At 38.3% G+C, this 57671-nt stretch carries 64 protein-coding genes and 2 pseudogenes; 64 read left to right on the top strand and 2 right to left on the bottom strand.

Annotated elements, in window-relative coordinates; genetic code table 11:
• Positions 1-123 precede the first annotated feature (123 nt).
• The 61 genes and pseudogenes from Q326_RS17000 to Q326_RS0107575 all read left to right on the top strand — a co-directional run bounded on the left by Q326_RS17000 (position 124) and on the right by Q326_RS0107575 (position 53467).
• On the top strand, positions 124-1419 hold the full coding sequence (locus Q326_RS17000; RefSeq protein ID WP_245592073.1) for a hypothetical protein: 1296 nt from the start codon (positions 124-126) through the stop codon (positions 1417-1419).
• Positions 1419-2669 (top strand): restriction endonuclease subunit S, encoded by a 1251-nt coding sequence (locus tag Q326_RS0107865; protein WP_156936272.1) that lies wholly within the window; start codon positions 1419-1421, stop codon positions 2667-2669. The genes Q326_RS17000 and Q326_RS0107865 overlap by 1 nt, the downstream gene beginning before the upstream one ends.
• A gap of 14 nt (positions 2670-2683) precedes the next feature.
• Positions 2684-6640, top strand: coding sequence for a type I restriction endonuclease subunit R (locus tag Q326_RS0107860; RefSeq protein WP_026894880.1), 3957 nt, complete (start codon positions 2684-2686; stop codon positions 6638-6640).
• A gap of 440 nt (positions 6641-7080) precedes the next feature.
• The gene (locus Q326_RS0107855) at positions 7081-7653 is read left to right on the top strand and encodes a hypothetical protein (protein ID WP_026894879.1); all 573 of its coding nucleotides are present in this window, start codon (positions 7081-7083) and stop codon (positions 7651-7653) included.
• A gap of 64 nt (positions 7654-7717) precedes the next feature.
• Positions 7718-8380 carry a Rha family transcriptional regulator gene (locus tag Q326_RS0107850; RefSeq protein WP_026894878.1) on the top strand — a complete coding sequence of 221 codons (663 nt, stop codon included), beginning with the start codon at positions 7718-7720 and terminating at the stop codon, positions 8378-8380.
• A gap of 11 nt (positions 8381-8391) precedes the next feature.
• Positions 8392-8613, top strand: coding sequence for a hypothetical protein (locus Q326_RS0107845; RefSeq protein ID WP_026894877.1), 222 nt, complete (start codon positions 8392-8394; stop codon positions 8611-8613).
• A complete protein-coding gene (locus Q326_RS0107840; protein WP_026894876.1) occupies positions 8600-9043 on the top strand; it encodes a DUF7768 domain-containing protein in 444 nt (147 codons plus the stop codon). The genes Q326_RS0107845 and Q326_RS0107840 overlap by 14 nt, the downstream gene beginning before the upstream one ends.
• Positions 9031-11379 (top strand): virulence-associated E family protein, encoded by a 2349-nt coding sequence (locus Q326_RS0107835; RefSeq protein WP_026894875.1) that lies wholly within the window; start codon positions 9031-9033, stop codon positions 11377-11379. The genes Q326_RS0107840 and Q326_RS0107835 overlap by 13 nt, the downstream gene beginning before the upstream one ends.
• A 149-nt stretch (positions 11380-11528) precedes the next feature.
• A complete protein-coding gene (locus Q326_RS0107830; RefSeq protein ID WP_026894874.1) occupies positions 11529-11810 on the top strand; it encodes a VRR-NUC domain-containing protein in 282 nt (93 codons plus the stop codon).
• On the top strand, positions 11791-13143 hold the full coding sequence (locus Q326_RS0107825) for a DEAD/DEAH box helicase (RefSeq protein WP_026894873.1): 1353 nt from the start codon (positions 11791-11793) through the stop codon (positions 13141-13143). Before Q326_RS0107830 ends, Q326_RS0107825 begins: the two co-directional genes overlap by 20 nt.
• Entirely contained in the window at positions 13140-13361 is a 222-nt protein-coding gene (locus Q326_RS0107820) for a hypothetical protein (protein ID WP_026894872.1), read from the top strand. The genes Q326_RS0107825 and Q326_RS0107820 overlap by 4 nt, the downstream gene beginning before the upstream one ends.
• Entirely contained in the window at positions 13358-13783 is a 426-nt protein-coding gene (locus Q326_RS0107815) for a DUF1492 domain-containing protein (protein ID WP_026894871.1), read from the top strand. The genes Q326_RS0107820 and Q326_RS0107815 overlap by 4 nt, the downstream gene beginning before the upstream one ends.
• A gap of 137 nt (positions 13784-13920) precedes the next feature.
• Positions 13921-14280: an HNH endonuclease gene (locus Q326_RS0107810; protein ID WP_026894870.1), complete on the top strand. Its 360-nt coding sequence runs from the start codon at positions 13921-13923 to the stop codon at positions 14278-14280.
• A gap of 104 nt (positions 14281-14384) precedes the next feature.
• Positions 14385-14936, top strand: coding sequence for a P27 family phage terminase small subunit (locus tag Q326_RS0107805; RefSeq protein ID WP_026894869.1), 552 nt, complete (start codon positions 14385-14387; stop codon positions 14934-14936).
• A gap of 20 nt (positions 14937-14956) precedes the next feature.
• The gene (gene metK / locus Q326_RS0107800; RefSeq protein WP_026894868.1) at positions 14957-16138 is read left to right on the top strand and encodes a methionine adenosyltransferase; all 1182 of its coding nucleotides are present in this window, start codon (positions 14957-14959) and stop codon (positions 16136-16138) included.
• Positions 16113-17345 (top strand): site-specific DNA-methyltransferase, encoded by a 1233-nt coding sequence (locus tag Q326_RS0107795; protein WP_026894867.1) that lies wholly within the window; start codon positions 16113-16115, stop codon positions 17343-17345. Before metK ends, Q326_RS0107795 begins: the two co-directional genes overlap by 26 nt.
• Before the next feature lie 81 nt (positions 17346-17426).
• On the top strand, positions 17427-18110 hold the full coding sequence (locus tag Q326_RS18770) for a hypothetical protein (protein ID WP_026894866.1): 684 nt from the start codon (positions 17427-17429) through the stop codon (positions 18108-18110).
• Positions 18094-18336 carry a DUF4314 domain-containing protein gene (locus Q326_RS0107785; RefSeq protein ID WP_026894865.1) on the top strand — a complete coding sequence of 81 codons (243 nt, stop codon included), beginning with the start codon at positions 18094-18096 and terminating at the stop codon, positions 18334-18336. Before Q326_RS18770 ends, Q326_RS0107785 begins: the two co-directional genes overlap by 17 nt.
• Positions 18336-18647 carry a hypothetical protein gene (locus Q326_RS0107780; RefSeq protein WP_026894864.1) on the top strand — a complete coding sequence of 104 codons (312 nt, stop codon included), beginning with the start codon at positions 18336-18338 and terminating at the stop codon, positions 18645-18647. Before Q326_RS0107785 ends, Q326_RS0107780 begins: the two co-directional genes overlap by 1 nt.
• A 186-nt stretch (positions 18648-18833) precedes the next feature.
• The gene (locus tag Q326_RS0107775) at positions 18834-20369 is read left to right on the top strand and encodes a terminase large subunit (RefSeq protein WP_250160324.1); all 1536 of its coding nucleotides are present in this window, start codon (positions 18834-18836) and stop codon (positions 20367-20369) included.
• Between the two features lie 120 nt (positions 20370-20489).
• Positions 20490-21401 (top strand): hypothetical protein, encoded by a 912-nt coding sequence (locus Q326_RS0107770; protein WP_026894862.1) that lies wholly within the window; start codon positions 20490-20492, stop codon positions 21399-21401.
• Between the two features lie 104 nt (positions 21402-21505).
• A complete protein-coding gene (locus tag Q326_RS0107765; RefSeq protein ID WP_026894861.1) occupies positions 21506-22762 on the top strand; it encodes a phage portal protein in 1257 nt (418 codons plus the stop codon).
• Positions 22759-23457, top strand: a complete 699-nt coding sequence (locus tag Q326_RS0107760) for a head maturation protease, ClpP-related (RefSeq protein ID WP_026894860.1) — start codon at positions 22759-22761, stop codon at positions 23455-23457. The genes Q326_RS0107765 and Q326_RS0107760 overlap by 4 nt, the downstream gene beginning before the upstream one ends.
• A gap of 19 nt (positions 23458-23476) precedes the next feature.
• A complete protein-coding gene (locus Q326_RS0107755) occupies positions 23477-24685 on the top strand; it encodes a phage major capsid protein (RefSeq protein WP_026894859.1) in 1209 nt (402 codons plus the stop codon).
• Between the two features lie 12 nt (positions 24686-24697).
• Complete coding sequence (locus tag Q326_RS0107750; RefSeq protein WP_026894858.1) at positions 24698-24910, top strand: Head fiber protein; 213 nt, start codon at positions 24698-24700, stop codon at positions 24908-24910.
• 18 nt (positions 24911-24928) lie between these two features.
• Positions 24929-25237, top strand: coding sequence for a head-tail connector protein (locus Q326_RS0107745; protein WP_026894857.1), 309 nt, complete (start codon positions 24929-24931; stop codon positions 25235-25237).
• A gap of 2 nt (positions 25238-25239) precedes the next feature.
• Positions 25240-25572: a head-tail adaptor protein gene (locus tag Q326_RS0107740; protein WP_026894856.1), complete on the top strand. Its 333-nt coding sequence runs from the start codon at positions 25240-25242 to the stop codon at positions 25570-25572.
• The gene (locus tag Q326_RS0107735) at positions 25565-25996 is read left to right on the top strand and encodes an HK97-gp10 family putative phage morphogenesis protein (protein WP_026894855.1); all 432 of its coding nucleotides are present in this window, start codon (positions 25565-25567) and stop codon (positions 25994-25996) included. Before Q326_RS0107740 ends, Q326_RS0107735 begins: the two co-directional genes overlap by 8 nt.
• The gene (locus Q326_RS0107730; RefSeq protein ID WP_026894854.1) at positions 25993-26337 is read left to right on the top strand and encodes a hypothetical protein; all 345 of its coding nucleotides are present in this window, start codon (positions 25993-25995) and stop codon (positions 26335-26337) included. The genes Q326_RS0107735 and Q326_RS0107730 overlap by 4 nt, the downstream gene beginning before the upstream one ends.
• Positions 26338-27219, top strand: a complete 882-nt coding sequence (locus Q326_RS16995) for a major tail protein (protein WP_084489576.1) — start codon at positions 26338-26340, stop codon at positions 27217-27219.
• A 16-nt stretch (positions 27220-27235) separates the two neighbouring features.
• The gene (locus tag Q326_RS0107720; RefSeq protein ID WP_051531300.1) at positions 27236-27646 is read left to right on the top strand and encodes a hypothetical protein; all 411 of its coding nucleotides are present in this window, start codon (positions 27236-27238) and stop codon (positions 27644-27646) included.
• 253 nt (positions 27647-27899) lie between these two features.
• Entirely contained in the window at positions 27900-30170 is a 2271-nt protein-coding gene (locus tag Q326_RS0107715) for a phage tail protein (protein WP_026894852.1), read from the top strand.
• An 18-nt stretch (positions 30171-30188) separates the two neighbouring features.
• Positions 30189-31316 carry a phage tail protein gene (locus tag Q326_RS0107710; RefSeq protein WP_026894851.1) on the top strand — a complete coding sequence of 376 codons (1128 nt, stop codon included), beginning with the start codon at positions 30189-30191 and terminating at the stop codon, positions 31314-31316.
• Positions 31317-31330: 14 nt separating this feature from the next.
• Entirely contained in the window at positions 31331-32404 is a 1074-nt protein-coding gene (locus tag Q326_RS0107705; RefSeq protein ID WP_026894850.1) for a hypothetical protein, read from the top strand.
• An 82-nt stretch (positions 32405-32486) separates the two neighbouring features.
• Positions 32487-32903 (top strand): phage holin family protein, encoded by a 417-nt coding sequence (locus tag Q326_RS0107700; protein WP_026894849.1) that lies wholly within the window; start codon positions 32487-32489, stop codon positions 32901-32903.
• Between the two features lie 29 nt (positions 32904-32932).
• Entirely contained in the window at positions 32933-33622 is a 690-nt protein-coding gene (locus Q326_RS0107695) for an N-acetylmuramoyl-L-alanine amidase (protein ID WP_026894848.1), read from the top strand.
• Between the two features lie 138 nt (positions 33623-33760).
• Positions 33761-33961 carry a hypothetical protein gene (locus tag Q326_RS0107690; RefSeq protein ID WP_026894847.1) on the top strand — a complete coding sequence of 67 codons (201 nt, stop codon included), beginning with the start codon at positions 33761-33763 and terminating at the stop codon, positions 33959-33961.
• A complete protein-coding gene (locus tag Q326_RS0107685; RefSeq protein WP_026894846.1) occupies positions 33954-34256 on the top strand; it encodes a hypothetical protein in 303 nt (100 codons plus the stop codon). The genes Q326_RS0107690 and Q326_RS0107685 overlap by 8 nt, the downstream gene beginning before the upstream one ends.
• Entirely contained in the window at positions 34249-35385 is a 1137-nt protein-coding gene (locus Q326_RS0107680; RefSeq protein ID WP_026894845.1) for a DUF2800 domain-containing protein, read from the top strand. The genes Q326_RS0107685 and Q326_RS0107680 overlap by 8 nt, the downstream gene beginning before the upstream one ends.
• Before the next feature lie 5 nt (positions 35386-35390).
• Positions 35391-35942: a DUF2815 family protein gene (locus Q326_RS0107675; RefSeq protein ID WP_026894844.1), complete on the top strand. Its 552-nt coding sequence runs from the start codon at positions 35391-35393 to the stop codon at positions 35940-35942.
• Positions 35943-36013: 71 nt separating this feature from the next.
• The gene (locus tag Q326_RS0107670; RefSeq protein WP_026894843.1) at positions 36014-37954 is read left to right on the top strand and encodes a DNA polymerase; all 1941 of its coding nucleotides are present in this window, start codon (positions 36014-36016) and stop codon (positions 37952-37954) included.
• A gap of 57 nt (positions 37955-38011) precedes the next feature.
• Positions 38012-38227 (top strand): SHOCT domain-containing protein, encoded by a 216-nt coding sequence (locus tag Q326_RS0107665; protein ID WP_026894842.1) that lies wholly within the window; start codon positions 38012-38014, stop codon positions 38225-38227.
• 61 nt (positions 38228-38288) lie between these two features.
• Complete coding sequence (locus Q326_RS0107660; protein WP_026894841.1) at positions 38289-39854, top strand: recombinase family protein; 1566 nt, start codon at positions 38289-38291, stop codon at positions 39852-39854.
• Positions 39855-40271: a recombinase gene (locus tag Q326_RS0107655; protein ID WP_026894840.1), complete on the top strand. Its 417-nt coding sequence runs from the start codon at positions 39855-39857 to the stop codon at positions 40269-40271. It abuts the gene before it with no gap.
• A 1-nt stretch (position 40272) separates the two neighbouring features.
• Positions 40273-41835: a recombinase family protein gene (locus Q326_RS0107650; RefSeq protein WP_026894839.1), complete on the top strand. Its 1563-nt coding sequence runs from the start codon at positions 40273-40275 to the stop codon at positions 41833-41835.
• Positions 41836-42057: 222 nt separating this feature from the next.
• Entirely contained in the window at positions 42058-42504 is a 447-nt protein-coding gene (locus Q326_RS0107645; RefSeq protein WP_034601572.1) for a MarR family winged helix-turn-helix transcriptional regulator, read from the top strand.
• A gap of 14 nt (positions 42505-42518) precedes the next feature.
• A complete protein-coding gene (locus Q326_RS0107640; protein WP_026894837.1) occupies positions 42519-43409 on the top strand; it encodes a permease in 891 nt (296 codons plus the stop codon).
• Between the two features lie 40 nt (positions 43410-43449).
• A complete protein-coding gene (locus Q326_RS18475; RefSeq protein WP_156936270.1) occupies positions 43450-43614 on the top strand; it encodes a hypothetical protein in 165 nt (54 codons plus the stop codon).
• A 61-nt stretch (positions 43615-43675) separates the two neighbouring features.
• Positions 43676-44125, top strand: coding sequence for a C-GCAxxG-C-C family protein (locus Q326_RS0107630; protein WP_026894836.1), 450 nt, complete (start codon positions 43676-43678; stop codon positions 44123-44125).
• 159 nt (positions 44126-44284) lie between these two features.
• Positions 44285-44626 (top strand): ArsR/SmtB family transcription factor, encoded by a 342-nt coding sequence (locus tag Q326_RS0107625; protein ID WP_026894835.1) that lies wholly within the window; start codon positions 44285-44287, stop codon positions 44624-44626.
• A 69-nt stretch (positions 44627-44695) separates the two neighbouring features.
• Positions 44696-45790, top strand: a complete 1095-nt coding sequence (arsB, locus tag Q326_RS0107620) for an ACR3 family arsenite efflux transporter (protein ID WP_026894834.1) — start codon at positions 44696-44698, stop codon at positions 45788-45790.
• Between the two features lies 1 nt (position 45791).
• Positions 45792-46133 (top strand): arsenite efflux transporter metallochaperone ArsD, encoded by a 342-nt coding sequence (arsD, locus tag Q326_RS0107615; protein ID WP_026894833.1) that lies wholly within the window; start codon positions 45792-45794, stop codon positions 46131-46133.
• Between the two features lie 43 nt (positions 46134-46176).
• Complete coding sequence (gene arsA / locus Q326_RS0107610; protein ID WP_026894832.1) at positions 46177-47922, top strand: arsenical pump-driving ATPase; 1746 nt, start codon at positions 46177-46179, stop codon at positions 47920-47922.
• A 58-nt stretch (positions 47923-47980) separates the two neighbouring features.
• Positions 47981-48253 (top strand): hypothetical protein, encoded by a 273-nt coding sequence (locus tag Q326_RS0107605; RefSeq protein ID WP_026894831.1) that lies wholly within the window; start codon positions 47981-47983, stop codon positions 48251-48253.
• 63 nt (positions 48254-48316) lie between these two features.
• Positions 48317-48490, top strand: a pseudogene (locus Q326_RS16990) (arsenate reductase/protein-tyrosine-phosphatase family protein); the annotation flags it as partial.
• Positions 48491-48546: 56 nt separating this feature from the next.
• Positions 48547-49815 (top strand): recombinase family protein, encoded by a 1269-nt coding sequence (locus tag Q326_RS16985; RefSeq protein ID WP_431188263.1) that lies wholly within the window; start codon positions 48547-48549, stop codon positions 49813-49815.
• 153 nt (positions 49816-49968) lie between these two features.
• Entirely contained in the window at positions 49969-50115 is a 147-nt protein-coding gene (locus Q326_RS18195) for a DUF1413 domain-containing protein (RefSeq protein ID WP_169733580.1), read from the top strand.
• Positions 50116-50248: 133 nt separating this feature from the next.
• Complete coding sequence (locus tag Q326_RS0107590; protein ID WP_003145044.1) at positions 50249-50617, top strand: ArsR/SmtB family transcription factor; 369 nt, start codon at positions 50249-50251, stop codon at positions 50615-50617.
• 145 nt (positions 50618-50762) lie between these two features.
• Positions 50763-50984, top strand: a complete 222-nt coding sequence (locus Q326_RS18765; RefSeq protein WP_003145146.1) for a cation transporter — start codon at positions 50763-50765, stop codon at positions 50982-50984.
• A 15-nt stretch (positions 50985-50999) separates the two neighbouring features.
• Positions 51000-52844, top strand: coding sequence for a heavy metal translocating P-type ATPase (locus Q326_RS0107580; protein WP_026894830.1), 1845 nt, complete (start codon positions 51000-51002; stop codon positions 52842-52844).
• A gap of 143 nt (positions 52845-52987) precedes the next feature.
• A complete protein-coding gene (locus Q326_RS0107575) occupies positions 52988-53467 on the top strand; it encodes a Csac_0668 family 2Fe-2S cluster-binding (seleno)protein (RefSeq protein WP_026478197.1) in 480 nt (159 codons plus the stop codon).
• A gap of 506 nt (positions 53468-53973) precedes the next feature.
• Here the strand turns inward: Q326_RS0107575 and Q326_RS0107570 are convergent.
• A complete protein-coding gene (locus Q326_RS0107570; RefSeq protein ID WP_245592072.1) occupies positions 53974-55584 on the bottom strand; it encodes a potassium/proton antiporter in 1611 nt (536 codons plus the stop codon).
• A 59-nt stretch (positions 55585-55643) separates the two neighbouring features.
• On the bottom strand, positions 55644-55859 hold the full coding sequence (locus Q326_RS0107565; RefSeq protein ID WP_026894828.1) for a helix-turn-helix domain-containing protein: 216 nt from the start codon (positions 55857-55859) through the stop codon (positions 55644-55646).
• 159 nt (positions 55860-56018) lie between these two features.
• Between Q326_RS0107565 and Q326_RS0107560 the strand changes: the two genes are divergently transcribed.
• From Q326_RS0107560 to Q326_RS16975, 3 genes and pseudogenes are all read left to right on the top strand, one after another.
• Positions 56019-56801 (top strand): ParA family protein, encoded by a 783-nt coding sequence (locus tag Q326_RS0107560; RefSeq protein WP_026894827.1) that lies wholly within the window; start codon positions 56019-56021, stop codon positions 56799-56801.
• A complete protein-coding gene (locus Q326_RS16980; protein ID WP_051531299.1) occupies positions 56794-57390 on the top strand; it encodes a ParB N-terminal domain-containing protein in 597 nt (198 codons plus the stop codon). Before Q326_RS0107560 ends, Q326_RS16980 begins: the two co-directional genes overlap by 8 nt.
• Before the next feature lie 34 nt (positions 57391-57424).
• Positions 57425-57671, top strand: a pseudogene (locus tag Q326_RS16975) (IS21 family transposase); the annotation flags it as partial.

Here is a 57671-nt window from a genome sequence, read left to right as displayed (position 1 = left end):
GGGGGAGAAAAGTATTCTGCTCTTGTAACGAAGAGAGCCATTAGAGAAAACGATTATAACCTTAATATTCCTCGTTATATTAATTGTTTAGAACCTGCAGAAAGTTGGGACATTCATGCAACTATGTTTGGAGGAATACCTGTAAAGGAAGTAGACCAATTAGTTGAGTATTGGGAGGCCTTTCCAAAACTCAAAGATGCAATTTTTGAGAAAACTTCTGATGAATATTTATCTGTAAAATGTGATGATATTAGAACAGCCATTAAATCTCATGTATCGTTGGAAAATTATAAGAGAGTATTCTCAAATGCGTTTAGTGATTTTTATGAAAACCTTAAAAATGATTTAATTGAAGAAATTCTTGATGTATCTCCTGAACATGAGAAAGAAAAGTTAAGCGAAGATATTTTCGCAAGAATTGAGAATGTGAAAATTGCAGATAAATATAAAGCGTATCAGATACTTTCAGATAATTGGGATGTGATTTCTACAGATTTGGAAATGATTCAGACAGAAGGATTTGAGGTTATCAATCAAGTTGACCCTAACATGATTCAGAAAAAGAAAGAAGCTAACGACGATGAAGTTCCAGAAGTACAAGATGGATGGAAGGGACATATATTACCTTTTGAGTTAGTTCAAAGAGAGATTCTTACAGAAGACTTTAATGAGATTCACGCGATAGAAAAAAGGTTAATGGAAATCACTTCTTCGTATGCAGAGATTATCGATTCACTTGACGCAGAAGAAAGAGATAGCAGTGTGCTAAATGATACTAACGATGCTTTTGTAGTAAAAGAAGTTAGGAGTTTTGTTGCAGAAGCCCTTAGTGATGTGGAAAGTGATGAAATCAATGCGTTAAAAAAATATTTGGAACTCTCTAAGAAAAAAGAAAAGCTGGATTATATAAATAATTGTGATGTAGTTAAATGGCATTTAATTGAGCAAGGTGCTGATGGGACATATAAGAAAGGCTCCGCTAGAAATAGAATAATGGAATTACAAAGATCATATGAATTCCCAGAAGATACATTTGAATATAAAATAATGACTGTATTATCTCTTATGGAAGAAGAAAAACAGGCAAAAAAAGATCTAAAACAGAAATCAGAAGATCTTCACATTAAAACTAAAGAAACTATTGAAAATCTAGATGAAGACAAGTCTCTGTATCTTCTAGAATTGAAATGGATAAAGCCATTAGTAGATTCAATATTTGCTATTCCAGATGAAATTATTGAAGAATTGATTAGTAAAGTAATTCATTTATATGACAAGTATAGCACTACCTTTTCTGACATTGAAAATCAAATCGAAAACAAAAGTGAAATATTATCAAATATGTTTGATGAGCTTGTTGGTAATACCTATGACATTGAAGGATTATCAGAATTAAAGAAGATTTTGGGGGTAGAGTGATGACTAAAAATAAAATAATGCCTGAAATCAGATTTAAAGGTTTTACTGATGATTGGAAACAGGATGAGTTTGAAAATGTATTTTATCATTTACAGAATAATTCATTCTCAAGAGCACAGTTGAGTTATGAAAATGGAGAAGTATTAAATGTTCACTATGGTGATATTTTAGTTGAATATGGAGAATGTTTAGATGTAAATAAAGCTCTAATACCAAAGATTATAGATAATAACTCTTTAGATAAATATCTCACTTCTTATTTAGAAAATGGTGATGTAATTATTGCTGATGCTGCCGAAGATGAATCGGTTGGGAAATGTTGTGAAATCATTGGTTTTAACAATGAAAAGATATTATCAGGACTACATACAATACCATGCAGACCAAGTGTAAAATTTGCATCTGGGTATTTAGGGTATTATATGAATTCAGACTCATATCATGATCAGCTTTTACCTTTGATGCAGGGGACTAAAGTAAATTCGATTTCAAAATCAGCACTAACAAATACTTATATCTGCTATCCCCCAAATATTGAAGAACAAAAGAAGGTCGCGACCTTTTTCTCTAACCTAGACGACCTTATAACCCTTCAATATCGCAAGCTTGATAAATTAATCATTGTAAAAAAATCTATGTTGGACAAAATGTTTCCTATTGAGGGTGAAAGTGTGCCAGAAGTTAGATTTAGCGGATTTAATGATACTTGGGAAACACGTAAGCTTGGAGAGTGTTTTTCAGAGAGAGTTGAAAGTATGCCTGATGGAGAATTGATTTCAGTGACTATAAATAATGGAGTTAAGAAATTTTCAGAACTTGGAAGGCATGATAATTCTAATGATGATAAATCAAAGTATAAAAAGGTATGCGTTGGAGACATAGCATATAACTCTATGAGAATGTGGCAAGGGGCTAGTGGATACTCTCCATATGAAGGTATAGTTAGTCCAGCTTATACAGTGCTTGCTCCAAATGCGGGGGTTGACTCAAAGTGTATTTCTTATTTATTCAAACGTCCTGATATGATTCAAAAGTTTCAAATTAATTCACAGGGGATAACATCTGACAACTGGAACTTAAAATATCCAGCTTTGAGTGATATTGAGATTTTAATTTCAAAAGATTATCAAGAACAAAAACGGATTGCTGAATATTTTAGTTATTTAGATGATCTCATTACACTCCAACAGCGTAAAGTTGAGAAGTTAAGAAATATCAAGTCGTCGTGTATGGAAAGAATGTTTGTTTAGGGGGGGGGATGAAATTGTATTTTGATAAAGAAACAGATTTTGAAGAAGCGGTAATAAAAGCCTTGATAGAATGTGGTTGGGAATCAGAAGTAATTAGGCATCCTTCGGAAAAAGATCTATTAAAAAACTGGGCTGAGATATTGTTTAATAATAATCGCCAGAAAGATAGACTAAATGAATGTCCGTTGACAGATGGAGAAATGCAACAGATTATGGAGCAGATAAATCTGTTGCAATCTCCTATCAAGTTAAACGGCTTTATAAATGGAAAAAGCGTGGCTATTAAAAGAGATAATCCAGATGACAAGGAGCACTTTGGTAAAGAGATTAGTTTGAAAATATATGATAGACAAGAAATCGCATACGGTGAAAGTCGATATCAAATCGTACAGCAGCCGGATTTCCCTACGAAATCACCGATACTGAATAATAGGCGTGGAGATCTGATGCTATTGATAAATGGTATGCCAGTTATTCATATTGAATTAAAAAAAAGTGGGATACCTGTTAGCGAAGCGTATAATCAGATCGAGAAATATTCCCACGAAGGTGTCTTTAGAGGCCTGTTTTCATTAATACAGGTATTCGTTGCAATGCAACCAGAAGAAGCTGTTTATTTTGCCAATCCAGGAGAAGGTATGAAGTTTAATAAAGCGTTCTATTTTCATTGGGCAAATTTTAATAATCAGCCAATCAATAAATGGGATGAAGTAATATCTAAGTTGCTAAACATTCCAATGGCTCACATGCTTATTGGGTTTTATACTATTGCTGATGCTGATGAAGGTACATTGAAAGTAATGAGAAGTTATCAGTACTATGCAGCAATTGGTATTGCTGATATGGTTGCGAAAAAGAACTGGAAAGATAATAACCAGTTAGGTGGTCATGTATGGCATACTACTGGATCTGGCAAAACTATGACTAGTTTTAAATCAGCCCAGCTAATTGCAAGTTCGCATGATGCAGATAAGGTTATTTTCTTGGTTGATAGAAAAGAGTTAGGAATTCAGTCTTTAAAAGAGTATAGGTCATTTTCGAATAAAACAGAATCTGTGCAAGCTACTGAGAATACAGATATACTTATTTCAAAGCTTAGAAGTGATGATTTAGATAATACTCTAATAGTAACCTCGATTCAAAAGTTAAGTAATATTTCTGAGGAGGCACTGGAACTAAATAAAGCTGATTTAAAGATAATACAATCAAAACGGATAGCAATCATAATTGACGAATGTCACCGTTCTACTTTTGGTGAAATGCTTACGACTATTAAGAATACATTTAAGAATTCAATAATATTTGGTTTTACCGGTACTCCTATTCAAGATGTTAACATAAAGAAAGATAGTACAACGCCAACGATATTTGGGGATGAAATTCATCGTTATACTTTAGCCGATGGCATCAGGGATAAAAATGTTTTAGGATTTGACCCATATATGGTAAAAATCTATGATGATTCTGATTTAAGACAAGTGGTTGCTCTTGAAAAGGCTAAAGCGTCCACGGTGGAAGAAGTTATGGGTGACCCTCAAAAAGAGAAGATGTTTTTTAAATATATGGATTCGTCTCAAATCAAGATGTATGGTGAGAACATTGATGGAAAATGGGTTAAAGGTATAGAAGACTTTATACCAAATGAACAGTATCAAACTCCAGAATATAGAGATGGCGTTATCACAGATATTAAGAAAAAGTGGACTATTTATAGTCGCGGAAGAAAATTTCATGCAATATTTGCTACGAGTGGTATTCCTGAGGCTGTTGCTTACTATAGACTAATGAAAGCAGAAATGCCTGAATTATCTATTACAGCAGTGTTTGATCCTACTATAGATAATGAAGGTGGTGGCTCTCTAGAAAAAGAGGATGGAATTGTTGAAATTTTAGAAGACTATAATGCCAAATTCTCACAGTCGTTTACTATTCCTTCATATGATAAATTCAGAAAAGATGTTAGCTTAAGATTGGCTCATAAAAAACCTTACGATCGAATTACTCGGGATGAGCAAATTGATATAGTTATTGTTGTAAATCAGATGCTGACAGGATTCGATTCTAAATGGGTTAACACGTTGTATTTAGATAAGGTAATGGAGTATGAGAACTTAATTCAGGCCTTTTCAAGAACTAATCGTTTGTATAATCTTGCGGAGAAACCATTTGGTATCATTAAGTATTATAGACGTCCAAATACTATGGAGAAAAATATTGAAGCTGCAGTAAAAGCGTATTCAGGGGATATTCCAACAGGTTTATTTGTTGATAAATTACCAAATAATCTAAGGAATATGAATTTTTTATACGATGAGATAGAGATATTATTTAAAAATGCAGGAGTTACTGATTTTGATAGATTACCAGATGAGACTTCGGTTAAAGCTAAATTTGCTAAGCTATTTAAGCAATTTTCTACTCATTTAGAGGCAGCTATAATACAAGGTTTTATTTGGAGTCAACAAACATATGATGATGAAGATGGTAATAGTATTGTGATGCATTTTGATGAAATGACTTACTATATTCTTCTTGCTAGATATAAAGAATTGGCTAAAGGTGGAGGAAGTGGGCCTGGTGGAGACGTTCCGTATGAAATAGACACACATATTACGGAATATGATACTGAAAAAATTGATGCAGACTATATGAATTCTAGATTTGAGAAATTCATGAAGTTGATCCAAAGTGAATATGACGCTGAATCTTTTGATAAGACGCTTAAAGAACTTCATAAGTCATTTTCTATGCTATCTCAAGAAGAACAAAAGTATGCAAATATTTTCATCCACGATATTCAGGCCGGAAATATTAGTATTATTCCAGGTAAATCGTTTAGAGAGTATATCTCAGAAATGATGAAAAGTGCAGAAAATGAAAGAATTAAACGTGTCGTAAGAAGACTTGGATGCTATGAAAAACTTCTTCATGAAATGTTAGAAAGAAAAGTCACAAAAGAAACCATAGAGGCTCACGGGAAATTTGATGAATTAAAAGCTACTGTTGACCCTCAAAAAGCAAGGTCATTCTTTTTAATGGTTAAAGAGGACAACTATAAAGAATCAAGGCTCGCTATGTATATAGATCGATACTTGAGACATTTCCTCTTGACTGGTGGAGAGGATCCTTATAATAATGTTGATGATAATGAAGGTATAAAAGAAAAAAAGGAAATTGAACATAGTGAAAAAGTAGGGGTTGTATTAACAGAAGAAAAAATGAAAGGAAAATCCAGTGTATCTTCTGTGAAGAGTGCAACGCTGAATAGTTATTATTCAAAAAGTAATGCATTGGCTTGTATGTTAGAGACAGATTGTTTTGCATATGTAGAAGACAAGCTTTGTATCTACGATAGCAAATATATACAACGTGATGAGAATGGAAGAATATTTCTTACAAATTATGCAAAAGAGCATGAGGAAGAGTGTTTCCTTCAATTTGTAGTTGATGATGAAACAGGAGAATTGCATTATATAACATTGCCTGCGGCTATGGCGAGCAAGTCTTTTAATTACTATGATGAAATTAGTGAAGATTTATTAACTCAATATGGGCTTGTAAATGAAATATCAAATGAAATGTTGATAGCCATAAGTGGACTTGACTTTGGAAATGCACTTAAAAAACTGATGAGCAAGCATATATGTAATTATTCTGTAAGACTGTTAAAGTCTACTACGGGGTTAGATAATAATACTATTAGTAACCTAAGAAAGAGTGCAAACCTCACAAAACTTAATGTTGTTTCTACGTGTTTGGGCATAAGTATTCCATTTCGCGTTAGTAACAAGATGCTGCAACTTGCTGAGATATCTTTAAATTCCGAAATACCGGGGAAAAAAGGTCAAGAGAATGGCATATATGATACTCTTCTGCATTTGAAATGGGCAACTGATTATGATGATATCTATGAAGAACTAAAGGAACAAACCTATCATTATTTAATTCATCAACCTCCGATGCGGAAATAAATATATTCTATGAAAGATCAGACTTAAACAAAGTCTGGTCTTTTTTTTTTGCTCAAAATTATTTTTGTTGAACTTTCTTCAACGGATATTAACCAAATAATGTGCGATTTCATAGCAATTTGATAGTTATCAAGAATAGAAGCAGTAAATAATGTTCTTTTACCGTTGAAGTTTGTTCAACGGGCAAAAAGAGCAAAAGTATTATCATTACCATAACAGGAGACAAACCTCCTGAAAATCAATCTCAATGTCCGAGATGCGCATTAGGACGGCGGGATGCATAAGAGTTCAGAACACAGTGATAAAGACTGTGTTTGGAATGAAGATGCACCCACCGTGATTTCCTGCGCCCAATTTTGGACACGTGGAGTCTGTGGTCATCTTCGCCACAGGCTCTTTTTGTACTCCGCCGTCAATGCCCGGACGGAAAGGAGTACAAAATGAAGATTAAAGTACTGTATGAAGACAACATCAAAAACGGCCACAAGTTCTACACCACCATCGAAATCCCAGATGGTGATTACAGCTTAATGCTAGACATCGACTATGAGCAGCGTCTTGCGGAGGCTAAGCCTGAAAAGAAAGATGAGGTTAAACGCTGTGAAACGGTACAAGAAGTATTTGACCTTATCAACAAGCGTGAATACAACGGTTGGAGAAGAGAAACCAGACATATCGATGCTACTCCTAAGATGAAGAAAATGAACGGCAAAGCAGGATATATCCAGGCAGAACCAGATGATAAATCCTTTAACATTATGGACTATCTGTGCACTTCATCTGATGAAGATTCACGAAGTAGAGACTATGAAAATGAAGAAATCACTGGGTGGATCCGAGAAGTCTTAGTTAAGAAACCAGAGTGGGCAGATGCTTTTATTGCAGTTCGCATAAATGGCATTTCTATACGTGAATATGCAAGAACTATAGGAGCTGATGAAAATAATATCACTCAGAAATTAAAGCGGGCAACAATAAAACTTCAAAAAGAATATAAAAACCGTCAGATTTGACTTCTTCCTAAGGCTACCACTTAGAAGGGTCAAAACCTTCAAAAAAATTAAGGAGGTAATTCTGATGAGAGAATTAATACCTAAAGACAAATATGGTGTATTTGCCGACACCCATGATACGGCAAGAGTTGACAGTTTATTTGTAGCAGAGTTCTTTGAAAAACAACACAAACACGTCCTGCGAGATATTACAAGAATTACTGAGCCCAAATCTGGGCTGAGTGAAAATTTTATTCACTCTAATTTTAAGTCAAGTTTCTACAAGGACAGTACAGGTAGAAAGCTACCTTGCTATTTCATGACTCGTGATGGTTTCACAATGCTGGTCATGGGATACACAGGGCAAAAAGCAATGAAGTTTAAAGAGCTTTATATTCGTAGGTTCAACGAGATGGAAAGTTTCATTAAAACCCTTGTGTCTGCAAGACAAGAATTTCCACTATTAACAGCAAACATAAAATTGCTGCATGAAAATCCAAAGCCATATCACTTTAGTAATGAATGTGACATGTTAAATCGCATCGTTGTAGGAATGTCAGCTAAGCAATTTAGATTGGCAAATGGAATTGAAAAAGGAAAAAGCATCAGACCATATTTATCTGATGAGCAGATTACGATGCTAGAAGCTTTGCAAAAAGTTGATGTTGGTCTATTGGTAGCTGTTCCAGACTATCAGCAGCGCAAGCGTCATCTGGAATGGTACAAGACACAATTAGAAAAGAACTAAGGAGGGCTACTATGTTTTATGTGAAAGAAAGACTTAATGATTCCATGGAGATAACTGTAGAAATTACAGATGAAAATGTATTTTGCTACTGCCCTAATTGTGGCACTGAGGTCTCTGTAGATATAGGGGTAATTCTAAGCGATGGTGAGAGTGATCTTTTTGGCACAGCAGTATACTGTGAATCGTGCAGCAAAAAAATTAAGAGGGGAGGCAAGTCTTATGAGCATAAATAAATATAATTCAGAAGGCTACCATGACCCGACTCCTTTTGAAGCGCTCACCAATATTACTAAAGACGAGAAGGCTGCATTAAAACCCGCCTTTAGACCTCTTGTATATATATGTTCACCCTTTAGTGGAGATATCGAAGGAAATGTTAAACGTGCACAGAAATTTTGTCGTTTTGCCTTAGAAAAGGGGAATATTCCTCTGGCTCCGCATCTTATGTTTCCGCAGTTTATGGATGATACAAATGAAGAAGAAAGAGAACTCGCCATTTTCATGGACATCATCCTTATGGGTAAATGCCAGGAAGTATGGGTTCTTGGTGACACCATTTCAAGAGGTATGCGTATTGAAATAGAAAAGGCAAATAAACGAAAGCAGCGTGTTAGATATTTCAATAAAGATTTTGAGGAGGTGGATGCTAAGTGCGTAATCTAGCCATTGCCTACGGAAATAGCCGGCAAGCAAAGAAATGGGTCAATAAAACAATCACCTTTGAAGATTTAAAGGAAAGATTAAAAGTTCCTATTAGAACAACGGAGTCTGCTGAAGAATATGCCAAGTTCAGTAAATCACAAAAGGACAATGCCAAGGATCATGGAGGTTTTGTTGCTGGTGAGTTAAAGGATGGGAGAAGAAAAATTGACGCGGTAGACCTGCGTTCTATGATTGCCCTAGATGGGGACAAGATTGATAAAGACTTTCTAGATAATTATGAGTCTAGAGCGCCCTATACATCGGCCCTGTATACCACACACAGCAGTACAGAAGACAGTCCAAGAGTCAGGCTGGTTTTCCCACTAACAAGAGATGTGACGCCTGAAGAATTTGTTGCAGTTTCAAGATATCTGGCAGAGATGCTTGGCATGGACAACTTTGATGAATGCTCCTATCAACCTAATCAGCTGATGTATTGGCCCAGCACATCTTCAAATGGACACTTTGTTTATAAAGAAGTGGATAAGGCCTGGCTTGATCCAGATGAAATATTAACAGCTCATCCCCAGTGGACAGACCCTACAAGACTGCCCACATCATCTAGGGAGAGTAAGGCCAACACAGCAAGCTATAAGAAGGTGGAAGATCCTCTTGAAAAGGACGGTATTGTCGGACTTTTTAACAGGGTCTATTTCCCTATAACAAAAGCACTAGATAAATTTCTTCACGATATATACCAGCCTACAGAAAATGGAAATAGATACCACCTTACTGAGTCAAGCAGCATGGCTGGTGTTGAAATTATTGAAGGTGGTAAATTCGTTTATAGTCACCATGCCAAAGACCCTGCATATTTAGTTCTTTGTAACGCCTTTGATATTGTTCGTACTCATAAGTTTGGAGATGGTGATGATAAAGCATCCTTTAAAAAAATGTGCGAGTTTGCCATGAAGGATGAAGACGTGAAAAAGCAAGCTACTGCTGAAAGATTAACTGAAGCGGAAGTGGACTTTGAAAATATTGATGGAGACTGGACGAAGAAACTTAGATACCAGCCCCGAAGCCAAGTGCTGGAAAATAGCGTCTACAACTTAAACCTAATTCTTAATAACGATCCTGATTTTAGGGGCTTTGCCTTTAACGAGATGGCCAATCGAATCCAGGTGAAGGGTCCACTTCCTTGGGGAAGACCAGAAGGCAATGCTTTCTGGAGAGATGCTGATACAGCCCAGCTTAAGTCGGTTATTGATATCCGCTACCTTCCATTCTCAAGTAGAAACCATGATGTGGCTTTTACAAAAGTAGCTGATGACAGGCGGTTCCACCCAGTTAGGGATTATCTAAATGCGCTGCCAGCTTGGGATGGTGTAAAACGCGTGGAAGATCTCTTTATTAAATATCTAAAAGCAGATGATACGGAATATATCCGCACTGTGACTCGTAAGACCTTTGCAGCTGCAGTAGCTCGTATTTATGTTCCAGGCATTAAATTCGACTGCGTACCTGTGCTTGATGGAGATCAGGGTATTGGAAAAAGTACTATTGTAAAAGACCTAGTCTCATCAGATTATTATTCAGAAACCTTGTCTCTTACTGATATGGACGATAAATCAGGTGCTGAGAAACTTCAAGGCTTCTGGGTGGTAGAGATTGGTGAACTTGCCGGTATGAAAAAAGCTGACATTGAAAAAGTAAAGGCATTCCTCTCCACATCAGATGATAAGTACAGGCCATCTTATGGCAGAGTAGTTGAAAGTCATCCAAGGCAGTGCATCATCATCGCAACAGTTAATGGTGAGCGTGGATACCTTCGTGATATTACAGGTAACCGACGCTTCTGGATTATAAAAGTTCACCAGAAAAAACAGAAAAAGTCTTGGTACTTCACTGAAGAATATAGGCGCCAGTTCTGGGCGGAAGCCAAAGAAATATGGAAGTCAGGTGAAAAGCTGTATCTGGAGGGAGACGTTCTAGAGGAAGCTGAAAAAGCGCAAAAGGGTGCCATGGAAGCTGATGAGCGTGTTGGTATGGTGGAAGAGTACCTGAATACAAAATTACCAGATGACTGGGATAGCATGGATCTATACTCCCGCCGCAACTACCTAAATGGCAGTGAGTTTGGAAGCTTAGAGCGTACTGGGACGATTACCCGAACTGAGGTAAGCAATGCTGAGATATGGTGCGAATGTCTTAATAGGAACCTTTCAGAGTTAAAGGCTACAGATAGCTACCAGATTGCTGCCCTTATGGCCCAGATTCCTGGTTGGGAACGTACCAGTAGTATTAAGCGTTTGCCGATTTATGGCAGGCAACGACTCTACCAATACGGGAAATGATGAACACAACACAACACAAGATTTTCCCTTATATTCAAAATGCTTTTTCTTAAAAGCACATAGTAAATACCTGTGAGCGCACGCGCGTAAGTAAATATAGGGGAATAGTTGTGAACTTGTGATTCTTGTGTCAGATGGGAGGAAAAAAAATGACTGAAAAATATATAGAGCAAAAACTAGTAAAAGCAGTAAAAGCTATGGGAGGTATGGCCCTTAAATTCACTAGTCCAGGGTTTGATGGTGTGCCAGATAGGATTGTACTTCTTCCCATGGCAAGAATGGCCTTTGTTGAATTAAAAGCACCGGGTAAAAAGATGCGGCCTCTGCAGGTAAGACGAAAAAGGCAACTGGAAGCGTTAGGTTTTTTGGTCTACTGCATTGATGGTGTAGATCAGATTGGAGGGGTGCTTGATGAAATACAATCCTCATGAGTATCAAAGCTATGCAATGGATTTTATCTTATCCCATCCAATATCTGCGGTTTTTCTTGAAATGGGTCTTGGAAAAAGCGTGATAAGCTTATCTGCAATATTTGATCTATGCCTTGATAGATTTGAAATCAGAAAAGTACTGATTATAGCTCCCCTAAGAGTCGCTAGAGATACTTGGCCTGCAGAAATCAAAAAATGGGACCATCTAAAAGGCTTACCCTACTCAGTAGCAGTGGGAACTGAAAAAGAAAGAAAAGAAGCTCTTATGAAAAGGGCCATGGTTTATATTATTAATCGTGAAAATGTAGACTGGCTTATAAGTAAAAGTGGCATTCCTTTTGATTTTGATATGGTGGTTATTGATGAATTATCATCCTTTAAATCTTATAGTGCTAAGCGCTTTAAAAGTCTTTTAAAAGTAAGGCCCAAAGTAAAAAGAATAGTAGGGCTTACTGGAACACCTTCAACAAATGGACTTATGGACCTATGGGCAGAGTTTCGAATTCTTGATATGGGCCAAAGACTCGGTAGATATATAACCCACTATAGAAATGCATACTTTAAACCGGATAAACGAAATGGTCAGATCATCTTTTCATATAAGCCCATACCAGGAGCAGAAGATAAAATCTATGAGCAAATATCGGACATCACCATTTCCATGAAATCTATCGATTATCTTAAAATGCCAGAATGCGTCATAAACAAGGTGCCGGTTTCTATGAATGAAAAGGAGTTGAAGGTGTATTCAAGCTTTAAAGAAGACATGGTCACTAAGTTAGGTGATAGTGAGATAGATGCTATAAATGCTGCAGTCCTTTCAGGAAAGCTTCTTCAAATGGCGAATGGCGCTGTCTATGATAACGAGAACAAGACGCATGTCATTCATGATAGAAAACTTGATGCCCTTGAAGATCTAATTGAAGGGGCCAACGGTAAACCTGTTCTTGTGGCCTATTGGTACAAACATGATCTGGAACGCATTCAGAAGAGATTTACTGTAAGGCAGCTAAAGTCATCAAAAGATATAAAAGAGTGGAACGAAGGGAATATCCCCATAGCTGTTATTCATCCAGCAAGTGCAGGACATGGACTTAACCTTCAAAGTGGCGGATCCACCCTGATCTGGTTTGGTCTGACCTGGTCTCTAGAACTTTACCAGCAAACCAATGCTCGTCTCTACAGACAGGGGCAAAAGAACACGGTTGTCATTCACCACATTATAGCTAAGGGTACCATTGATGAAAATGTGATGGCTGCCCTGAGTAAAAAAGAAAAAACTCAAAACTCTCTAATTGAGGCAGTGAAAGCTAAACTGGAGGTGAAAAGGTGACTGATCCTTATGAAAATTTAGCAAATGCCATAATTTTAATGGCAGTTAAAGATTATAGATGGGCTTTAAATAAACTTGAAAAAAGATCTAATTATGAGCCAGCAAAGATGATTATAAAAGAGGTGGAGAGGTTCTTTCGCTCCAGTTGGTATAGAGAACTTACCTCTGTTGATGGGAATTTCCTAATCGAAAAAATAAGATCGGAGGTAAGTGAATGAAAATAAAAGAATACCTGCATCAGGCCTATAGGCTAGATAAAAGAATCCAATCAAACATTGAGGAAATGGAAAGTTTAAGAGAAATGGCAACAAGTGTATCCTCACCTAGTTGGGATGAAAGAGTTCAAACTTCAAGATGCGAAGAAGCAAAATTTGTAAGGTGCGTGGAAAGAATCATGGATTTGGAAAGAAGGATCAATGCGGAAGTAGATAATCTTATAGCCCTAAAAGAACAGATTAGATTTGTCATCAATGAAGTGTCTAATACTGATGGACGCATGGTTCTACGCTACCGCTACGTTCATAACTTTACCTGGGAGCAAATAGGCGATGCACTTGATGCTGACAGGACAACGGTTTATAGGTGGCACAATGCAGCCCTTAAACATGCAGTGCTTCCAGATGTCCCAATTAAAATATAATTTGCACACTTTGCAACACTTTGCAACAAGATACCACAGTCACCTTTGTGTTATAGTATAATTAGCAAAAAGAATAAACTTAAGCCTTGTGGGTTCGACCTGCAGGGCTTTTCTTATGCCCAAAAGGAGGTGAAGCAGTGCCATATAAACCTAAACGACCCTGCGCCTACCCCGGTTGCAGCAAACTATCAGACAGTGGACAGTACTGCAGTGAACATAAAAAGATTGTTATGAAGCGTTACAACCAGTACCAACGAGATCCTAAGTCCAATAAAAGATACGGCAGGGCCTGGAAACGAATAAGAGACCGCTATATCAAAGCTCATCCTCTTTGTGAGGAGTGTGAAAAGAACGGAAGGATTAAAGCTGCAGAAGAAGTCCACCACATCCTCCCTTTATCAAAAGGTGGTGGCAATGAAACCAGTAACCTGATGGCCCTTTGTAAGTCTTGCCACTCAAAGATCACTGCTGAGAGTGGCGACCGGTGGGGGAGGTAAAATCCCTACGACTAAAAATTCTGGACAGCGGGCTGGGGCATCGTGTGAAAAAACGCAGAATCAAACAAGGGTATAGGCCAATCCCCAAAAAGGAGGTGTGATTATTGGCAAAAGATGGTACAAATAGAGGCGGCCCTCGTATTGGTGCAGGGGCAAAAAAGAAGCCGCTAGCTGATAAAATATCTGAAGGTAACCTGGGCGGTAGGAAACTCACCGTTATGGAGTTTTCAAATACTGCAGATCTTGAAGGACAAGAAATGCCAAAACCAAATAAAATGCTTGAAGCTATACAAAAAGATGGTAAAGCTCTGGTCGCAGGTGAAATTTATAAAACAACATGGAAGTGGCTTGATAAGCGTGGGTGTTCTGCCCTAGTTTCTCCCCAGCTCTTAGAGCGATATGCTATGAGTGTTGCCCGTTGGATTCAGTGTGAAGAAGCTATAACGGAGTATGGATTTCTTGCCAAGCACCCTACTACTGGAAATGCTATTCAAAGTCCTTACGTTTCTATAGGTCAAAACTACATGAACCAGACCAATCGTTTGTGGCTTGAGATATTTCAGATTGTAAAAGAAAACTCTACTGGTGATTACAAAGGAGCAAATCCCCAAGATGATGTGATGGAAAAACTTCTTTCTGCTCGAAGGGGAAAATAATATAGATTGGAGATTATGAAATGAGTAAAAATTATAAAACTGCAGAAAGTGTATGTAAGGGACATCCTGATAAGCTTTGTGATTTAATTGCAGACAGTATTTTAGACGCATGCCTTCGAAAAGATAAGGCCTCAAGAGTAGCCTGTGAAGTTATGGCTACTAAGGGTAAGATTATCGTGGCGGGCGAGATCACCTGCAGCGAAAAAATAAATATTCGTCTCATTGTAAAAAATGTACTTCGTAAAGTTGGATATAACCCAAGGAAATTTAGAGTATCTGTGTTTGTACATCATCAAAGTGTAGATATTGCTTCTGGCGTGGATACGGCTCTTGAAGTAAGAAATGGAATTATAGACCCATATGGTTCTATCGGTGCTGGCGATCAAGGCACTGTTTATGGTTATGCAACAAATGAAACAAGAGAAAAGCTGCCTTTGCCACTACTTCTTTCTCATAGAATTGTTAAGCGCATTGATGAATGTCGCGAAGGTAAAATCATCAAGGGGATTCTGCCAGATGGAAAGGCTCAAGTCACTATTGAGTACAATGGCGATAAACCTATTTGCATTAAAACAGTTGTGGTATCTGTTCAGCATTACAAGGATAAAACAATGGAGAAACTAGAATCAGATATCTTAAACAATGTTCTCTGGCAGTGTTTTGAAGATTTCCCGCTGGATGATGATACGGAAATTCTCATCAATCCGTCAGGACGATTTGTGGAAGGTGGCCCTGCTGCTGATACAGGACTTACAGGAAGAAAGATCATGGTTGATACCTATGGTGGGTTAGCTTCTCATGGTGGAGGCGCACTTTGTGGAAAGGATCCAACCAAGGTAGATAGGAGCGGCGCCTATATGGCCAGATACATTGCAAAGAATATTGTTTGGAGCGGGCTTGCTGATAAATGTGAGGTCGCTCTTTCTTATGCCATCGGAAAAGCAAATCCAGTGGCAGTCAGTGTTAACTCTTTTGGAACTGGAATAATCAGTGATGAGCATTTATGTGAGGTTGTTCTAGAAACCTTTAATCTACGTCCAGCGGCCATTATCGAAAAGCTGCGACTTAGAAATGCAATTTACTCCGATACAGCAACCTATGGACATTTTAATTCCTGTCTATTCCCCTGGGAGAATGTAGACTTTAACTTGAATTTAAGAAAGGCGGCGGAAAGATATGAAGATCGAAAAATTGAAGACTAAAAACCTCATCCCCGCTGACTATAATCCACGTAAGGACTTAAAGCCTGGGGATGCAGAATACGAAAAGCTAAAGCGCTCCATTGAAGAGTTTGGCTATGTCGAACCTGTTATCTGGAATAAGACTACTGGAAGAGTTGTAGGTGGCCACCAGAGATTAAAAGTGCTCCTTGATTTGGGAATGGATGAAGTTGAGTGCGTAGTTATTGAAATGGATGAAGAAAAAGAAAAGGCTCTCAACATTGCTCTTAATAAAATCAGCGGTGATTGGGATAAGGATAAACTGGCCCTACTTATTGCTGACCTGCAGGGTGCAGACTTTGATGTTTCCCTTACAGGTTTTGATCCCTCTGAGCTGGATGATCTATTTAAAGATTCCTTGAAGGATGGCATTCATGATGATGAATTTGATGTGGATGCCGAGCTTGAAAAACCAGCTATGACAAAACTTGGTGACGTTTGGAAGCTCGGACCCCATAGACTTACTTGCGGTGACTCTACCAAGGCTGAAACCTTCATGATCCTTATGGATGGAAAGCAAGCAAATTTGGTGGTGACAGACCCCCCTTACAATGTGAACTACGAAGGGTCTGCTGGAAAAATTAAAAATGATAACATGGGCGATTCTGCTTTCTACGATTTCCTACTGGCTGCCTTTGCTAATACGGAAGCTGTGATGGCCCAGGATTCCTCTATCTATGTTTTTCACGCAGATACAGAGGGGCTTAACTTTAGAAAAGCCTTTTCAGATGCTGGTTTTTATCTATCAGGCACCTGCATCTGGAAAAAGCAATCTCTAGTTCTTGGTAGGTCTCCTTACCAGTGGCAACATGAACCGGTGCTCTTTGGCTGGAAGAAAAAAGGCAAGCATAAGTGGTATGCTGATAGAAAGCAAACGACTATATGGGAATTTGAAAAACCTAAGAAGAATGGATCTCATCCAACAATGAAGCCTGTGGCGCTTGTGGCTCATCCAATTCTTAATTCAAGTCTTAGTAACTGCATCGTCCTGGATCCCTTTGGCGGTTCAGGTAGTACGCTTATTGCCTGTGAACAAACCCAGAGAATTTGTCACACCATTGAGCTTGATGAGAAGTTCTGCGATGTAATTGTTGAAAGGTTTATTTCGAGTGTTGAATCAGCAGATGAAGTTTACCTTATTCGTGATGGAAAAGAATACCGATATAGTGACCTCCTAGAAAATAAATAAGAGAACTATCGAAAGATAGACTTGCTATTTACATCACTTAGAGTGATATATGTAGTAAGAATAAAAAGGAGGTCAAGTATTATGAATATTAATTACAACGTAAGTGGACAAGAACGTAAAAAGCTGGTGAATCTCATTAGCCAAATCACTGAGTTTTCCTCAAAGTACCTGGGTGTTCCATCCTGCGCTTACCAAGTTGGTCCTTACAACATTGGAAAAGATGGAGAGCTAAACTATGACAGTGAAGTGGCACCAGAGGATATCAAGTCGCTAATGCAACACCTTTCAGATGCAGGCTTTGAAGCTGAAGTAGAAGAACCAGCTCCTGCTGCAGCAGAACCTGAGGAAACTGGGCTCATCATCCAGATACCAAAAGACTCTCTTTCCGATGAGGACTTGGAGAAACTTAAGAGACTCATAGGAGCTAAAGGAAATCTTATTAAAAAGGCACTGGGTGTAGATGCCCTTCCCATTGAAGACGATGAAGAACGCATTAGCTTCCCTTGGTTTTCAGAGTTGCCAAATCCAGATGAGATAAAAGCCTACTCGGAGTTCATCACGAAGCTTTGTGAGATGGCGAAAACTCAAAAGAGGATCACCGTAAAAGAGAAAGAAGTCGACAATGAGAAATACGCATTTAGGTGCTTCCTCCTCCGCCTTGGATTTATCGGAGAAGAATTTAAAACCCACAGAAAGATTCTCCTTCAAAATCTTTCTGGCAGCAGTGCATTCAAAGGAGGTGCCCCTAGTGAAACCGATAAGTAAAGAAAAACTGGCTCACCTGCGCAAGCAGTATCCCGCTGGCGCCAGGGTCGAGCTTCTTTGGATGGATGATGCGCAAGCACCACCTGTGGGCACAAAAGGCACCGTGTGGGGCGTGGGTGACATAGGATCCATAATGGTTCAATGGGACAATGGCAGTAACCTCAGTGTGGTTTATGGTGTTGATTCCTGCAAAGTAATCGAAGAAAGATCTGAGGAGGCATTCTAATGAAGGCATTATTTGGTAGAAAGTTCTACAGTATAAAGGAACTAAAAGAAGCAACTGAAGAAGCAAAGGAAGATGGCGTAATAGGATCTGATTACACTGTGGTTCGAGAAGTAGAGCTCGGTGATCTAGAGTTTCAAAATTTCACCAGTAATTTTCTAGAGGACCAGCCTTGGATCAAGAAATCAGATGGAGGAATTAATGAAAAAGGTGAGCTTCGATGTATAAGGGTCATTAACAAAGACACCGGTGAAAAGATACTCACCAATCCTGAAGGCTACGAATATCCTCGCTACACTGCGATTGAAGATTAAACCGACAGGCTAAAAACAAGATTATATTTTACATAGGAACAGGGTGTAATAGCTCTTTTCCTCGTTATAGAAGACCTTAGGGTCTATTTTTTATGTCACTATGTAAGGAGGTGTCCGCATATCCGAAAATTAAAAAAGTATAAACCCACTGTCTATATGGGGAAAGATTCCCATTATAGCAAAGAGATGGCGGACTATGCAGTAGGTTTTATCGAATGCCTCTCTCACACCAAAGGAACCTGGGCAGGAAAGCCTTTTGAACTGATAGATTGGCAAGAGAGAATAATCCGGGATCTCTTTGGCACCTTAAAACCTGATGGCTATCGTCAGTTTAATACTGCTTATGTGGAAATACCAAAGAAGATGGGAAAAAGTGAGCTTGCGGCGGCTGTTGCCCTGCTACTCACTTGTGGTGATAACGAAGAACGTGCAGAGGTTTATGGCTGCGCTGCCGATCGTAATCAGGCTTCCATTGTATTTAATGTAGCAGCAGATATGGTACGTATGTGCCCAGCCTTATCCAAGCGAGTAAAGATTCTGGACTCACAGAAAAGACTTATTTACCAACCCACTGGAAGTATTTATCAAGTACTCTCTGCTGATGTTGGAAATAAACATGGTTTTAATACTCATGGTGTTGTATTTGATGAGCTACACACCCAGCCAAATAGAAAGCTTTTTGATGTTATGACCAAAGGAAGTGGTGATGCCAGGATGCAGCCACTATATTTTTTAATCACCACTGCAGGGGATAATCAAAACAGTATCTGCTGGGAAGTCCATCAAAAGGCTCTTGATTTTATGAATGGTAGAAAAACCGATCCTACCTTTTATCCAGTGATTTATGGCGCTGACTTGGAAGATGACTGGTCAGATCCAAAGGTATGGAAGAAAGCAAATCCATCCCTTGGTATCACTGTCAGTATGGACAAAGTAAAAGCGGCTTATGAGTCCGCAAGACAAAATCCTGCTGAAGAAAATAGTTTCAGGCAACTTAGATTAAATCAGTGGGTTAAGCAAGCCATTCGCTGGATGCCTATGGATAAATGGGATGCTTGTGCTTTTCCAGTTAATCCTGAATCACTTAAAGGTCGGGTCTGTTATGGAGGACTGGACCTTTCGTCTTCCACAGATATAACAGCTTTTGTACTAGTCTTTCCACCAGAAGATGAAGATGATAAGTATGTAGTCCTTCCTTACTTCTGGATACCAGAGGATAGCATTGACCTACGAGTTAGACGGGATCATGTGAATTATGATGTATGGGAAAAACAAGGATTCCTTCTAACCACCGAAGGCAATGTGGTCCACTATGGATTTATTGAAGCTTTTATCGAAGACCTGGGAATGAAATATAACATCAGGGAGATTGCCTTTGACCGCTGGGGAGCAGTGCAGATGACACAGAACTTAGAGAATTTAGGTTTTACTGTTGTTCCTTTTGGTCAGGGTTTTAAAGACATGTCTCCACCTACAAAGGAATTGATGAAACTCACACTAGAAGAAAAAATAGCTCATGGCGGTCATCCTGTTCTCAGGTGGATGATAGACAATATTTTCATTAGGACTGATCCGGCTGGGAATATAAAAGCAGACAAAGAAAAATCCACAGAGAAGATTGATGGCGCTGTAGCAACCATCATGGCTCTAGACCGAGCAATCCGCTGTGGAGGAGAATCTGGTAATTCTGTTTATGATGATCGTGGACTATTATTCTTCTAATGTTACCCTCCATATGTTAGAATAAATACAATAGGCTAATGTTGATTAGAGATAAATATATAATAGTTTCAACACAATCAATAAAGAGCACTTGATATAAAAAGGAGGGATAAATATTTAATGAAAAAACAAAAGTCGTATATTTTAATCGCTGCACTTATAGCTTTGCAATTATATTCCTTAGTAAAGATAAATTCACTGCAAAGCAGAATTGATTATACTAATTACACAATAAGTTCTGTTGAAAATCGACTCGATAATCAAATTAGTTCTATCTATCAAAATGTTGACGAAAAACTAGAGGCTAAAGCAAGTTTAATTCATAAAACCTCAGTAAAAGTAGGAAATCTTGATGTTGGTACACTTACTGTGCCTATTACATTTACGATAGAGCCAAAGATGATAACAGAAACTATGTTGGTATCTCTTGATTTTAACGGAGAAATTGTCCAGCTTGAGAAATCAGGATTGAAGTACTCCACTACTAAGGAGTTTGAAATATCAGACAGTGTTTTTCCAAAGATTATTATGCAAGATAATGGTGTAAAGAGTGTTGAAGAACATAATGGATTGATGGTATCTAGCATAAAAGAGCAAGTATTCCCACATATTTTTGCGAATTTTTCTGGAGAAACTTCTTATGGCTCAAATCAATATCGTGCAAAAGGAAATCTTGGTATAGATTATAAGCCATCACAGGAGAACAACTCTTTTGTCGATATTAAATATGTCATTAAAGTGGATGATAAAATCATAAAAGAAACTCCCGTGGTGTTGGAAAAAGAAGGCGGCTTGGGCGGAAACTTTACACTTGATATTGATGATAAATATTCTATGAATGATGGTCAAATTCTCACTTCTAACGTCGTAGCTGTTGATAGTTTGGGATTTACTCATGAATATTTGGTAACACATTTTGTAGCAGGTTCTAATATGCAAAGAGAACCCTATTTTGACAAAATGAACATAAAGGCACCGAATGGAGAAATTGTTTACCTGTTTGATGAAAACAATTACGAGAATACAAATTAGTGAAATTTGAAAATTATAAATAATATATGACCTAAACGGTATCTATAGTAAGCATCTCAAAAGAGGTGCTTTTTTCATGCCCATTTTGAAGGAGAGTGATGTCCGTGGGAATACTAAAAGGAATATTCAAGGCTCGAGACAAGCCTAAAGACGCTCTTGGTGGTAGCCGGTACAGCTTCTTTTTTGGAAGTACCAGTGCTGGTAAACCAGTTAATGAGCAAACCGCCATGCAAATGACCGCAGTGTACAGTTGTGTGAGGATATTATCCGAGACGCTAGCAGGGCTTCCACTTCATGTTTACAAATACAATGATTCAGGTGGCAAGGAGAAAAACCTAAAACACCCGCTTTACAAATTACTTCATGATGAACCAAACCCTGAGATGACTTCTTTTGCCTTTAGAGAAACACTGATGAGTCATCTTTTGTTATGGGGAAATGCCTATGCTCAGATTATTAGAAATGCACGTGGTGAAGTGATTTCTCTCTACCCACTGATGCCAAATAAAATGACTGTCGATCGCGATTCAAGTGGTCGGCTTTTCTATTTGTATCAGCGTGGCAGTGAAGATGTCCCTTCTCTTGGCAAAGATAATCAAGTCTACCTTTCACCGTCAGATGTCCTTCATATTCCAGGACTTGGCTTTGATGGACTGGTAGGCTATTCACCTATTGCTATGGCTAAAAATGCTGTGGGACTTGCTATTGCCACAGAGGAATATGGAGCTAAGTTCTTTGCTAATGGGGCTTCACCTGGAGGTGTTCTAGAACATCCCGGTACCATCAAGGACCCTCAGAAGATAAAAGAGTCTTGGAACGCTGCCTACCAAGGAAGTGGCAATGCCCACCGGGTTGCTGTACTGGAAGAAGGGATGAAGTATCAGCCTATAGGTATTTCTCCTGAACAGGCTCAGTTCCTTGAAACCAGAAAGTTTCAGATCAATGAGATTGCTCGTATCTTTAGGGTCCCACCCCATATGCTTGCTGATCTTGAGAAATCATCCTTTAGTAACATCGAGCAGCAATCACTTGAGTTTGTAAAATACACCCTCGATCCCTGGGTGGTTCGCTGGGAGCAGTCCATGTGCAGGGCACTTCTCATGGAAAGCGAAAAGCCCAATGTATTTATCAAGTTCAATGTGGACAGCCTGCTACGTGGTGACTATGTAAGCCGTATGAGTGGCTATGCCACTGCAAGACAGAATGGTTGGATGAGTGCTAATGATATTAGAGAGCTTGAAAATCTGGATAGGATTCCAGAAGAATTAGGTGGTGATCTTTATCTTATTAACGGTGCCATGACAAAGCTACAGGACGCAGGCGCGTTCGCAAATATCAAAGAAAAGGAGGATCCTAAATGAAGAAATTTTGGAACTGGGCGCTAGATGAAAACACTGGCGTTCGAACACTTTATCTAGACGGCGTAATTGCCGAAGATTCATGGTTTGACGATGATGTCACCCCTAAAGCATTTAAGGCAGAACTAAGTGCTGGTGAGGGTGACATTGTTATTTGGCTCAATTCTCCAGGAGGTGATTGCATTGCAGCTAGTCAGATTTACTCTATGCTAATGGATTACAAAGGCTCTGTAACCATAAAAATTGATGGTGTTGCAGCCTCAGCTGCCTCTGTCATTGCTATGGCAGGAACAACTGTGCTTATGGCGCCAACAGCCCTAATGATGGTGCATAATCCACTGACAGTAGCCATTGGCGATAGTGAAGAGATGAAAAAAGCCATTGCTATGCTTTCAGAAGTTAAAGAGAGCATTATAAACGCTTATGAAATCAAGACGGGTCAGTCAAGAACAAAGCTCTCCCATCTAATGGATGCTGAAACCTGGCTTAATGCCAAAAAGGCCATAGAACTTGGTTTTGCTGACGCCATCTTAGAGGATGAAAAGAAACGCGACCAGACTGAGGATTTCACCTATGCTTTCAGTCGTCGGGCTGTTACCAACTCTTTACTTGATAAGGTAAAGCCCAAAATAACAAAAGAAGATACTGGAACCCCAATTGAGTCGCTGGAAAAGCGGCTTTCTTTAATTAGTCATTAAATATTAGGAGGAAAATACTATGAATAAAATTCTTGAACTACGTGAAAAAAGAGCAAAATCCTGGGAAGCTGCTAAGGCATTCCTGGACACAAAAAGAGGTACAGATGGTATTGTATCTGCTGAAGACACTGCAACCTATGAAAAAATGGAAGCAGATGTTGTTGCCCTTGGTAAGGAAATTGACCGTCTTGAAAAACAAGAAGCACTGGATCGTGAACTTTCAAAACCTTTGAACACACCTCTTACTGGAAAGCCTATCTTGCAAGGCATGGAATCAAAAGGTGGCAGAGCATCTGCAGAATACCAGAAAGCCTTCTGGAATGCTATGCGTACTCGTTCTGGAGAGGGGCTTGATCCAGTAATTAGAAACGCACTACAAATTGGAACCGATACTGAAGGCGGTTATCTTGTACCAGATGAATTTGAACGTACCTTGATTCAGGCCCTTGATGAAGAGAATATCTTTAGAAAGCTTGCTAATGTAATTTCTACTTCTTCAGGTGATCGTAAGATTCCTGTTGTTGCTTCAAAAGGTACTGCTTCATGGATTGATGAAGAAGGTGCAATTCCTGAAAGTGACGATAGCTTTGGGCAGGTTTCTATTGGTGCTTATAAGCTGGGAACCATGATCAAGGTTTCAGAAGAGCTTCTAAATGACAGTATCTTTAATCTTGAAAATTACATTGCTAAAGAGTTTGCAAGACGTATTGGTAACAAAGAAGAAGATGCATTCTTCACTGGAGATGGTACCGGTAAACCAACAGGGATCCTTGCAGCTACAGGTGGAGCCCAGGTCGGTGTCACTGCGGCAAGTGCTACTGCCATTAATGTTGATGAGATTTTAGACCTTTTCTACTCTCTTAAATCGCCATACAGAAACAAGGCAGTATTTGTTATGAACGATGCAACCATTAAGGCCATTAGAAAACTAAAAGATGGTCAGGGCCAGTACATCTGGCAGCCTTCACTTCAGGCTGGAACGCCAGACACTATTTTAAATAGACCTGTTTACACTTCAGCTTATGTTCCTACTATCGCTGCATCTGCAAAGTCTATTATCTTTGGTGACTTTGGTTACTACTGGGTAGCGGATCGTCAAGGTCGTGTATTTAAGAGACTTAATGAGCTTTATGCAGCTACTGGTCAAGTCGGTTTTGTTGCCACTCAGCGTGTTGATGGAAAATTGATTCTTCCTGAAGCCATCAAAGTGCTTCAGCAAAAAGCATAATGGAGGTGCACTATGAGTTATAACGCAAAGAACTATACCGAACAAGGCGGAGAAAAAACCGTTATTGGTGGAACTCTTGAAATAAAAAGTGGGGCGGTCGTTACTGGCCTCCCTACTGCTGCTAATCAAGTGGCAAGTACTGCAGCTACAGTAGGAGATTTGGTGACAGATTTTAATGCCCTTCTTACTAAACTTAAAGCTGCAGGGCTTATGATTTCAGACTAATAAAAGGATGGTGGCAGGATGACTCTTATTGAAAAAGTAAAAGCAAATCTGATACTTGATCATTCAGCCGATGATGGGCTGCTTGAAATGTATATTACTGCTGCCACAAGGTATGCAGAAAGCTATCAGCATCTTCCTGAAAACCATTATTCTCAGACACCTATGCCGGCTACCACAGAACAAGCCATCATTATGCTGTCATCTCATTTCTATGAATCTAGGGATGGCAGCACTGGTGGCTTCTTTTCAGATAATGTTCAGTCTGGTCAGCAGGTGTGGAATACGGTCAACCTTCTCCTTCGCCTTGATAGGGACTGGAAGGTGTAGCCATGAGTTTTGGGAAGATGAATACCTTTATCGATATTGTAGAGAAGGTCACTATTAAAGATGCTGAAGGCTTTAAAACTGAAGTTGATAACATTGTAGCTTCTGTCAGAGCCTATCGTGAAGGTCGGCATGGTAATGAAAAGTGGGCAAATAGAGCTTCCTTTTCAGAGGCTACAGATCTATTTAGATTCAGGTCTATCCCTGGCCTAACCATAACGACATCCATGGTCCTCATTCATAGTGATAAGAAATTTGAAATCACATCTGTTGAAGATATAAAAGGCCGGGGGATGTACATTGAAGTGCTGGCTAAGGAGGTGATCCCAAGTGGCTAAAGCAACTATGAAAATGCCAGATGATTTTCAAAAGAAGTTATCTAAGCTTGGAGATAAAACCGATGAGATTGTCTCAAAGGTCTTGGAATCAGGCGGAGAGGTTGTTCTTGATAAGGTAAAGCATAATCTAAAGGGTGTCATTGGTAGCGGAACAAAAGAAGCAAGTCGTTCTACTGGAGAACTTGTCTCCTCACTGGGGCTTTCACCTATAAAGCTAGATAGGAAGGGAAATTACAATGTAAAGATTGGTTTTAGTGAACCTAGAAGTGATGGAGATTCCAATGCCAAGATTGCAAATATCCTTGAATACGGTAAATCAGGTCAGCCACCGAAACCCTTCTTGAAGCCAGCAAAGTCCTCCTCAAGGAAGGCCTGTATTGAAACCATGAAAAGTGAGTTTGATAAGGAGATTAAAAAGTTATGAGTTTACTAAAAGATTTAAACCTCATACTGGATCCCTATGATATTCCTGTGGAGACTGGTGTGTTTTCTGATATACCCCCCGATGAATATTTGGTTATTACTCCTATGTCAGATAGACTGGATCTCTTTGCGGATAATCAAGGCTATATGATACTTTCAGAGGCACGTCTCTCCCTTTTTACTAAGAAGAACTACAACAAGCGGAAAAAGGAACTGACAAAAGCCCTGCAAGCAGGTGGCATGACCATAACAGATAGACAGTATGTAGGTTATGAGAATGATACAAAATTTCACCATTACGCCATTGACGTAATGAAACAATATGAAACGGAGGAAGAATAAATGGCAACGATTGGATTGGATAGTCTATTTTATGCCAAGATCACAGAAGATCAAAATGGCATTGAAACTTATGGAACACCCAAAGTTCTGGCAAAAGCCATGACAGCAGAACTGAGTATTGAGCTTATTGAGGCAATACTCTACGCAGATGATGGCGCATCAGAGGTAATTAAAGAATTTAAAAGCGGCTCACTTAGCTTAGGAATTGATGATATTGGTTCACTCGTAGCCCAGGATTTAACGGGCTGTAAAATTGATAGCAATAATGTAGTAGTTTCAAGAAGTGAAGATGGCGGAAGTCCTGTGGCCATAGGGTTTCGAGCTAAGAAGGCTAACGGCAAGTACAGATACTTTTGGCTTTACAGAGTTATTTTCTCTGTTCCAGCCACAAGTCTTGCGACTAAGGGCGACTCCATTACATTTAGCAGTCCCACCATAGAAGGAACTGTATTCAGGAGAAATAAATTAGATAGTGAAAACAAACATCCTTGGAAAGCAGAAGTTACTGAAGGAGATAGTGGTGTTGCACCATCAACCATTTCAGGGTGGTTTACCTCTGTATATGAACCAGACTTTACATCGGTAACTCCGACCATTAGTATTACGACCCAGCCAGCTGGAACAACTAATGTAACAGCCGGTAGCATTACAGGAAGTCTTTCTGTAGTGACGGAGTCTAACACTAGCGATCCAATCACTTATCAGTGGTATGAAAACACCATCGATAGCACTTCAGGCGGAACCCTAATTAATGGAGAAACCTCTGCCAGCTTTGATATTCCTACGGATCTCTTGGCTGACACCTATTATTACTATTGTGTTCTTAGCCTTACTGGAGCCAGTGATGTAACGACAACTGTAGCCACAGTAACGGTATCTTAATGGGAGGTATATAAAGATGGCAGATGATAAATTAAAGCTTGATGATGTGTCAGAAGAAAGAAGCACCACCATTGATATAGGTGGTACTGAATTTAAATTGATTCTTACAACAAAAGCGACTAAAGAAATTGCTGGGCGTTATGGTGGACTTGAAAACTTAGGCGAAAAGCTGATGAAAACTGAGAACTTTGAAATGGCTCTTGCAGAGGTAGTATGGCTTATTACCCTTCTCGCAAACCAGTCCATCTTGATTCACAACATCAGAAATAAAGACGATAAAAAAGAGCTTCTAACAGAAGATGAAGTGGAGCTTCTTACCACTCCTTTTGATCTGGCTAATTACAAGAATGCCATCATGGCCAGTATGATGAAAGGAACAAAGAGAAATGTGGAGAGTGAAGACTCAAAAAACGAGGTGGTCGGGTAAGTGATCAGGAGATATTTACCCGACTTATTTATTACGGGACAGTTCATCTGAACCGAGCAGAAGATGACGTATGGTCCATGCCTATTGGTTATCTACTGGATCTTTGGGAATGCCATAAGCAGTTTAGTGGTATTTCAAAACCTAAAAGAGATCGCTATATCGATGATATTATTCCAGAATTTTTATAAGAAAAACATTTAAAGTGGCATCTTAACCGGTGTCATTTTTCATGCCGGGGAGGGGGTGAATCAGTATGTCTGACTTTGGTCTTAAGATAGGCCTTGAGGGTGAGCGTGAATTTAAGAATTCACTTAGAGAAATCAATAGAGATTTTAAAGTACTAGGTTCTGAGATGAAGCTGGTCACATCCCAATTTGATAAACAGGATAAATCTCTACAGGCAGTGACGGCAAGAAATGAAGTCTTAAATAAAGAGATCGATGCTCAAAAGAATAAAATCAGTACCCTAGAGTCTGCCCTCAAAAATGCCGCTGATTCCTTCGGGGAAAATGACAAGAGAACTAAAGCCTGGCAGATTCAGCTAAACAACGCAAACGCAGATCTCAACAAAATGGAGCGAGAGCTTGATGAAAATAATAAAGCTCTTGATGCATCTAGGGATGGATTTGGAAATGCAGGTAAAGAAGCTGACAAGTTTGGAGATGAAATCAAGGACTCAGCTAAAGTAGCAGATGATTCCGGTGGAAAGTTTGAGAAATTAGGCTCTGTTATGAAAGGGGTGGCAACGGGCATTGGTGTGGCCATGGCTGCCATTGGAACTGCAGCAGTGGGTGCGGGAAAGAAGCTTTATGATATGGCAAATGATGCAGCCGCTGCCGGAGACGAAGTGGATAAGGCAAGTCAAAGGCTCGGGCTATCGAGACAAGGCTATCAGGAGTGGGAGTATGTCCTTTCACAAAACGGTGCCAGTATTTCATCTCTAGAAACTGGGATGAAGAAACTTAATAGTACCGTGGATGATTCCATCAATGGAAGCGCTTCTGCTACTGAAAAGTTTAAAAGGCTCGGCATTTCCATGGAAGACCTTCAAGGTAAATCTCGAGAAGAAGTCTTTGAGATGACTATTAAAGGGCTTCAGGGTATCTCAGATGAAGGTGAAAAAGCCGCTATTGCCAATGATTTACTAGGAACATCTTCTGTTGAACTTGGAGCGCTCTTAAACCAGACAGCAGAAAGTACGGATGATCTTAAGAATAAAGCCAGTGAACTTGGCCTAGTGATGAGTGATGAATCCATTGATGCTGCAGTTAATTACACCGATGCCATGGATAATCTCACTCGTTCCTTTTCAGGGGTTAAAAATAATATCACTTCACAACTCCTTCCAGGCTTCACCATGGTCCTTGAAGGCCTAACCGGTTTAATAACCGGTCAAGAAGGAGCAGCAGAGCAGTTAAAAGAAGGAGCCAGACAGACGGTGGACCAGATTGCAGTTATCCTGCCTCAGATTTTAGAAGTAGTGACTGGACTTATCGCAGCCATTGCTGAAGTGGCACCGGATTTAGTTCTAGCTCTTGTAAATGGAATTATTGATAATCTGCCAACGCTTATTGAAGCAGCTACCAATATTATTATGACCATCGTGGGTGGACTTATTGAAGCCCTACCACAGATTACAGAAGGCGCCCTCCAACTGGTGCTCACTTTGGTGGATGGCATTATTGCAAATTTACCTTCACTTGTAGAAGCAGCCCTTGTGATGATAGTAACTCTTGCCACTGGACTTGGTGAGGCACTTCCAGAGCTCGTCCCTTCCATTGTTGAAGCAGTGATTCTCATTGCCCAGACGCTGATTAATAATCTGGATTTGGTACTAGATGCAGCCTTTCAGATCATCAGTGGACTGGCTCAGGGATTACTAAATGCACTACCTACTTTAATAGAGGCCCTACCACAAATCATCAACAGTATTATTACCTTTATAACCAGTAATCTTCCAAAGATTATCGAGATGGGTGTTCAGCTGACCATTCAACTGGCAGCAGGACTGATTAGAGCCATTCCACAGCTTGTCAGTCAACTTCCACAGATAATTACTGCTATTGTCACAGGGTTAGGTAGAGCTATCCCGTCCATGATGGATGTGGGACGAAATATTGCTCGTGGACTTTGGGATGGTATCTCATCCATGATCGGATGGCTTAAAGGAAAAGTTGACAGTATGGTCAGCGGTATTGTCAGGGGTGTTAAAGGTGTTCTTGGTATCCGGTCACCTTCTAAAGTGTTCGCTGGCATTGGTGCCAATATGAGTGAAGGTATTGGAGAAGGCTTCACTGAGGCCATGAGCGGTGTTGAAAAAGATATTCAGGGAGCTATCCCAACAGACTTTGACCTTGATTTAAATTCTCAAGTTTCAGGAAGTCTTGGCGGTTCTGAGGGCGCGGTCTTTGATGTAACCATACCATTAACCATTGATGGGAATGTCTTAACCCGTGTCATAGCTCAACTTCAGTGGAATCAAAATACCGTTACTGTAAGAAACCTTGGAGTAGCAGGAAGTTAAAAGAAAGGAGGCGTTTCTTTGATTGAAATATATTCAGGCGCAACTTTGATTCAGTCCATTCAGAAAGTAATTAGTTCAAGCTTAAGAGAAACCTTGGAGGGTGAATTTACTCTTTCTTTTAGTGTTATGGCAAAGTCTGCCTTGGGACTAAAGACAAAGCAGTTAGCAAAACTGGATAGTCAATATTTTGAAATAGTACAAATCGGTAAATCGATTCAAGGGAGCCTCCCGACCTGCTCTGTCCTTTGTGAGCATGTTTCCTACCTGCTTAATCATGAGGTGTATAACATCACTGAGTTTGACTTCACTGGAGATCCTAAAGCGGGATTATCTCAGCTTCTTGCTGGCACTCCCTTTTCTGCTGGAGTGGTGGATTTTACAGAAAGCATCACTATGAAAATAAATCAGAAGGTTTCCAGACGGGCTGCCCTAATGCAGTACATTGCCATCCTTGGTGGTGAGATTGAGTACAATGGCTACAATATCAATATTCGAAGTCATAGAGGAAGCGCTCAATATATCCCTGTGATGGGCTCAAAGAATGTCACCAATGTGGCGGTCTCTCATGATTCCAGGGAGAATGCTTCATCTTATGATATTTCCTTTTTCAAGCTGATGGATCTTGCTGTGGGCGATAATGTGCACATCATCTTCTACCCCTTAGGTATTAATGTTAAGACCAGGATCATCTCATTGGAATACAATCCTTTTTACCGCTACAACATTCGTGTTGAAGTCGGGAGATATAGACCCAGCATTTCAGATACCTTTTATCGAATAGAGAGTTCGCTGAACAATGTAGGAAGCTCAGTGGATGAAATTCAAACACAGGTGAACGACCTGGGGGTGTCCTATACTATCGTTTCTGATTTAGTAGTCACGGATACCACCATTGATGTGACCTATACCGTGGAGAAGGGAGATACCCACCAGTACCATGCCCAGTACCAGTACACCACAGACAGCGGTGGGAGGATTACAAGCATCAGTCTTGATAACATTTTTTCAGAATTACTATTAAAGGAAGTGTCCACGTTAACGGTGGATATGATGAGCTTTTATATTGAATATGCAGACGGAACAACAGCAACATATAACTACAGTGTGGATAGCGGTGGAAGAATCACCAGCGTAACGAAAGTATAAGGAGGGCTGAATCCATGAGCTATGATCATATTTTTAATAATACCCTTGCCATTTGGACAGCCTTTGGAGGACGTGGTGAAGTTCTCTTTACCATTCCAACCTTAAGCTGGTCCAAGAAGTACTATAACGACTTTGGCTACACCCAATATGGTAGTGAGAAGCAGATTAATGTCTATGATAATGGCAACGCACAAATCGCAGTTTATTACGCTAAGACCCCTTATATGTCCTACTGGAACAAGACTACAAAACAGTGGACAGTCGTCAGTGTTCCTTGGTGGAGCTATGGTCAACCAGAAATCCTTTATGCGGCGAATGGTGTCTTCTTAGCAAAAATTGTAGGGCTTGCAAATATTATTGCTTCTTTTGACGGCATTACTTGGTACAATTCGGGATACTGTGCTGGAGCCCAGAACGCCATGACCTGTGGGGCCTATGATATGGCTAGAGGCTCTGGTGTTGTCAGCTGGTGGTATTACAAATCACCCGTCTATTATAGCTTCGATTCTCTTGAGGAAAGGACCGCATGGACATTGGTCGGATCAGATGGAACTTCAGTACCCATCTTTAAATACCTGACTACCCATAAAGGAAACTTTGTCGGCGTTGTTGGCGGAGATAAATCCATTGCAAGGGCTAGTTCATCCAGCCCTGGTCTTTGGACTACCACGATTGCAGAAGATCTAAATGACACCCGGTATATGTTTATCAGATCAGTAAATGACGTCCTCTTTGTGATGAAGTTCAACTATACCAATGTTGGTGGCGAGTATACCTACTATGTGAAGCTCTGTGTGATGAGTGACGATGCGACTCAGATTACAGAGACCAATCTTTCCTGGGTCGGAGATCTTGCCAACAACAACATCCCAAATCCAAGAAATATCATCTGGATGGAGGACTGGGGTAAGTTTGCCCTTCTAAAAGAGAGTATGCTTTGCGTCTCCAATGATGGGCTGTATTGGGAGGGTGTTGAGCAGCCAGGCTTCACCACCAGTCAGTACGATACTTTCGATGGTGCCATATATATTCCTGGTGACGGATTCTATGCCAAAGCCAGTGGATATGTTTACTATGCTCCCTATTAATTTAGCCCATTTTTACCAGATTATGACGCCTTTGACTGGGCGTCTTTTTATATATAAATATTTATGAAAGAGAGGAAATTACATGAGAGATATTTGGACTTTTATTCAAATGGTCTTTGCCGCCATTGGTGGTTGGCTTGGCTGGTTTCTCGGAGGTTACGATGGATTTTTATATGCCCTGATCGCCTTTGTGGTGATTGACTATATTCTTGGAGTGATGTGTGCCATTTTGGAAAAGCATCTTTCCAGTGATGTTGGTGCTCAGGGCATCTTTAAGAAAGTTGTTATTTTTTCATTGGTAGGCATTGCTCATATTATTGATCAGAACATTATTGGAGATGGTGGAGTCATAAGAACCGCTGTTATCTTTTTTTACCTATCCAATGAAGGAATTAGCATTATAGAGAATTCAACAAGAATCGGACTTCCTGTACCAGAGAAACTTAAAGAGATTCTTGAACAGCTAAAAGACGGAGGTGATAAGGATGGTACTAAGTGACAACTGCCACCTTATAGGAGGGAAAAACAATGAACCTTAAAAAACTTATTTTTACAAAAAATGAATGTTATAAGGCAGGTAGAAAAATTAAACCGAGAGGCATTATGGTTCATAGCACTGGGGCCAACAATCCATATCTTCGTAGATATGTTGGACCGGATGATGGTCTCCTTGGAGAAAATAAATACAACAATCACTGGAACCAGTATAGACCAAGTGGTAGACAGGTCTGTGTCCACGCTTTTATAGGTAGGCTAAAGAATGGATCCATCGCGACGTATCAAACCTTGCCCTGGAATCATAGAGGCTGGCATGCAGGGGGCACAGCAAATAATAGTCATATAGGCTTTGAGATTTGCGAAGATAATCTGTCAGATGCTTCTTATTTCAAATCAGTCTATAAAGAAGCTACAGAGCTTTGTGTATACCTTTGTAAACGCTATAACTTAACTGAGAAGGATATCATTGGTCACTATGAAGGACATCAAAAGAAAATCGCCAGCAATCATGCTGACCCCAGTCACTGGTTTTCTAGACATGGTAAGAGCATGGATACTTTTAGAGCTGATGTTAAAAAGCTATTAATCTCTCAAGCTTCAGGATCTAAGAAACTCTACCGGGTTCAGATTGGAGCTTATAGCGTTAAATCAAATGCTGAGGCTATGCTAGCCAAGGCTAAAGCTGCAGGCTTTAAAGATGCCTTTATCAAAATCGAATAAGTAATCACTATACCCTTGGAGGTTTAAAAAACTTCTGAGGGTATTTTTTTTATTTTTAAAAACGTCAGATTTTCACTTCTCCTGTGGCTACTAGATAGAGGGGAGAGAATAAAGACCCTTCAGAAAGAGGCGATGTAAATGAAGCACAAGTTAAAAATTAGTGTTTCAAAAGAACAACAGACAGATGGCATTCTTACTTGTCGCAATGTCACCGTGAGGGAGCGCATTTTACGTTTTCTTCTTGGAGATAAACAGCGATTAACGATTCTGGTTCCTGGAGATGGTATTGAGGAACTTGCTATCTGTGAGACTATGAAAGGAGGAGAAGATATTGAGTAAAACAAAGCTACTGCTTGATGTGGTAGAGGATATGAGAGCACTTGCAGACAGCATAAAAGCAGTCTGTGATGTGGTGACAGAGCCTGAGACGCCTACAGCAAAGCCAGAAGGGACTAAAGAGCCTGAGATTTCACTGGAAGAAGTGCGGATGGTTCTTGCTGATAAGAGTCAAAGTGGCTTTACTGGTGAAGTGCGGGATATTATCAAGAAATACGGTGCTGATAAGCTAAGTGCTGTTGATAAGAAATTCTATGCTGACATTTTGAAAGCTGCGGAGGTTCTTGGTAATGGGTAATCACGCAATACTATCCGCATCTTCATCACATAGATGGCTTCGTTGCTTACCATCTGCAAGGCTTGAACTTGAATTTGAAAATACAAGTGGAGAAGCAGCAAAAGAAGGTACAGCAGCACATGAGCTTTCAGAGCACAAACTAAAAAATGCCCTGCGCATTAGTAGTAAGAGGCCTACATCTGAATACGACTGTGATGAGATGGAGAAATGCACAGATGACTACGTTTCCTTCATCATAGAGCAGGTGGAACTGGCAAGAAAGTCCTGTACAGATCCAATCGTTCTTATAGAAAAGCGACTTGATTTTTCTTGCTATGTTCCTGAGGGATTTGGAACAGGAGACTGTGTAATCATATCAGATGACAAGCTGCATATTATTGATTTTAAATATGGAAGAGGCGTACTTGTTGACGCACAGGACAACCCTCAGATGAAGTTATATGCTCTTGGCGCTCTTGAAATCTATGATAGTCTTTATGATATCAAAGAAGTTTCAATGACCATTTTTCAGCCAAGAAGAGAGAATGTGAGCACATGGACCGTTCCAGTAGATGAACTGAAAGAATGGGCGGAAAAAGAACTAAAACCTAAGGCTAAAAAAGCCTATGAAGGTGAAGGTGAATTTATCCCCGGTCCTTGGTGTACATTCTGCAGAGCATCTATAAGATGTCGTGCAAGAGCTGAAGAAAAACTGAAACTGGCACAGCTGGAGTTTAAGATGCCACCCCTGCTTACAGATAATGAAATAGAGGAAATCTTAAGCATAATTCCCGATCTTACGAAATGGGCAGGTGAAATAAATGCTTATGCTACAGATGCTGCAATTAACCACGGTAAAGAGTGGAGTGGCTTTAAAGTTGTAGAAGGGCGCTCGGTTCGCAAGTACAAAGATGAAAATGCCATCGCAAGAAAAGCTGAAGCAAGTGGATATAAGGATATTTACCGTAAGAGCCTTATCCCTTTGACTCAGATGCAAAAGCTCATGGGAAAAGCTAAGTTTGAGGATATTCTTGGAAGCCTCATCTATAAAGCACCAGGTAAGCCGACTTTGGTTCCTGTTTCAGATAAAAGGCAGGCAATAAAGGTAACGAACGCTAAAAATGAATTTAATGAAATTAAGGAGGATTAATCAATATGGCAAATAACACGAATAGAACAAAGGTAATTACAGGTATGAACACAAGACTTTCCTACTTCCATGGATGGGAGCCAGTATCTATTAATGGAGGTGCTGAAAAATACAGCGTATCTGTTCTTATTCCAAAAGACGATACGGAAACCATTAATGCAATAAATGCTGCCATCGATGCAGCTATTGAAGAAGGAATTGCTAAGTTTGGTGGGAAGAAGCCTAATAAAGCGGCCATTAAACTACCACTTCGAGATGGAGATGTCGAGCGTGATGATGAGGCCTATAAGAGACATTATTTCATCAACGCCAACAGCAAAACTGCACCGCAGATTGTAGATAAAAGCGTTAAACCTATTATAGATCGTGGTGAAGTATACAGCGGTTGCTATGGTAGGGTTTCACTTAACTTCTACGCTTTTAACTCAAACGGAAACAGGGGTGTGGCCTGCGGACTTGGAAACATCCAAAAGATTAAAGACGGCGAACCTCTTGGCGGAAAGACTTCTGCAGCAGATGACTTTACAACTCTTGCAGATGATGATTTCCTTGCCTAGCAGAATCAGTGACATTAAGGTGGTGGGAGCTTTCCTCTTCCACCTTTTTTCTTTTGAAATGGAGGTGCGCTATGAAGAATTTAGAAATTGATATTGAGACTTATTCATCTGAGAGTCTTCAAAAAAGTGGAGTATATCGCTATGTAGAGGCGGATGATTTTGAAATACTTCTGTTTGCTTATTCAGTTGATGGCGGAGAAGTTCAGGTGATTGATTTAGCAGCAGGAGAAAAGATACCCACGAATATTATAGATGCCTTAGGGAATCAGAATGTTATTAAATGGGCCTTTAACGCACAGTTTGAAAGAATATGTCTTTCGAGATATTTAGGATATCCTTCTGGGTCTTATCTAAGTCCCTTATCTTGGAAGTGCTCAATGGTATGGTCAGCTTATATGGGCCTTCCGCTTTCTCTAGAAGGTGTAGGTGCTGTTCTTGGACTTGAAAAGCAAAAGTTAAAAGAAGGTAAAGACTTGATAAGGTATTTCTGTATTCCATGTAAGCCTACAAAATCAAATGGAGGAAGAACTAGGAATCTTCCAAGTGATGACAAAGAAAAGTGGCAAGCTTTCAAGAATTATAACAAGAGAGACGTTGAGACAGAAATGCTTATTCAAGAGAGGCTTATTAAATTTCCAGTACCAGAGGAAGTATGGAATGAATACCATCTTGACCAGACAATCAATGATAGAGGCATCAGGGTAGATATGGACTTTGTAAAACAGGCCATTTTCATGGATGAGATTTCTAATGATAGTTTGATGGGGGTAATGAAGCGATTGACGGGCCTTGAGAATCCCAACTCGGTACAGCAGATGAAGGACTGGCTTTCTATAAATGGCCTTCAGACGGATAGTCTTGGGAAAAAAGCTGTGGCAGAACTATTAGAAGATGCGCCAGACCATTTGGCTGAAGTTCTTAAACTCCGACAACAGCTTGCAAAGTCGTCTGTTAAGAAATATGTAGCTATGGAAAATGTAGTCTGTAGTGATTCCAGAGCCAGAGGAATGTTCCAGTTTTATGGAGCTAATAGAACCGGTCGCTTTGCAGGTAGGCTTGTGCAATTACAAAACCTTCCTCAGAACCACATGCCAGACTTAAAAGAGGCACGAGCTGTAGTTAAGGGTGGTGATTATGAAACGCTTGAAATGTTATATGAAGATATTCCAGACACTCTTTCACAGCTTATCCGTACAGCCTTTGTACCAGATAAGGGAAAGAAATTCATCGTTGCTGACTTTTCTGCTATTGAAGCTCGGGTCCTTTCATGGCTTGCTGGGGAAACCTGGAGGAGTAAAGTATTTGAAAGTGGTGGTGATATCTACTGTGCATCGGCATCACAGATGTTTAAGGTTCCAGTTGAAAAGCATGGTGTAAACTCAGAGTTAAGACAGAAGGGTAAGATCGCAGAACTGGCCCTTGGATATGGTGGATCAGTGGGAGCATTAAAAGCAATGGGTGCCTTAGACATGGGCCTTTTAGAAGAAGAACTAAAACCTCTTGTAAATGCCTGGAGAGGATCCAATCCAAATATCGTAAAGTTCTGGTGGGATGTGGATAGGGCAGTTAAGAAATGTGTTAAAGAAAAGAGGTCTCAGAAGATATATGGTATGGAGATTCATAATATTAGTGGAATGATCTTTATTGTTCTTCCATCTGGAAGACGCCTTTCATATGTCAAACCTCGTATCGGTGAGAACAAGTTTGGCGGGGAGTCAGTGACTTATGAAGGAGTAGGTGGGACAAAGAAATGGGAGCGTATTGAAAGCTATGGACCAAAGTTTGTAGAAAATATTGTTCAGGCAATTTCACGCGATATTTTAATGTATGCCATGAAGACACTAGGCACCTATAGAATAGTGGCTCATGTACATGATGAAGTGATTATTGAAGTAGATCCCCAATTGTCAGTAGAGAGCATTTGCAATCAGATGGGAAAAGTTCCTTCTTGGGCACCTGGACTTATCTTAAGTGCAGATGGTTATGAATGCGATTTTTATAAAAAAGATTAGGTAAATCATCAGATTTTGCCTCCTGCCATGGCTACCAGGTAGGAGGTGTTTTTTTTTATGAAAATCACAAAAGTGAAAGATGGGTGCCCCATTAAATTTGAAACCGAGAAGATAACAGAAGAACAGCTGCAAAATGAATATGATTTTTATATGGCAGAAAGCCTTATATGCATGCTTTTTAAAGAAGACAAAATTTCAGAGGATGAACTAAGAAAAATATCGGCATTAAATAGGCAAAAGTTCTCGCCAAAATTATCCGAACTAATGTCATAAAAGCCTTGATATAACTGGGCTCTTGAGTGATATATGTAATGAAAGGAAGTGGGGTGAGATAGTGAAAAAGGTAACAAGAATAGATGGCATGTCAAACCCTAGGTTCTCAAATAATAAGCTTAGAGTAGCAGCCTATGCCAGGGTTTCAACAGATAGTGATGAGCAGCTGGAAAGTTTAAAAGCACAGCGGGAACACTATGAAAACTACATTGAGACCAATCCGGAGTGGGAATTTGCAGGCTTATATTTTGATGAAGGGATATCTGGAACTAAGAAAGAAAAGCGGCCAGAGCTTCTTCGTATGATCCGCGACTCAGAAAATGGCAGGATTGATTTTATCATCACTAAATCCATCAGCCGATTTGCTAGAAACACCATGGATTGTCTTGAACTGGTCAGAAAGCTTATAGATATTGATGTCTATGTATATTTTGAGAAAGAAAATCTAAACACGGGTGATATGGAAGGTGAATTGATGCTTTCGATTTTATCCGGATTTGCTGCAGAAGAGTCTGCATCCATTTCACAGAACATGACATGGTCAATCCAAAGAAAGTTTCAAAATGGCTCTTATATTAATGGAAGCCCACCTTATGGCTATGCCAATGTAAATGGCAATATGGTTATTGTTCCAGAAGAAGCTGAGATTGTTAAACGTATTTTTTCAGAGTGTTTATCAGGTAAAGGTGGAAATTTAATTGCAAAAGGTCTTAATAAGGATAAGATTCCTGCTAAGAGAGGAAATCACTGGAGCTCAGGGACCATTATTGAAATGCTAAGAAATGAAAAATACAAAGGCGATGTACTTTTCCAAAAAACCTACACAGATGGAAGTTATAATCGACATCCTAATAAGGGCGAGAAAGACCAGTACTATTGTAAGAACCACCATGAAGCCATTATCAGTAAAGAGGTTTTTTCTAAGGCACAGAAACTTATAAGTCAAAGAAGAAAAAGCCGGAGTAAGAATACCAAAAGCAAGGCTTATCAAAACAGATATGCCTTAAGCGGCAGGATCATTTGCGGAGAGTGTGGATCTAAGTTTAAAAGAAGAACAAACTATTCTGCTGGCAGAAGCTATATAGCCTGGAGCTGCAAAGGGCATATTGAAGACAAAAATAGCTGTTCCATGTTATTCATAAGGGATGGAGAGATAAAGGCAACCTTCGCAACTATGATGAACAAGTTAGCCTTTAGTAGAAAAATAATACTGGAACCTCTTTATAAGACCCTAAGTCAAATAGATGAGAAAAGCGATCTTGAAAGAGTTGCTGTTATAGATAAGAGGTTAGAGCAATTAACTGAAGAGCGTAACACTCTGATTGGACTAATGACAAAAGGATTTCTAGAGCCAGTGCTTTTTAACAAAGAAAAGAATGCTCTAGAGATAGAAATAAATAGTCTTACTACAGAAAAAACAAACCTGGTCATGTCATTTACAGATGGCACATCACAAGCAGATGAAGTAAAAGAGCTTCTTGATTATGTGTCAGGAAAAGCATTTATTGGTGAGTACACTGAAGAAGCATTTGAAAAGTACGTTGAAAATATCATTGTGAATACAAGAGATGAACTAACATTTAAACTGAAATGTGGACTTTCTCTGAAAGAGGAGGTGGTGAGATAAATGGCTTATATAGCTTATGGTTACGAGATGATAGATGGCGTTATAACTGTTGATGAAGAAAAAGCAAATCAAGTTAGAGTGTTCTTTGAAAACTACATTTCAGGACTTTCCTTAGCTGTAGCCGGAGAGCAAGCAGGTATTGAAAAGACACATTCTTCAATGGGGCTTATTTTAAAGAATGTTAACTATCTCGGAAATGATGTCTATCCAGCAATTATCGATAAAGAAAGCTTTGATAAAGCTGAAGAAGTTAGGCAAAAGCGAGCAAAGGACTTAGGGAGAATTGTAGAGCTTGCAGCTTTTACATCTCCAACGCCAATCGAAAGATTCAAGATGAAAAAAGCAGATACCAAGCTTCCAGACGATCCTGTTCTTCGAGCTGAGTACCTGTACAGTCTGATAGAAAGTGAGGTTTAAGATGGCAGAAAAAAATATAACTATAATTCCAGCCCGCAAAAGAGTTGGAAGTTCAGCCGCAAAAGAAAAAATTAAAAAACTGCGTGTTGCTGCCTACTGCCGCGTTTCTACAGAAACAGAAGAACAGAACTCAAGCTATGAGGTGCAGGTAGCGCACTATACAGAATTTATAAAGAAAAATGATGAATGGGAATTTGCAGGCATCTTTGCAGATGATGGTATTTCAGGAACGAATACAAAAAGGCGGGAAGAATTTAACCGCATGATTGAAGAATGCATGGAAGGTAATATAGACCTGGTCATTACGAAGTCTATCAGCCGATTTGCCCGTAATACTCTGGACTGCTTAAAATACATTAGGCAGCTTAAGGAGAAAAACATATCCGTATATTTTGAAAAGGAAAATATTAATACAATGGATGCTAAGGGAGAGGTACTAATAACAATTATGGCATCTTTAGCACAGCAAGAAAGCCAGAGCCTTTCACAGAACGTTAAGCTGGGCCTTCAATATAGGTATCAGCAGGGAAAAGTTCAAGTCAATCACAAGCGCTTTATGGGATACACAAAAGATGAAGAAGGCAACCTAATCATTGAGCCCAAAGAAGCTAAAATAATAAAACGTATATATAAGGAATACCTTGAAGGCGAAAGCCTAGCTGGTATTGGCAGAAATCTAGAGAGGGATGGGATTTTAACAGGAGCAGGAAAACCCAGGTGGCGACCGGAGACAATAAAGAAGATTCTTAAAAATGAAAAATACATGGGTGATGCTCTTTTACAAAAGACTGTTACTGTAGACTTTCTCACGAAAGAACGCGTCAAAAATGAAGGCCATGCGCCTCAGTATTATGTTGAGAATAGCCATGAAGGGATTATTTCAAAAGAGATTTATTTACAGGCACAAGAAGAACTTCATCGAAGGAATAATATCTACACAGGAGCTGATAAAAACAAAAGACTTTATAGCAGCAAATATGCCCTAAGCACCATAACCTTCTGCGGGGATTGCGGTGACATTTACAGGCGTGTCTATTGGAATATTCGGGGCAGAAAAGAGTTTGTCTGGAGGTGTGTTACAAGAATTGAGCAAGGCCCTGAGGTGTGTAAGAACCGAACGGTAAAAGAAGCTGAATTATATGATGCAGTAATGACTGCCATTAACAGATTGCTTGCCGGTGGGGACAACATGATAAGAATACTGGAAGAGAATATACATGCGATAATCGGTGATACCACGGAATATAAGATTTCAGAGATTAATACCTTGCTAGAAGAAAAGCAGAAAGAACTAATCAGCCTTGCTAATAAGGGAAAAGATTTTGAATCCCTTGCAGATGAGATTGAAGAGTTACGTGAAAAGCGTCAGACCCTTCTTGTGGAAGATGCATCCTTAAGTGGTGAGAATGAGCGAATCAACGAACTGATAGAATTTATCCGCACCAATAAATATCGGACCTTACTATATGATGATACCCTTGTAAGGAAGATCATCCAAAATGTTACGGTGTATGATGACCAATTTGTAATATGCTTTAAATCAGGTATTGAAATTAAAGTATGATAAATGGACTCCAATAGCCCATGACTCTAGTAATACATCAAATCCGCTTTATGGATGCAACGGAGATGAAGTGTAATGTTTTACAATAAAGAATTAGCTGGCTTGGATAAATGATCTGAGTCAGCTTTTTTTAATCGTTTATAAATAAATAGTTGACAGCGGAAACTAAATACATTAAAATAATAGTTGACAATGGAAACTAAAAGAGTTGGGAGGACTATAATGAATAAAGACATTCCAGATATTCACGATTTATTACAAGACTTATCATGGTACTTTGGGAACCAGGGATTTGATGGCGAATGCTGTGAAGACTTATCTTTAGTTGAGTATATGGCATTAAAGAAGTCACATGACGCAAAAAATATAACAATACAGGAGTTAGGCGTTTCACTTAATATCACTAAAAGTGGGATTAGTAAAATTGTAGATCGACTTGAGAAAAAACTTTACGTATCTAGACATCAATCTTCATCTGATGGTAGGGTATGCTGTGTTTTACCGACAGAAAAAGGAAATAATGCGATACACAAAATATCCAACCGTTACAGTGAATATCTACAGGAGATATTAGGAGAGATAGACGAAGCATCATTACAAAATATCAAGAAAACGCTGGAACTGCTTTATAAAGCTATACGAGATAAAGGCTTCATAAAATCTAATTAAGGGAGGGAAAAGTATTGAACACATTAATTGAAACAATCAAGTATTTTCTATTTATCACATTTGAATTAACCGTGTTGTTTTTAGGAATAAGCACAATTGTTGCTTTAGTTCTAATGTACCTACCAGATGAAAAAATAAAAAAATGGATGGCAGGGAAAGGTGTTTTAGGTAATATTGTTGGGGCCATATTTGGCTCACTGACTCCCTTTTGTGCTTGTTCAACTATTCCTATGACACTTGGATTCCTAAAGATTGGAATCCAATTCGGCGTTGTAATGTCATTTGTAATTGCATCACCACTATTAAATCCTATCATTATAGCAATGATGGCTGCACTGATGGGAATAAAAATTACAGTGATTTATTTTTTAGTGACATTTATCGGAGCTGTTATATTTGGGGTTCTACTGGAGAAGACTGGAGGAGCCAATCTTGTTAAAAATGTAAGATTAAAGTCAGGGAATCATGATGAAAAAGAAGAAATACCCAGCGTTTTCTCAAAAAAGGTAAAAGTCTCATTTATGAAGGCTTGGGATGATTTTAGAGGCGTCTTAATATACTTGCTAATTGGTGTCGGAGTCGGTGCTGCTATATACGGTTATCTTCCAGAAGAGTTTGTACTAAGAATAGCCGGACCAGATAATCCACTAGCCATTCCAATAGCAGCTATTATAGGTGTTCCATTATATATTCGTGCTGAGTCAGCTATACCAATTGGGTTGGCATTGATGCAAAAAGGAATGAGTACAGGTGCTGTAATAGCATTGATTATTGGTGGAGCAGGGATGGCTATACCTGAAATGAGCATGCTTGCAGGAATCTTTAAGAAAAAACTGGTTGGTGCGGTTGTTTCCGTTATCTTCTTGACTGCAGTAGTTGGTGGATTTATTTTTAATTTAATTTAATAAAGATAGAAAGACAAAAATTTGAAAGGAGAATGTTAAAATGAAAAATGAAGAAAAAAAGAAGGGCATACTCGGAGGTTTGTTTACCAAGAAAGAAAAAGGTGGATGCTGTGATATCGAGCTGGAGGAGGTTGCAGAAGATATGGATGAAAAGATTAAGGAAAATGAAGGATCAAAGAAAGATAACAACTCATGTTGCGGTTAAACAACGATAACAGGCACTTGAATGTTTTTAGTACGATAATAAACAAAATTGGAGGGATTAAATGAATAAGGAAGTTGATTTTAATAGAGTTCGAAAGATAGCAGAAGGTTATTATCGTGATGGAGACTTCTATTGTTCTGAAGCCATTGTTAAAACCATAAGAGATGAGTTTCAGTTACCTGTATCTGACGATATCATTGCAGCAGCATCTGGATTCCCAGTAGGAATGGGAGGATCGGGGTGTACCTGCGGTGCGGTTACTGGAGGAATCATGGCTATTGGACTTATATTTGGCAGGACTGAGGCTAAGGATGAAAAGGTTAATAAAACGATGGCTCTTGCAAATGAGCTTCATGATCTTTTTAGAACACGTCATAAAACTTTATGTTGCAGAATATTAACTAAAAATATGGAGCTTGGTTCCCCTGAACATATGGATCAATGTATTTCATTTACCGGAGAGGTTGCAGAGGAGACGGCTAGAATAATTGTTAGAGAGTTGGATAAGTAATAAAAATTTTAAATACAATAACACACAAAAGGCTATTGACGGGACAGTCTTTTGTGTGTTATTGTATATGAGTAAAGGCTCATATACAGATTTAGTTCTATATTTTTTAGTACGCATATGAGTAAATGAGCATATAATAATAAACAGGAGGTGAAAACTATGGTAGAAATATTTAAGGCTTTAGCAGAAGAAAGTAGGCTTCGTATCTTGTCGATTCTATTAGAGAACGATATGTGCGTATGTGAACTTGAAAATTGTCTTGGATTAAAACAATCGAACATATCACGTCATTTATCTGCGCTAAAAAATTCCGGTTTATTGGATAGCTACAAGCAGGCGCAATGGGCATTTTATAAAATAAATAAAGAGTTTATTCAGGAACATCAGCAGCTATGGTTGTATCTTGAAAAGAAATTAAAAGAGTTACCAAGCTTTCAGGAAGATTATGCGAGAATGCAAAAGTGTAAATCAGAAAACATATGTAATATTTCAGTATTATGAGATTTATATGAAGATTTGAATAAGAACTATAAAATATATCCTGGACAAGGAATTTAAGGAGTGATTATTATGAGCGATAAAAAAGCAACAGGGATAGGTTTTTTTGAAAAGTACCTAACATTATGGGTAGTACTATGTATGGTAGTGGGGATATTGATAGGAAAATTTACACCGGCAATACCAGAATTTCTAGGGCAGTTTGAATATGCAAACGTATCAATACCTATTGCGATCCTTATTTGGATTATGATTTATCCAATGATGATGAAGGTTGATTTTAAAAGCGTTAAAAACGTCGGGAAAGATCCAAAGGGACTGTATGTAACGTGGGTAGTAAACTGGCTTATTAAGCCGTTTACCATGTTTGGAATAGCGTCGTTCTTCTTTTTCGTTGTATTTAAAGCGATTATTCCTGCAGATTTGGCCAAAGATTATTTAGCAGGTGCTGTTTTGCTAGGCGCGGCACCATGTACTGCGATGGTATTTGTATGGAGTCATCTGACAAAAGGTAATCCAGCATATACAGTCGTTCAGGTTGCTACAAACGATTTAATCATACTAATTGCATTTACACCGATTGTGGCATTTTTATTAGGTGTTAGCGGTGTTAAAGTGCCATGGGATACCCTTATTTTATCCGTTGTGTTATTTGTGGTAATACCTCTTGTTGCAGGCGTCTTGACGCGTATCTCAGTTATTAAAAATAAAGGAGAGGAATATTTTACTAAATCTTTCATCCCTAAGTTTAATAATATTACAGTTGCCGGATTGCTTTTAACACTGATTATAATATTTTCTTTCCAAGGAGATGTAATACTTGAAAATCCATTGCACATCTTATTGATTGCAATTCCACTAACGATTCAGACGTTCTTAATTTTCTTTATAGCTTACTTGGCATCAAGAGCATTGAAACTGCAACATAATGTAGCAGCTCCTGCAGGAATGATTGGAGCATCAAATTTCTTTGAACTTTCAGTTGCGGTTGCCATAGCATTATTTGGCCCGACTTCTCCAGTTGCATTGGCAACAATAGTTGGAGTCCTAGTTGAAGTGCCAGTTATGCTAACCCTTGTTAAAATTGCTAATAATACAAGACATTGGTTTCCACAGCCATCGGCTGAAACAATAAAAAATAAAATAATAACAGAAGGAGATGTTTAATATGAAAAAGATAACAATATATGAACCTGCCATGTGTTGCCCGACTGGCCTCTGCGGAGTTAGCGTTGACCCTGAGCTATTAAGAATTTCGACTGTATCGAACAACTTAAAGAAGAAAGGCATAGAAATTGAGCGACACAATTTAACGAACTCACCGATGAAGTTTATGACCAACAAAACAGTCAACAAAATGATTAATGAAAAAGGTGTCGATGAATTGCCGTTCACTCTTGTAGATGAAGAAGTGGCAATTGTTGGTAGGTATCCAACGAATCAGGAAATTGCAGATTTTCTTAATATTTCTGTTGATTCCTTTGATGAAGAGCCAACGACAGACAAATAAAAATGGGTAACAAGCAAATAATTTTTATAGGAGGCAGAATTTAATGACTAAAGATTTTAATCCGCAAAATATCAATTTGACAAAATATATGTTTTATACAGGGAAAGGTGGAGTCGGAAAGACTTCCACTGCTTGTGCTACAGCCGTTACTCTTGCTGATAGTGGCAAGAAGGTACTTTTAATAAGTACTGATCCAGCATCTAATTTACAAGATGTTTTTAATACTGAACTTAATAACAAAGGTGTTTCAATTAAAGAGGTACCAAACCTTGTTGTTGCAAATCTTGATCCGGTTCAGGCAGCAACAGAATACAGAGAGACTGTAATAGGGCCATATAGAGGCAAGCTTCCAGATGCTGTACTAAATAATATGGAGGAACAACTTTCAGGTTCCTGCACTGTTGAAATTGCAGCGTTTAATGAGTTTTCCAAATTCATCACTGATGAGGAGATTCAAACAAAATATGATAACATCATTTTTGATACGGCACCTACGGGACATACGCTTAGAATGTTACAACTTCCTTCTGCATGGGACAATTTTATTAGTGAGAACACCCACGGTGCATCCTGTTTAGGCCAGCTTTCAGGGCTTGAAAGCCAGAAAGAGGTTTATAAAAAGGCTGTTGCAACCTTGGCTGATGGAGCACTAACAACTCTCGTGTTGGTTTCACGTCCAGAAACAGCACCATTAACAGAAGCGGAAAGAGCATCAGTTGAGCTTGCAGATATTGGTGTAAAAAATCAAATGTTGATTATAAATGGTGTTATGACATCTCATGATGACAAAATATCAGAAAGTTTATTTCAGAAGCAGCAAAAGGCCCTTTCTGATATGCCAGAAAAATTGAAACCAATAGATACCTATTTGGTGCCGTTAAGAGGATATAATGTTACAGGAGTTGAAAATATAAGGTCATTGTTAATTAAAGATAACTTAACAGTAAGTGATGAAATAATCAAGGCACATTCAATCCCTGGACTTAAGGACGTTATTGAGGATCTTCACAACAGTAATAAGAAAGTTATTTTTGCGATGGGTAAAGGCGGTGTAGGAAAAACAACAATCGCTGCTGCCATTGCTTTAGGACTATCTGAGAAAGGTAAAAAAGTCCATTTGACTACAACTGACCCTGCTGCCCATCTAAAATATGTCATTGCCGAAACCGAGGGCATCAGCATGAGCCATATTGATGAGCAAGCTGAGCTTAAAAAGTATCAAGAAGAAGTACTTTCCAAGGCTAGAGAAACCATGTCTGATGATGATTTAGCTTATGTTGAAGAGGATTTAAGATCACCTTGTACACAGGAAATTGCGGTATTTAGAGCGTTTGCTGAAATAGTAGAAAAAGCTGAAAACGAGGTGGTAGTCATTGATACAGCTCCTACAGGACATACACTTCTGTTGCTGGAATCCACCCAAAGCTACAATCAGGAAATCGAACGTTCAAAGGGGGACATCCCGGAGTCCGCAAAAAAACTGTTGCCTAGACTTCATAATGCTGATGAGACAGAAGTTATTATTGTAACTCTGCCAGAAGCTACACCGGTTTACGAAGCAATGCGATTAGAAGAAGACTTGAGACGTGCTGGAATTAATAATAAATGGTGGATCATTAACTCATCACTATACCAGACAGGAACAACAAATCAGATGCTTTCAGCAAAGGCAAGCAATGAGATTGAATGGATGAACAAGGTTGACGCACATGCAAATGGAAACTTTGCCGTAATCCCTTGGAATCCTGATGAAATAAAAGGTGAAAGCTTAAAAGCTTTGTTAGACTAAGAATAAGGGTTTTAAGTGTTTGAAAAAATGAATAATAAAAATATTGGAGGTAATGAAAATGAAAATTACAGACGAAGCAAAAAAAATGCTTGAAGAGGTATTCGCTTCAAATGATTGTGACTGCTTAAAAGCTATGATGCAAAAATCATGTTGCGGAACTTCTCTTGTATTAAACTTGGCAAAACTAGAGGCTGGCGATGAACCTACTTCTATCAATGGTATTTCAGTACTAATGGAAGATGAAGTAAAGGAACGGGCCGAAACTGTAACAATAACAGTGGAGAATGGAGAACTAGCGATTCAAGATGAGACAGCATCAGGTTGTTGCTAATGTCTTATCTTAAGTAGTATAAACAATTTTAGACAAAAAAATGAGAAGAGGTGAAAAGTGATTATGAATAATAGACCAAAGGTTGCTTTCATTTGTGTTCACAACTCATGTCGCAGCCAAATTGCTGAAGCGTTAGGTAAATATTACGCATCTGATATATTTGATAGTTATTCTGCTGGAACTGAAGCAAAACCTCAAATTAATCAGGATGCTGTGCGGTTAATGAAAGAAATATATGGAAGCGTGACGAATTTAATCGTATGATTGCAGAGTGTATGGATGGTAACATCGACATGGTTATTACTAAATCCATCAGCCGATTTGCACGTAACACCCTAGACTGCCTTCAATATATTAGACAGCTCAAGGATAAGAACATATCCGTTTATTTTGAAAAAGAGAACATCAACACCATGGATGCCAAAGGTGAGGTTTTACTAACCATTATGGCCTCTTTAGCACAACAGGAAAGCCAGAGCCTTTCACAAAACGTTAAGCTTGGGCTACAGTACCGATACCAACAAGGAAAGGTACAGGTCAACCACAAACGGTTTATGGGCTACACCAAAGATGAAGATGGCAACTTAGTCATTGTTCCCGAGGAAGCTGAGATTATTAAACGCATCTACCGAGAATACCTTGAAGGTCAGAGCCTAGTGGGCATTGGTCGAGGTCTTGAAAAGGATGGTATTTTAACAGCAGCAGGAAAACCAAGATGGCGACCAGAATCAGTTAAAAAAATCCTCCAAAATGAAAAATACATCGGAGATGCCCTTCTGCAAAAGACTGTTACGGTAGATTTTCTAACCAAGAAACGAGTGAAGAACGAAGGGCATCTTCCCCAGTATTATGTAGAAAATAGCCATGAGGCCATCATTCCAAAGGAGCTTTATTTGCAGGCTCAGGAAGAGCTTCATCGCAGAAACAATATCTACACGGGCGCAGACAAAAGCAAAAGAATTTACAGTAGCAAATACGCTTTGAGTGCCATCACCTTCTGTGGAGATTGTGGCGATATTTATAGGAGAACCTATTGGAATATTCATGGCAGAAAAGAATTTGTTTGGCGATGCGTTACAAGAATTGAACAAGGCCCCGAAGTATGTAAGAACCGAACAGCAAAAGAAGGTGATCTATATGATGCCGTTATGACAGCCATTAATAGGTTACTTGCCGGTGGAGATAACATGATTAGAACACTGGAAGAAAATATTCATGCAGTAATCGGTGACACTACAGAGTATCAAATTTCAGAACTTAACAGCTTGCTTGAAGAAAATCAGAAAGAACTAATCAGCCTAGCCAATAAGGGAAAAGACTATGAATCCCTTGCAGATGAGATTGATGAGCTGCGTGAAAAACGTCAGACACTCCTTATTGAAGATGCATCCTTGAGTGGTGAGAATGAGAGAATCAACGAGCTGATAGAATTTATCCGCAATAACAAATACCGTACTCTGAGATATGATGATACCCTAGTAAGGAAGATTATCCAGAATGTTAGTGTTTATGATGACCACTTTGTAATATGCTTTAAATCTGGAATTGAAATGGAAGTATGATTTAATACTAATATAAACCGTCAATTAAGAGTTAGGTTCTCTTGATTGGCGGTTTTTGCATTGACTTTTACATGATTTATACATGTGATATTATCAAAAATGTTGTTTATAAGGTTATTGATAAGGAGTTGACCACATGAGTGATGTAATAAGCTGTTAGATGAAGCTATTAAAGAAATCGAAAACTTGTACGAAGGTGAAGTCTTTATTTTTAAGGATTTGTTTAAAGGATATGTATGGAACAGGATACCGAGAAAGGATGGTACTAATGTCTTAGTAGATGTTTTTGAGATATTTTAAATAATATAAAAAACACTTGAATAAATGCTCATATAACTATTGACACAAGAGAAAAACAATAATATAATAAATATACAACGTATGGATGCTTGTTCAAGTATTCAGATGAAATGATTTAAAAAGAGGTGATAATATGACTAAAAAATTTAATTCAATTGAAAGATGTGACTGCAATGTAATTCATGAGGATATTGTAAATCAAGTTAGAGATAAAATGCCTCAAGAAGAAAGCCTTTATGATCTAGCAGAATTATTTAAAGTATTTGGAGATTCAACACGAATCAGGATATTATGGGCTTTACATGAAGCTGAAATGTGTGTTTGTGATATCGCTGTATTACTTAACATGACACAATCAGCAATTTCCCATCAGCTGAGAGTCTTAAAACAAGCTAATTTAGTGAAAAACAGAAAAGAAGGCAAAGTAGTATATTATTCATTAGTTGATGATCATGTAAGAGAAATATTTGACCAAGGTCTAATTCATATCAACGAGAAGTAGTAATGCGGTAGAATAGAATATTTTTTGAAGATATTTGGGCATATATTTAAGTCTTCATTTCAAATGAGCAATGCTTCAAGAAAATTTGAAAAAGACTTGTAGTATTCAAAATAAAATTACAAATAATATTTAGGAGGATTTAATAATGAAAAAGAAATTTATACTTGAAGGTTTAGATTGTGCAAATTGCGCGGCAAAAATGGAAAAGGCTATTAATGAGCTTGATGGAGTGAAAGAAGCTACTGTTAACTTTATGACCACAAAACTCGTTATTGATGGTGAGGATGAAAAAATGCCAACAATAATAGCAGAGGCCGAAAAAATAGTTAAAAAAATCGAACCCGATACAACTATGAAAAAGGCTTAAAGGAGGCTATTTAGTATGACAAAACGACTATGGCGAATAATTATTGGTGCAGCCGTGTTAGCTACAGCAGTATTGCTTAATTTAAATAACGAATGGTTACAGATTGCTCTCTTTATAATAAGTTACATTATTGTAGGTGGAGATGTTGTAAAAAGAGCTGTAAAAAATATTTTTAAAGGTCAAGTTTTCGATGAAAACTTTTTAATGAGTATTGCAACAATTGGTGCATTTTTTATTGGTGAGTATCCTGAAGGTGTTGCAGTTATGCTGTTTTATCAAGTTGGAGAACTGTTTCAAAGCTATGCAGTTGGCAAGTCGAGAAAGTCAATTGCAAGCCTTATGGATATTCGACCAGATTATGCAAATGTTAAAAAAGGTGATGAACTTGTCAAAGTTGACCCAGATGAAGTACAAATTGGAGATATTATTGTAATTAAAGCAGGAGAAAAAATTCCTCTTGATGGCAAGGTAATTGAGGGAAGTTCAATGATTGATACATCGGCACTAACAGGCGAATCTGTTCCTCGTGAAGTAGAAGTTGGAAGTGATATCCTAAGTGGGTGCATCAACATTAATGGGGTTATTACAGCAGAGGTTACCAAGGAATTTGGAGAATCTACTGTAAGTAAAATTCTTGATTTAGTTGAAAATGCAAGTAGTAAAAAATCCAATTCAGAACAATTTATTACGAAATTTGCGAGATATTATACACCGGTTGTGGTTATAATTGCAGTTTTTCTAGCTATTATACCGCCTCTTGTTATAGACGGGGCGACTTTTAGTGATTGGATATATAGAGCACTAGCATTCCTTGTGGTATCCTGTCCGTGTGCTTTAGTTATTTCAATTCCTTTGAGTTTCTTCGGTGGAATAGGTGGAGCCTCAAAAAAAGGTATTTTAGTCAAGGGTAGTAACTATTTAGAGGCATTAGCAGAAACTGAAATTGTTGTTTTTGATAAAACTGGAACACTAACGAAAGGTGTATTTAATGTACAGGAAATTCATCCAGAAGGAGTTTCCAAAGAAGAGCTACTAGAATTAACTGCATATGTGGAAAGCTATTCCAATCATCCGATTTCACTTTCACTGAAACGTGCATATAGCAAAGAAATAGACAATGGACGTATTTCAGATGTAGAAGAGATATCAGGTCATGGTGTTATTGCAACAGTAGATGGCAAAAAGGTTATGGCAGGAAATATCAAACTTATGAAAATGATGGATATCCCTTATTTCAAGGGAGAGCTGATCGGTACTGTTGTACATGTTGCTGTTAATAACAAATATATAGGTTACATTGTAATTGCCGATGAGGTAAAGGAAGATTCAGCACAAGCAATCAAGGAACTTAAGGCAGCTAATATTAAACAAACAGTTATGTTGACAGGTGATAATAAAAGTGTTGGTTCAAAAGTTGCTAAAGAGCTTGGTCTTGATAAGGTTTATGCAGAACTGTTGCCAGCAGACAAAGTTGAAAAACTAGAAGAATTATTTTCGCAAAAATCTAAAAAAGGTAAACTTGCTTTTGTTGGTGACGGAATCAATGATGCACCTGTATTAGCTCGTGCAGACAGTGGAATAGCAATGGGTGGTTTAGGTTCTGATGCGGCCATTGAAGCTGCTGATATTGTAATTATGACTGATGAGCCATCGAAAATTGCTACTGCAATGAAGATTTCTAAAAAGACACTAAAAATTGCACATCAAAACATAGTATTTGCAATTGGAATAAAAATAATTGTTCTTATTTTGAGTGCTTTTGGAATAACTACTATGTGGGCAGCTATATTTGCAGATGTAGGTGTAACTATCATTGCAGTATTAAATGCTTTTAGAGCTTTGAATGTAAAGAATCTATAAACTATTTTTCCTATTCACCCCTTGAATGATACCGATAATTGACGATACAATCAAGGGGTATTTTTTAATTTAAAAACTATAAATGAAAATTGGTTGGGATTTACCTTGAATTAAATGGTTTTAAAGATATGGAGGTTATGTAATTGAAAGTTATTGATGAATGTTGCTGTGAATGTATCACACAAAATTTAAATAGAACAAAGGAGAGTTGCCCTGTCTGTAATAATGAAGGAGTAACAGTTAGTAGGATAACCGTTGAACACTTGGTGACAGATGATTATCGTAATGCCGTTGATGGAGATCAATATAAGATATGCATGAATGAGGACTGCGACGTTATTTACTATAACTTAGATAAAGAAATAAAATTCTTAAAAGACCAAGTTAGGGTTCCTATCTGGTTTAAGAAAGATGCAGATCCTAAGTATGCTTGTTATTGCAGCAAAGTCACAGAAGATCAGGTAATTGAAGCAGTTGTAAAGCATGGTGCGAAAACCGTTAAAGAAGTAAATGCCATAACTGGAGCAATGAAAAATTCGCTTTGTAAGGAAAACAATCCTTTGGGGGTATGTTGTCATAAGATTATTCAGGAAGCCATTGATAAGGGATTAACCATGAAATGATTTGAGTTGATATGTTCTCACGAACAGACAAAACCGTTGATATCTTCCCACAAACGAGAGCCAATGTTGGATATGTTTCCAACTACGAGTGTGGATATGTTCCCCTTAACCATAGGGGTTGAGAACGCAGTTTTGATAGCTATCAAGGCAACTCGAAACATGTAGAGACGGTGGTACGACTACAACGCCAGAACCCTTGATTTTACTGGAGTTCAAGCACTTTTATGACTTCTTCAGTTTCAGTAAAAATAGCGAAAATTACCACCAAAAAGACCTAAAAAATAGTATCAAAATCAAAATCGCAATATGACCTGGTACGTGGGAACACGTCTATCGATAGTAGGTTAAGTGGTTTGAAAATAAAAAAATAGGTAGCAAAAAATCCTGAATTCTTGTAATCGAGTTCAGGATTTTTTGCCCATTTAATCGTTAATTTTTTTAATATCATGTTGTTTTATAAAGCTTAAAGAGATTTAAATACCTATACATATATATATGAGTTCAAATCAATCAAATTTATTGATTAGAACTAGCTTATCATCCTCATTGATAACTGTATTACCGTTAGGTACAATTATATCATTCCCGCGCTTAATTATTGCAATCAAACTATTTGAATCAATTTTTATTGAGTGTACCTGCTTTTGTTTCCAATCATGATCATTATTTATTGTAATTTCATTTACTTCTACGTTGATAGAATCTTGATACCCAGGGGCAGCGATTAGTACAATGTCACCGTATTCAATAGGAGTATTCCCATTAGGAATAATTGCTGTATTCATTTTAATAATTGTCACAACTAACATCTGTGGCGGTAATTCCAACTCTTTTATCCGGAGAGATATCCAAGGATGGCTATGAGAAATAGGTAGACGAATCAACTGGATTGCATTTTCTTCTTGGTAGTCGGTAAAAGTTTTTAACACGTCACCATCTTCATCAATCATCTTCAATTTCTTTGCAACATAGGGTAAGAGTGTTCCTTGAAAAGCAATTGAGAATAAGACGATAGAAAATACAATATGAAAAATATCATTCTTTAAATAAGCTGGATTTACAGTTGCAATGATAGCAAAAACAATAGAAGACGCTCCTCTGATTCCTGCGAATGAAACTAATGCTATTTGATTCAAATTGCATTTCAACGGTTTTAATATTGTAAAAATAGCGAGAGGTCTTGCTATGAATGTCAAGAAAAGGGTTATAAAAAACGCAACAAACATGATTTGAGGCATTTGGGAAGGAAATGCCAGTAACCCTAAAAGGAAAAAAATACATATTTGTACAAGACCGGTAAGTCCATCAAAAAAATTTATAAGAACCCGTTTATTCTTAAATGAGTGATTACCGATGATGATGCCAAAAATATAAGTACTTAAGTATCCATTACCACCTATTTTTTCAGGTAAGGAGAAAGATAATAAAACCATACCGACAAAGTAAATTATTTCTAATCCATTAAATCTTAAGTTGAAATTTTTATATAGTTTAATCGTAACATATGACAAAACAAGAGCACATAAACCCCCAATAAGAAATTGCCCTGGAACGACATAGATATATTTTCCATATGCTGTAGACCCATTCATTATGTCTAAAATTATGATTGTTAGCATATACGCAGTAGGGTCATTGCTTCCACTCTCTAATTCTAGCATTGGAGAAGTTTGATTTTTTAAAGCAAGTTTCTTAGATTTTAAAATGGAAAAAACAGAGGCTGCATCAGTAGAACTTATTACAGCGCCAATAAGAAAACTTTCAAGTAATTCTATATGGAGGACAAAGTAACAAAAAAAGCCAACGAGAAGAGCAGTTAATAAAACGCCAATGGAAGACAAAAGCAGAGACTTTATTGCCACTGGTTTGGCTGTTTTCCATCTAGTACCAAAGCCACCATAGAACATAATAAAAATAAGCGCAGTTGAAGAAATCGCTTCGGCTAAGTGATAATTATCAAATTGAATTTGTACAATGCCATCTGAACCAAAAAATAATCCGAGTCCTATAAATAAGAGCAGACTAGGGATACCAATTTTCTGTGAAAATTTATTGCTAATTATAGATAAAATAATAACTATTGAAGAAACAAAAAGAATATTTAGAATGATAATCACCCCTTTCTTAAAATTTAAGTGAAATAAGAACTTTGAATTTTTTACCTCTTTAGAAGTATTCAGAACTTTTCCCCATTCTTATCAATAAAATAACTCTCAAAATCACAATCTAAAGCTTCAGCAATCGCTTCTAATTCTTTCATAGAGAAGTTATCTCTTTTGAACTTATTTGCCATGTTCTGATTTGTGGTGCCAAGTCTTTTGCTAAGTTCTATTATCGTTACATTCTTTCTTTTTAGTAAAATACGAATTTTTTCACCCATCGTTAATTTCATTAATTATCACCTACCTAAGTTAAATAATACACCTGTTAGTGAATATCTGCAATGGTTTTTGAAGAGTTTAGAAAAGTAAAATAAGTGAAGCATTGATTATGTTAATCGATAAATGTATTATCACATTATAAAGTGAATAATAGAAAGGAGAGAAAAATTATGAGTAAAATTATAGCTGTTGCTTCACAAAAAGGTGGAGTAGCCAAAAGTACCACATGCAGGAATGTTGCAACAATATTAGCAAAGGAGGGTTACAAGGTACTTGCAATCGATACGGACAATCAAGCATCCATGACTGACTGTTTTGGTATTGAAAAGCCGGAAACACTTAAAACGACACTATATCATTTGATGATGGCTGTTATGAATGAAGATGATCTTCCGCCAAAAGAGAGCTACATACTAAACAGTGATGGAGTGGATGTCATCCCTAGTAGTATTGAAATGTCAGCCATTGAAATGAACTTGGTCAGCACTATGAGTAGGGAATATGTCTTAAAAACAATTACAGAAAAGCTCAGATCAGATTATGACTACATCATTGTTGATTCAGCACCATCTTTAGGCTTAATGACATTAAATGTACTAGCTGCTTGTGACAGTGTATTGATTCCTGCAACACCGGAGTACCTATCAGTAAAAGGATTGGAGTTATTGCTTCAAACAATTATGAAGATAAAGCGTCGTATAAATCCAAGGATTACTTTTGAAGGCATTCTGCTAACCATGTTTGACGAAAGAACTAATCTATCTAAGAACATGATTGAAATGGTGGATGAAGCTTACGGTGAACATATCAAAGTGTTTGATATTAGAATTCCCAAGTCAGTAAAAGTTGGAGAAGCCAATCTTCAAAGTAAATGTATTGTAGATTATATGCCAACAAATAAAGCTGCTATTGCATATCAGGAACTAGTAAAGGAGTTGATTTATAATGGATAAAACAAAAATGAAAAAAGTTGAAACCTTTGCCTCAATATTTGGTGAAGATCATAGTGAAGTGCCATCTGAAAAAACAGATGGCACTACGTCATTAAAGCTTAACGATCTTATCCCTTTTAGAAATCATCCATTCAAGCTTTATGAAGGAGACCGATTCAATGACATGGTGGAGAGTATCAAAAACTATGGCGTGATTGTTCCCATAGTTGTAAGAAAAAAGGATGATAAGTATGAAATCTTATCTGGGCACAACAGAGTTAATGCAGCTAAAGAAGCCGGGTTAACTGAGATTCCAACGGTAATTAAAGAAGGACTCACAGAAGAAGAAGCGACACTAATTGTAACTGAAACAAACTTAATGCAACGTTCTTTTTCGGAACTTGCTTACTCTGAAAGAGCCACAGTTATTGCGACTAGACATACAGCTATGAAAAATCAAGGCGTAAGAAATGATCTGTTAGATGAGATTGAAAAGTTATCGAAAGCTCCTGATTTGTCAGCTGATTCAACTTTTCGCCCATTGGGTGTTTATGATATCCTAAAAGTACCCCAAATTCTAATTGAAAATTCCCCTAGAGGAAATATATAATAACCCTATGGCAATTCATAGGGGAGGCAAGGGGATGATCAATTTAATGGACAAACAGAAAATAATAATAGCTAGTTTTTTAGATGGTAAATCTCAGTGGGAAATACATAGAGAAACTGGATTTGCTAGAAAGACAATTAGAAAGTATATTAATGAATATGAAGAAAATAAAGTGAAACTTTTAGAAGGAGATGGAGATAAGTTAATTCTGACTGAAGATATTGTAGCTCCACCTAAATATGATATAAGTAATAGAAAGAAAATAAAGCTAACACAAGAAA

It is taken from the genome of Clostridiisalibacter paucivorans DSM 22131 (assembly GCF_000620125.1).
Classification (GTDB): Bacteria; Bacillota; Clostridia; order Tissierellales; family Clostridiisalibacteraceae; genus Clostridiisalibacter; species Clostridiisalibacter paucivorans.
Note: the sequence above shows the minus strand (reverse complement) of the source record. Positions and strands in the feature narration are given on the sequence as shown.

Excerpts from the sequence above, each read along its gene's own strand:
- Q326_RS17000 (WP_245592073.1), top strand. The coding sequence starts at position 124 with ATGTTTGGAGGAATACCTGTAAAGGAAGTAGACCAATTAGTTGAGTAT.
- Q326_RS0107865 (WP_156936272.1), top strand. The coding sequence starts at position 1,419 with ATGACTAAAAATAAAATAATGCCTGAAATCAGATTTAAAGGTTTTACT.
- Q326_RS0107855 (WP_026894879.1), top strand. The coding sequence starts at position 7,081 with ATGAAGATTAAAGTACTGTATGAAGACAACATCAAAAACGGCCACAAG.
- Q326_RS0107850 (WP_026894878.1), top strand. The coding sequence starts at position 7,718 with ATGAGAGAATTAATACCTAAAGACAAATATGGTGTATTTGCCGACACC.
- Q326_RS0107845 (WP_026894877.1), top strand. The coding sequence starts at position 8,392 with ATGTTTTATGTGAAAGAAAGACTTAATGATTCCATGGAGATAACTGTA.
- Q326_RS0107840 (WP_026894876.1), top strand. The coding sequence starts at position 8,600 with ATGAGCATAAATAAATATAATTCAGAAGGCTACCATGACCCGACTCCT.
- Q326_RS0107830 (WP_026894874.1), top strand. The coding sequence starts at position 11,529 with ATGACTGAAAAATATATAGAGCAAAAACTAGTAAAAGCAGTAAAAGCT.
- Q326_RS0107825 (WP_026894873.1), top strand. The coding sequence starts at position 11,791 with ATGAAATACAATCCTCATGAGTATCAAAGCTATGCAATGGATTTTATC.
- Q326_RS0107815 (WP_026894871.1), top strand. The coding sequence starts at position 13,358 with ATGAAAATAAAAGAATACCTGCATCAGGCCTATAGGCTAGATAAAAGA.
- metK (WP_026894868.1), top strand. The coding sequence starts at position 14,957 with ATGAGTAAAAATTATAAAACTGCAGAAAGTGTATGTAAGGGACATCCT.
- Q326_RS0107795 (WP_026894867.1), top strand. The coding sequence starts at position 16,113 with ATGAAGATCGAAAAATTGAAGACTAAAAACCTCATCCCCGCTGACTAT.
- Q326_RS18770 (WP_026894866.1), top strand. The coding sequence starts at position 17,427 with ATGAATATTAATTACAACGTAAGTGGACAAGAACGTAAAAAGCTGGTG.
- Q326_RS0107780 (WP_026894864.1), top strand. The coding sequence starts at position 18,336 with ATGAAGGCATTATTTGGTAGAAAGTTCTACAGTATAAAGGAACTAAAA.
- Q326_RS0107775 (WP_250160324.1), top strand. The coding sequence starts at position 18,834 with ATGGCGGACTATGCAGTAGGTTTTATCGAATGCCTCTCTCACACCAAA.
- Q326_RS0107770 (WP_026894862.1), top strand. The coding sequence starts at position 20,490 with ATGAAAAAACAAAAGTCGTATATTTTAATCGCTGCACTTATAGCTTTG.
- Q326_RS0107760 (WP_026894860.1), top strand. The coding sequence starts at position 22,759 with ATGAAGAAATTTTGGAACTGGGCGCTAGATGAAAACACTGGCGTTCGA.
- Q326_RS0107755 (WP_026894859.1), top strand. The coding sequence starts at position 23,477 with ATGAATAAAATTCTTGAACTACGTGAAAAAAGAGCAAAATCCTGGGAA.
- Q326_RS0107750 (WP_026894858.1), top strand. The coding sequence starts at position 24,698 with ATGAGTTATAACGCAAAGAACTATACCGAACAAGGCGGAGAAAAAACC.
- Q326_RS0107745 (WP_026894857.1), top strand. The coding sequence starts at position 24,929 with ATGACTCTTATTGAAAAAGTAAAAGCAAATCTGATACTTGATCATTCA.
- Q326_RS0107740 (WP_026894856.1), top strand. The coding sequence starts at position 25,240 with ATGAGTTTTGGGAAGATGAATACCTTTATCGATATTGTAGAGAAGGTC.
- Q326_RS0107730 (WP_026894854.1), top strand. The coding sequence starts at position 25,993 with ATGAGTTTACTAAAAGATTTAAACCTCATACTGGATCCCTATGATATT.
- Q326_RS16995 (WP_084489576.1), top strand. The coding sequence starts at position 26,338 with ATGGCAACGATTGGATTGGATAGTCTATTTTATGCCAAGATCACAGAA.
- Q326_RS0107720 (WP_051531300.1), top strand. The coding sequence starts at position 27,236 with ATGGCAGATGATAAATTAAAGCTTGATGATGTGTCAGAAGAAAGAAGC.
- Q326_RS0107715 (WP_026894852.1), top strand. The coding sequence starts at position 27,900 with ATGTCTGACTTTGGTCTTAAGATAGGCCTTGAGGGTGAGCGTGAATTT.
- Q326_RS0107705 (WP_026894850.1), top strand. The coding sequence starts at position 31,331 with ATGAGCTATGATCATATTTTTAATAATACCCTTGCCATTTGGACAGCC.
- Q326_RS0107700 (WP_026894849.1), top strand. The coding sequence starts at position 32,487 with ATGAGAGATATTTGGACTTTTATTCAAATGGTCTTTGCCGCCATTGGT.
- Q326_RS0107695 (WP_026894848.1), top strand. The coding sequence starts at position 32,933 with ATGAACCTTAAAAAACTTATTTTTACAAAAAATGAATGTTATAAGGCA.
- Q326_RS0107690 (WP_026894847.1), top strand. The coding sequence starts at position 33,761 with ATGAAGCACAAGTTAAAAATTAGTGTTTCAAAAGAACAACAGACAGAT.
- Q326_RS0107680 (WP_026894845.1), top strand. The coding sequence starts at position 34,249 with ATGGGTAATCACGCAATACTATCCGCATCTTCATCACATAGATGGCTT.
- Q326_RS0107675 (WP_026894844.1), top strand. The coding sequence starts at position 35,391 with ATGGCAAATAACACGAATAGAACAAAGGTAATTACAGGTATGAACACA.
- Q326_RS0107670 (WP_026894843.1), top strand. The coding sequence starts at position 36,014 with ATGAAGAATTTAGAAATTGATATTGAGACTTATTCATCTGAGAGTCTT.
- Q326_RS0107665 (WP_026894842.1), top strand. The coding sequence starts at position 38,012 with ATGAAAATCACAAAAGTGAAAGATGGGTGCCCCATTAAATTTGAAACC.
- Q326_RS0107655 (WP_026894840.1), top strand. The coding sequence starts at position 39,855 with ATGGCTTATATAGCTTATGGTTACGAGATGATAGATGGCGTTATAACT.
- Q326_RS0107650 (WP_026894839.1), top strand. The coding sequence starts at position 40,273 with ATGGCAGAAAAAAATATAACTATAATTCCAGCCCGCAAAAGAGTTGGA.
- Q326_RS0107645 (WP_034601572.1), top strand. The coding sequence starts at position 42,058 with ATGAATAAAGACATTCCAGATATTCACGATTTATTACAAGACTTATCA.
- Q326_RS18475 (WP_156936270.1), top strand. The coding sequence starts at position 43,450 with ATGAAAAATGAAGAAAAAAAGAAGGGCATACTCGGAGGTTTGTTTACC.
- Q326_RS0107630 (WP_026894836.1), top strand. The coding sequence starts at position 43,676 with ATGAATAAGGAAGTTGATTTTAATAGAGTTCGAAAGATAGCAGAAGGT.
- Q326_RS0107625 (WP_026894835.1), top strand. The coding sequence starts at position 44,285 with ATGGTAGAAATATTTAAGGCTTTAGCAGAAGAAAGTAGGCTTCGTATC.
- arsB (WP_026894834.1), top strand. The coding sequence starts at position 44,696 with ATGAGCGATAAAAAAGCAACAGGGATAGGTTTTTTTGAAAAGTACCTA.
- arsD (WP_026894833.1), top strand. The coding sequence starts at position 45,792 with ATGAAAAAGATAACAATATATGAACCTGCCATGTGTTGCCCGACTGGC.
- arsA (WP_026894832.1), top strand. The coding sequence starts at position 46,177 with ATGACTAAAGATTTTAATCCGCAAAATATCAATTTGACAAAATATATG.
- Q326_RS0107605 (WP_026894831.1), top strand. The coding sequence starts at position 47,981 with ATGAAAATTACAGACGAAGCAAAAAAAATGCTTGAAGAGGTATTCGCT.
- Q326_RS16985 (WP_431188263.1), top strand. The coding sequence starts at position 48,547 with ATGGTTATTACTAAATCCATCAGCCGATTTGCACGTAACACCCTAGAC.
- Q326_RS0107590 (WP_003145044.1), top strand. The coding sequence starts at position 50,249 with ATGACTAAAAAATTTAATTCAATTGAAAGATGTGACTGCAATGTAATT.
- Q326_RS18765 (WP_003145146.1), top strand. The coding sequence starts at position 50,763 with ATGAAAAAGAAATTTATACTTGAAGGTTTAGATTGTGCAAATTGCGCG.
- Q326_RS0107580 (WP_026894830.1), top strand. The coding sequence starts at position 51,000 with ATGACAAAACGACTATGGCGAATAATTATTGGTGCAGCCGTGTTAGCT.
- Q326_RS0107565 (WP_026894828.1), bottom strand. The coding sequence starts at position 55,859 with ATGAAATTAACGATGGGTGAAAAAATTCGTATTTTACTAAAAAGAAAG.
- Q326_RS0107560 (WP_026894827.1), top strand. The coding sequence starts at position 56,019 with ATGAGTAAAATTATAGCTGTTGCTTCACAAAAAGGTGGAGTAGCCAAA.
- Q326_RS16980 (WP_051531299.1), top strand. The coding sequence starts at position 56,794 with ATGGATAAAACAAAAATGAAAAAAGTTGAAACCTTTGCCTCAATATTT.